This is a genomic window from Micromonospora sp. NPDC051227 (assembly GCF_044455385.1).
Taxonomy (GTDB): Bacteria; Actinomycetota; Actinomycetes; order Mycobacteriales; family Micromonosporaceae; genus Micromonospora.
In genome coordinates this window covers 173,015-230,685 of sequence record NZ_JBITET010000006.1, presented here as the reverse complement: position 1 = coordinate 230,685, position 57,671 = coordinate 173,015, and the positions used below count along the sequence as shown (strand labels likewise).

Sequence of the window (57,671 nt, the reverse complement as noted above, 5' to 3'; positions counted from 1 at the left end):
GCTGCCAGCTTCCTGCCGCGTCCTTGCAGACCATCGTGACGGCGGCGCGCAGCAAACGTGCGCCAGCGGCCTGGGCGAGCGACAACTGAGCCTGCACCAAACGCCTCGGGTTCAGATAGCCGGCCTGTTTGCGTTCCAGCAGCCCTTCGACGCCGCCGGAAATAGGTAGGATGCCGAGCGCGGGCAACTCGGCGCGCAGGGCGGGCTCCGACAGGCGATCCAGCTCGATGCCCTCGACCGCGCACTGCGCGACGATCGCATCGGTACGGTGCGCAATGGACCGGGCCATGAGAACCAGCGATCCGCATTCGTGGAAGAAACCGATGCCAGACTCGGCCTCGATGTCGCGGAACCGCTCCAGCGAGCGCGAGTCGGTAGTGCCCCACACTGGATCCCAACCCAACCGGCGGGTGATGCGTGCCTCGTCGAAGTATGCGCCGAAGGCATGCCGGCTCGCCGGGGCACCGGCCTCTGGCTCGGCCGGCCCGATTACCAGCACTCGGGCACCGGAGCGACTGAGGTGTTTGGCTGCTGCCGCACCGAACATGCCGGCGCCAATGACCACCGCTTCCAAAATCTCGGACATATTCCTCCGACTCGCTCGTCCGGTTCCACCGGACTCGGCCGTCGTTCAAACCGTCGCGGGGCGCGGCGGCCGAGCCGCTGGGGTCATCTCCGGGGCCTCTTGGACAGCCGGCTTCATCGGCGGCCGTTGAGGAGGCTACGAGATTCACCCTCGGCGCGCTGCATCGGCCCGGAGACCGGTACACCATGACCCCGCCCGATTTCTTTCTCCGGCGGGCGGCTGATATTCGTGGTCGGTGCTGGACAGGCGGGCCACCGAGTGGTCAAAGGCTCCACGGCGGACCGATCCGTTGACGCCCACCGCCGAGATGGCGCGCTGACAGCCGTACGTCGATGGGGAATTCGCACACCGAGACTATGGCGGTAATCACTTTTACATGGACGCGCATCGGGGCGAACTGCTAAAGGATGTCTTGCAGCCCGCCCAGTTCCGCCAGCTGGTTCGGTTGGTCGCCGAGCGTGGCAGGGAACGGCGTCGCCGATGGCAGGCCGGTCATTGCCGACGGCGGCTACCGCGGCGACTGCACCCCTGGCAACGCCCTCACCCACTTAGGGACGTCCTTTGGCAGACATCCGTTGGGAATGTCTGGACAGGACCGGCAAGGTGCCCGGAGAAGCGGAGCCGGGCAGGGGCGGCACGAAAACTGGGACAGTCCATTTAGGTCTTCAGGTATATATTGACGCGGTCCCGAGCGCCCCGAGGAAAGCAGTCAGTTCTCCTGATGAGCCAAGCGCAGCACTATCCCGCCTCCTACGAACAGGACCGGTCTTACGTCCTCGAGCAGCTGGTAGGGGGGTCGGTGGCGCTGTGCGTACACAGGGCGTTTGTCGTGTCCGGCCACCTGCGGGATGACGTGGTGCGCCGCAAGTGCCGGGCGCTGAGCAACCGGCACGACATTCTCAGAACCGAACTCTGCGGTACGAGGGACGGCCTCGTCCAACGGGTCCGCGACGAAATCGAGCCTGAAGTCTCAACGATTGACGTCTCCGGCGATCCGGCGCCCGACGCGCGTGCGCAGCAGCTCGTTGAGTCGTTCCTGGACCGTCCGTTCGAATCAGGGGCCGCTCCACTGTGGCGCACGCTGCTGGTGACCACTGGCGAGGAACGCCACGTGCTGGTTGTGGCCATGCACACGGCCGTCGCGGACGCTGAGACGCTCGCGCTGGTCTGCCAGGAGCTACTCAGCCACGGGGTGGGCGCATCCGGCGGCCCGGACGGGGTCACCGTAGTGGCGACGCGGCAGTATCGCGAGCACGCGTTGCGGCAGCGGACGATCGACGCCGGGACCCTCCAGCGCCAGGAGGAGTACTGGTCGACGTTGCTGTCCGGTGAACCACAGCCGGCCGAACTGCCCGCGTTTGTTCCCCGAGCGGCCGATTCCGACCTTCGGCACCGGGCGATGCGGATCCCGCTGCCGCCAGACCTGGTCGAGGAGCTTGAGCAGGCCGCGCGGTCCAGCGACAGCCCTGCCTCGACGGTGCTGACCGCGGCCTTCGCCGCTCTGCTCTACCGTTACGGTGCCCGCGAGGAAACGACGTTCTGCAGAGCCGTTTCGCAGGGCCGCCCGGGTGGTGAGGGGCCGGCCCTGGGCCCGTACCGAAATGTGGTGCCGCTTCGGTTAGCGATCACCGCCGGCACCACCTTCGAGCAGGTGCTGGCGGAAACCCAACGCCAGCTGGACCGGGCCGATCAGCACGGCGACTATCCGTACCAGCAATTGCTCCGCCATGCTCCGGCGGCTTCCGACGCCGGGCCGTACGCCCTGTTTCCCTTGCTCTTCGACTGTGAGCTGGACCTTGTCCCAGCGCTGCCGGCCGGCGAGGCAGGCACGCTGGAGGTCACCGACTACGACTTGGCGCCGGTCAGCGCCGGCCATGACGTACACGTCACCGCCCGGCGGCTCACCTCGGGTACGGTGATGGACTGGAGCTACCGCGCGGCGCTGTTTCCGGTGGATCAGATTACGCAGGTCGCGGGCCACTTCGTACAGATGCTTCGGGCAGTGCTGCGGCATCCCGAGATGCCGGTCGCCACCGTGCCTTATCTCGGCCCGGATGAGCTGGACCGGATCCGACAACGCTGGAACACACGGCGCACCCCGTACCGCCGGTGCGCCGTACACCAGCTCATCGTCGAACAGGCCGCCCGTACGCCGGACACGACCGCTGTTGAGTTCCGTGGTGAGCGCCTCAGCTATGCCGAGCTGGACCGGCGGGCGGATCTGCTCGCCTGGCGTCTGCTGGACGCCGGCGTCCGGCGGGACGACAGGGTGGGCCTGTGCCTGGACCGGTCGATCGAGCTGGTGGTCGCGGTCGTAGCGATCATGAAAGCGGGCTGCGCCGTGGTCCCGCTGGACGCGGCATACCCGGCGGACCGGCTGGACTTCATGCTGCGTGACGCCGGAGTGCGCGTGGTCGTCACGGACCATGCCGCACTGCTGGAACGCAGGCCGGCGGTGGCGGCACTTTTCGCCCCGCTGACCAAGGTATCGGCCGACGCGAACTTTCACGCTGGCCCCGACCGGCCGCTGCCCGAGGTTTCCCAGGACGCCATCGCCTACTGCATCTACACCTCTGGGTCAACCGGGCTGCCGAAGGGTGTTGCGGTCGCGCACTCCGCCCTGGCCAACCTCGTCTCATGGCATCGCGCCGCCTGGCTGTCGGAGGTCGGCACGCGCACGCTGCTGTACTCGCCGATCAGTTTCGACGTCTCCTTCCACGAGATTCTCGCGGGCCTGTGCATGGGCGCCACCCTGATCCAGGTCGACGAGGACACCCGGTGCAATCCGATGGCGCTGCTCGCCTTCGCGCGCCAGGAACGGGTGGCTAAGTGGTACATGCCATTCGTGGCGCTGCAACAGGCCGCGCAGGCCGCGCAGACTGGTGCCGTCCCGGAGCACCTGCGAGAGCTCATCGTCGGAGGTGAGGTGTTGCGCATCACCCCCGAGATCCGCGATTTCGCCAAGCGGACCGGCTGCGTGATCCACAACCACTACGGCTCCACCGAGTGCATTGACGTAGCGACGCACACGCTGTCGGGTGACCCGAGCCGCTGGCCGGCGATCGCACCGATCGGCACCGCCAACGTCGACAACATGAACCTGTTCATCCTGGACGAGGCTCGGCAGTTGGTGCCGATCGGCGTCGTCGGTGAGCTGTACGCGGAGGGCGACTGCCTCGCCGCGCATTATCACGGCCGCCCGGAACTGACCGCCGAGCGGTTCGTCGCCAGCCCGTTTGGCGTACAGGGCGCGCGTCTCTACCGGCTCGGCGACGTCGGCCGCTACTTGCCCGACGGCACGATCGAGTGCTTGGGCCGCGCCGACAACCAGACCAAGATTCGCGGTTTCCGGGTGGAACCCGCTGAGGTGGAAGCGGTCCTGGCGGAGCATCATGCGGTCTCCGAATGCGTCGTCACCGCGAAGGTCAACGACCGGCGGCAGACGCGGCTGGTGGCCTACGTGACGCCAGAGGATGCTGTGGAGCGCGTCGGCCTGATCGATGCGTTGCGCAGTCACCTGGCGGGGCGGCTGCCCGACTACATGCGGCCCACCAGCTATGTGCTGCTCGACTCGTTACCTCTCACGCCGAGCGGCAAGCTCGACGTGCGGGGGCTTCCCGAACCGGTCATCGCAGGGCCGGACGCCACGACGGTCGCCGCTGCGGACAGCACGGGCATCGTCGCGCGCATCTGGGCCGAACTGCTCGACGTGTCCGAGGTGCCGTCCAACAAGACCTTCTTCGAGCTAGGCGGCGACTCCATCTCGCTGGTGCTCGCGCATCAGCAGATCAGCGCTGTCCTGCGGCGCAGCATCCCGATCGACGCGCTGTTTCGATACCCGACGCTAGCCGAGCTCACCCGCTTCCTGGGTGAAGCGCCGGACGTCACCGACGGCGAGCCGGCCGCAGAAGCGCCCCTCCCGGAGCCCGCTGGCTCCGACCGGGACGTGGCGATCGTCGGCATGGCATGCCGGGTACCCGGTGCTGCGGACATCGACCAGTTCTGGCGCAATCTGTGCGACGGGGTCGAATCCGTCACCCGGTTGCGGGACGCGCAGATCCACCGGCTGGAGCCGGACCAGACCGAGGATCCGCGTTTCGTGCCGGCAGCCGCCCTGCTCGCTGACACGGACCTGTTCGACGCGGCGTTCTTTGGCTACAGCGCGGCCGAGGCGGCTGTGATCGACCCGCAGCAGCGATTGTTCCTGGAGTGCGCCTGGGAGGCGGTCGAGGACTCCGGCCTCGACACCGGCCGCCATCGGGTCGGCGTGTGGGCGGGGGCGAGTCTCAACACCTATCTGATCAACAATGTGCTTCCGGCCAAGCTAGGCGATCGAACGTTCCTCAGCCACCGGCACTTCGCCGAGGCGACGGAGCTGCGCATCGAACAGGGCAACGCGAGTGACCACCTGCCAACCCGGGTCGCGTTCAAGCTCGACCTGCGGGGTCCGAGCGTGAATGTGCAGACCACCTGCTCCACGTCGTTGGTCGCGGTCCATGCGGCGGTACAGGCTCTGCTCGCCGGCGACTGTGACGTGGCTCTCGCGGGAGGCGTCTCGATCATCACGCCGCAGAACACCGGCTACCTGTGGCGCGAGGGCATGATGGTCTCCTCCGACGGCCATTGCCGGGCCTTCGACGCCGATGCCGACGGCACCGTCTTCGGCAACGGTCTCGGGGTCGTCGTACTCAAACGGCTGTCCACCGCGCTCGCCGACGGCGACCGTGTCTACGCTGTCGTCAAGGGCTCTGCGGTCAACAATGACGGCGCCGGCAAAATGGACTATTCCGGGCCGAGCGTAGCCGCCCAGACCGAGGTCATCGTCCGAGCGCAGGAACGCGCCGGGGTACCGGCCGACACCATTTCGTACGTCGAGACGCACGGCACCGGAACCCGGTTGGGCGATCCGATCGAGATCGCCGGGCTCACCGAGGCGTTCCGCCGTGGCCGGGCCCGCGATGGGCAGTTCTGCGCGATCGGCTCGGTCAAGACCAACATCGGGCATCTCGACGAGGCGGCCGGCGTGCTCGGCCTGATCAAGACGGCGCTCAGCCTGCATCACGGTCAGCTGCCGCCCAGCCTGCACTTCCGTTCGCCCAATCCGCTGGCGGGACTGGCCGAGAGCCCGTTCTTCGTCAATACCGAGCTGAGGGCGTGGCCGGCTGCCCAGGGACAGCCCCGCCGGGCCGGCATCAGCTCGTTCGGCATGGGCGGCACCAACTGTCATGTGGTGATCGAGGAGGCGCCGCCCAGGCCGGACCGCCCCACTGCCGGCATTGACCGGCGCAGCCACCTGCTGCCCGTGTCGGCGAAGACCGAGCCGGCGCTGCGCGCCAACCTGCAACGCCATCTGCGGCACCTCGATGGACGGGACACCTCAGACTTCGCCGATTTCTGCCACTCCGCCGCCACAGGGCGACGGCATTTCGACCACCGGGTCGCCATCCAGGCTGCGGACATCGCTGACGCTCGGGCCCAGATCGCCGCGCTGCTGCAAGCCCCGGACATCGGCCGACCCGTGTCCTGGCCCCGGGATGAGCGGCCCCGGATCGCGTTCGTCTGCGCCGGGCAAGGCTCGCACTACCTCGGCATGGGCCGATCGCTCTACGACACCCAACCGGTCTTCCGCGCCGCTGTCGACCGCTGCGACGAGCTGCTCCGCCCAGAGCTGGGTCGTTCACTCACCGGCCTGCTGTACGGCGAGCAGCACGATCCCGCCTTCGACCGGACTGCGACGACCCAGCCGGCATTGTTCACCATCGGGTACGCGCTCAGCCAGCTCTGGCAGTCGTGGGGCGTCTCCCCCGACGTCCTGATCGGCCACAGCATCGGTGAGTACGTGGCCGCCTGTGTCGCTGGAGTGTTCAGTCTCGAGGACACTGTGCGGCTCGTGGCGGCTCGGGGCAGGCTCATGCAGGCCTTGCCCGAGGGCGGCGGGATGGCACAGATCGGCGCCGGTGTGGAGACGGTCACGCGACATCTGACCGAGGCCGGCGACAGTGTGGCGATCGCCGCCGTCAACGCTGCCGACCTCACCGTCTTGTCCGGCCCCCGGGAGGCGCTCGAGCGGGTGTGCCGCACGCTGCGGGCGGAAGGGATCGAGGTCGTAGCGCTCAACGTGGACCGCGCCTTCCATTCTCCGCTGATGACTCCGATCCTCGACGAGTTCCGCGCGGTCGCTGAGACGGTCCGGTACGCCGCACCCAGCATCGACATCGTCTCGACAGTCACAGGGTCCGTGCTGGACGCGGGGGAGATGAGCCACGCCGGGTACTGGGTCCGGCACATCGTCGACCCGGTGCGCTTCAGTGACGCGGTGAGCCTTGTGGAACAGGGCGGCACCCGAATCTTCGTGGAGCTCGGCCCCAAGGCTGTTCTCAGCGCCCTCGGCCGGCGGCGGCCCGGGGCCCGAGGTTCGCAATGGCTACCGAGCATGACCCCGCGGGATGCGGACGCCGCGATCGCCGCCTACCGCCGGCTGTACCTAAGTGGTGTCCCCGTCGACTGGACGGGTTTCGACGCGCCCTTCGCCCGGCGCCGGGTGCCGGTGCCCACCTATGCATTCCAGCGCGGACGGCACTGGCTGGATCCCCGCCCGGCCGGTTCTGCGGCGCACCCGCCGATGGTGGCCACCTCGCAGACCCGAGACGACCTCGGACCGGCTGACGCCGTCCAGATGCTGGTCAAGTCTTGGAGTCCGGTCGTGCTCGGCAGTGCGTCGGCCCCCGCGGCGCGTCGCGTCGCGGTGCTCGGTTCGGCCGGCAGGCTCACCGGCGTGCTCCGCGCCCGGGCCAAAGTCGTGGTGGAGACGGACGCGCTGGCGGGGTGCGACACGGTGGTCCTCGTGCTCCAGCCGGACGGGCCGGCGGCGCTACTCACCGCAGTACGGGACGTGCTTGAGCCGATCCTCGACCGGCCCGAGGGCACGCGGCTGTGGCTGGTCGCACCGGAGGCGGGGACCGAAGCACCGCTGGGCCATGCCGGCATCGGCGCGCTGGCGCGCACTCTGAACGCTGAACACGCGGAACTGCGGTGCACCGCTTTGACGATCCGTGGCGCGGACGAACCGGGCAATCTGGCACAGGCGGCCGCGTTGGTCGAGGCCGGCGCGCCTGGCGAAGCGGATGAGCTGGCCATCGAGGCAGGGCTGGTACTGGGCGGACGCCTGCGGATCCTGCACGACACCCACGTACCACAGGGCCGGGCACTGCCGGTTCGCTCCGACGGGACCTACCTGATCACCGGAGGCACCGGTGGCCTGGGACTGCGGCTGGCTCTCGCCATGGCACAGTCGGGGCCGAGCAGGCTGGTGCTGGTCAGCCGGCGCGGCGAGCCGGATCAGCAGGACCGGCATATCTGGGCCGCTCTGCGAGCCACCGGCGTCGCCGTCGATGTCGTCCGGGCCGACGTCACGGACGCGGCGCAGATGCGGTCCGTCCTCGACGACTGCGGTGCTGGCCTGCGGGGTGTCGTGCACTGCGCCGGATCTCTACGCGACGGCCCGCTGTTGCGGCAGGGCGACGAGGTGCTCGCCACCGTCCTCCGACCCAAGGTCGATGGCGCGTGGCTGCTGCACGAGTTGACCCGCGACCGCACGCTCGACTTCTTCGTCCTGTCCTCCTCGCTGGCTTCGCTGCTGGGCTACCGAGGGCAGGCCGGCTACGCGGTGGCCAACGAGTTCCTCGACGAGCTCGCGCGACACCGACGGCGCCTCGGCCTGCCGGCGCTGAGTGTCAGCTGGGGAAGCTGGGCGGAAGCCGGGATGACCGCTCGGCTACCGGAACCGCACCGCGCCCGGCTGATTGACGAAGGAGAACGGCCGATCGCGGCCGAGGCCGCCGTACGGGCGCTGGCGACGCTGATCGCCGCCGAAGTCCCGCACGCGGCGGTGGCCAGCATGGACTGGGCCCGCTACGCCGCCACCCGGCCGCGGACCACTCCCATGATCGCAGAGTTCGCGCCCGACAACGTCCCTGCGCCACCGGAAGCCGGCGCCTCGTCCATCGCCGGGACGCTACGGGCACTGCCGCCGGACCGAGCCCGCGCCCTGCTCCGGCGCACCGTCACGGCCACGATTCAGCGGCTGCTCGGCGACGGGGAAGCCGAACTCGACGCCACGCGCGGCTTCGTCGAGCTCGGTGTCGACTCCCTCGGAGCGCTGGATCTGCGCGCTCGGCTGCAGGAGGAGCTCGGCTGCCGGCTGCCCGCTACGGTGATCTTCGAACGCCCGTCCCCGGACGAGCTCGTGCGGTACCTCGACGAACGGCACTTTGCCGCCGACATCGAGGCGGTGCCGGTGCCGGGCTCCACCGCTGCCCCCGGGACACTGGAGCCAGAGATCACCCCCGTACCGGCCAATCCCCCCGTCGCCATCATCGGCATGTCCTGCCGCCTGCCCGGCGCTGACTCGCCGGGCGACTTGTGGAAGCTGCTGACCGATGGTCGCGACGCGGTGCGCGAGATCCCGGACCAACGCTGGGCGCTCGACCACTGGTACGACGAGTCGGCTGAGACCGCCGGCAAGATGTACGTGCGCCGGGCGGCGCTGATCGACGGGGTGGACTGCTTCGATCCCGCCTTCTTCGGCATCTCGCCGCGTGAGGCGGCGAGCATGGACCCACGCCAACGCCTGCTGCTGGAGAGTGCCTGGAACGCCGTGGAGAGCGCTGGCATCGACCCGTCCACCCTGCGCGGCACCGATACCGGCGTCTATCTGGGCTGTGACGAGTTCCTCAACGACTATCTGCGGCAGGCCGACGGATACCTGGGCGACGAGCCGTACCTGGCGACCGGGACGACGCTGAGCTTCACCGCGGGTCGGATATCGTACAAGCTCGGCCTACACGGCCCGAGCATCGTGACCGCCACCGCCTGCTCCTCGTCGCTGGTGGCCCTGCACTCCGCAGTACGGGCCATTCGCCAGGACGAGTGCGGCGTGGCCATCGTCGGCGGCGCCAAGCTGATGCTCGCGCCGGAGGAGACCGTACAGCTCTGCCGGCTGTCGGCGCTCGCGCCCGATGGGGTGTCCAAGGCCTTCTCCGCCGAGGCCGACGGCTTCGGCCGTGGCGAGGGCGTGGTGACGCTGCTCATCAAGCGGTTGGACCGGGCGGTCGCCGACGGTGATCCGGTGTACGCGGTAATCCGTGGCAGTGCGGTCAACCACGACGGCCCGAGCGCGGGCCTGACGGTGCCGAACGGCGGCGCTCAAGCGCGGCTGATCGTCAAGGCGCTCGCGGACGCCGGAATGTCCCCGGCCGACGTGACCTATCTGGAGACCCATGGCACCGGCACCCAGCTCGGGGATCCGATCGAGGTGAACGCGCTCGCGGACGTCTTCCGGCAGCGTGACTCCCCGCTGCTGCTGGGGTCGGTCAAGGCCAACATCGGCCACCTGGAGGAGGCGTCCGGCCTCGCGGGCGTGGTCAAGGCCGTGCTGACGCTGCAGCACGGCGTCATTCCCCCGCAGATTCATTGCGCCGAACTCAATCAGAACGTCGACTGGTCGAGCCTGCCGGTCGCGGTGCCTCGCACCACGACCGCGTGGCCGGCCGGCAGGCCGCGGACCGCCGGAGTGAGTTCGTTCGGGATGAGCGGCACGAACGCCCACGTCGTGCTGGAGTCGTACCAGCCGCCACCGGCACCGGCGGTTGCGCACTCCGCGCCGTTCGTGTTCCCCTTCTCCGCCCGCGACGAGGCCGACCTGGCCGCCCTGCTGTCCCGGTTCGCCGATGTGCTGCCGACGCTCCACGACCCCGCCGGGGTGGCCTGGACACTGCAGAGTGGGCGCCAGCCGCAACTGCACCGGCTCGCCGTGGTCGCCGCCGACTTCACGGCGCTGCGCGAGTGCCTGACGCACCCGGACGGGCCCGGGGTGGTCCGAGGGCTGGCGAGAGCGTCCGGCAGTGGCCCCGCAGACATCGATGACATGCTCCGGCGGCGCGATCTGGCCGCGCTGGCCCGTGCCTGGTGCGAGGGCCAGGTCGTGGACTGGGCGGCGCTGTACGACGGCGAACCACCGGCCCGGACGGCACTTCCGACGTATCCGTTCAAGCGAATGCGATTGTGGCTCGGTCCCGAAAGGACGGCACCACCTCTGCAATCCGAGCCGGTCAGCGTCCCCGAGCCGGTCCCCACCGTCCCGGCGCCGCGAACCGCACCCGACGACCGGCCCGACCTGCTGGAGGCCCTGCGCGAGCACGTCGCCGGCCTGCTCGGCATGCCCGCTGGGGAAGTGTCGGCGACCGACAACATCGGCGATCTGGGTGCGGATTCGTTGACGTTCATGCGGCTCAGCCAGTTCATCCGGGACCGCCACCAGGTGGTGATCTCCTTCCAGGAGCTCACCGAGGAGGCCGACTCCCTGGTGGAACTGGCCCGGATGGTGGCGCTGCGGCTGCCGGCGTCCGGGGCTGCCACAGCTTTGCCGGCGCGGGTCGAGTCCTCGTCGCCTGCCCGGGCCCCGGCTACGTATCCCGCCGAGCCGGAAGTCCCCCCGGCACCCGTGGCAACGGTGGCGCCGGTGACGGAGGCGTCGTACCCCCCTCGGTCTAGCAGCGGCCCGAGCGGACCGCAGCACGCCTCGCAGCCGACCGACGCGCTTACCGAACGGCAGTCACGCTTCCTGACCGATCTGGTGGCCGCCTACTCGGCACGGAGCGGGCGGTCGAAGGCCGTGGCCGAAAGCGACCGGGACGTACTAGCCAACTGCCGGATGCCGCCGTGGCAGGCGCTCTGCAAAGAGATGGCATATCCCGTCGTGGTCGACCGGTCGGCCGGGGCGCGTTTCTGGGACATCGACGGCCGAGAGTACGTAGACATCTCGATGGGTTACGGGGTGCACCTGTTCGGCCATCAACCGGATTTCGTCGTCAACGCCCTGCGCGACCAACTGGACCGTGGACTTCACATCGGGCCGCAGACCGGTCAGTCAGGTCACGTCGCGCGTCTGCTGTGCGAGCTGACCGGCGCCGACCGTGCGGTGTTCTGCAACTCCGGCACCGAGGCGGTGATGGCCGCGCTGCGCTTCGCCCGGGCCGCCACGGGGCGTACCCGGTTCGTCATGTTCGAGGGGTCCTACCACGGGTGGTCGGACAGCACGCTGGCATTGCCGGCTGGTGCCGACGGCGCGATCCCGATGACTCGAGGCATCGGCGCCGGCGCCATGAACGACGTGGTGGTGCTCGAGTACGGCGCCCCGGAGAGCCTTGACGCGATTCGCGCGCTCGGCCCGCAGCTCGCCGCCGTGCTCGTTGAGCCGGTGCAGAGCCGCCGGCCTGACCTCCAGCCAACCGGCTTCCTGCGTGAGCTGCGCGAGATCACCCGAGCGACGGGAACCGCGCTGATCTTCGATGAGGTGATCACGGGTTTCCGCGTCGGCCCGGGCGGCGCGCAGGCGTGGTGCGGGGTACGCGCCGACCTTGTGACGTACGGAAAAATTCTGGGCGGCGGCATGCCGATCGGCGCGGTGGCCGGGCGCGCGGAATTCATGGACACCGTCGACGGCGGCGCCTGGAAGTACGGTGACAATTCCAGTCCAGCCGTGCCGACAACGTTCTTCGGCGGCACCTTCAACAAGAACCCGCTGACCATGGCGGCGGCCGAGGCTGTGCTCACCCACCTGCGCGACACCGGACCGCAGCCGCAGCGGGAGCTGGCAGACCGGGTAACCCGCATGGCGCAGGAGTTCAACGACTTCTGCCAGGCCGAGGGCTTCCCGCTGCGGATGGTCCACTTCACGTCGCTGTTCCGATTCATTGGCGAAGGCGAGTACAGCCTCCAGCGTTTCCCGCTCGCCATCGACCTGTTCTTCCACCTGATGGGGCTGCGCGGGATCTACGTCTTGGAGACTCGGGTCTGTTTCCTGTCGACCGCGCACACGCCTGACGACGTGCGGTTCGTCCTCGATACGGCGAAGGCTTGCCTGGGCACGTTGCGCGGCGCGGGCTTCTTCGCCCCGCCGGCCGACCCCGTGCCCGCTCCGCGCTCCGGGCTGTCCCGGCTCATCAACGACGCGCTCCCAGACCCCACGCCGGTTCCACCGAGTTCCGCGCCGGCGGCCGAGGCCCGGCACGTGCTGCTCACCGGAGCCACCGGTTTCCTCGGCGCCTACCTGACCGCGGATCTGCTCCGGCACACCGAAGCCACGCTGCACTGCCTGGTCCGAGCGGACGACGAGCAACACGCCCGCGAGCGGGTGCTGGCGAACCTGCGGACATACGGATGCCTCGATGACCTTCACACCGACCGTATCGTCGGCGTCGTCGGCGACCTTGCCCGCCAGCGGCTCGGCCTCAGCGACCAAATCTGGCACCGGCTCGCCGATTCGATCGACGCGATCTACCACGGCGGCGCGCAGGTGAACTCCCTGCTGCCGTACGAGAAGCTGCGCGCCGCCAACGTGGAGGGCACCCGGGAGTTGCTCCGGCTCGCTGTCCAGGGACGCGCCAAAGCCTTCCACTACATCTCGTCGGACGCCGTGTTCGACGCCTACGGGTATCACCGCCAGGCCCGAATCTACGAGGACGAGCCGCTGCGACACTGCGACAGCCTCTACGGCGGCGGCTACGCCGAGTCGAAGTGGGTGGCGGACAAGCTGGTCGTGAACGCCCGCCAGGCCGGGCTCACAGCCAGCATCTATCGGCCCGGGATGCTCACCGGCGCGCTGTCCGGCGGCTGCGGCCAGACCGGTGACTTCTTCGCCCGCTTCCTGCGCGGCATCATCCAGCTGGGCATCTGCCCAGAACTGGACGGCACAGTGGACATCGCCCCGGTGGACCTGGTGTCCCGCACTATCGTCGGGATCTCGAAGGAGGCCGGCGGGCGGACCTATCACCTGACTCATCCGCAGCCGATCCCGTACGAGGAGTTCATCGAAGCCGTCCGAGAGGCCGGCTACCGACTCGAGACAGTTCCGCTGCACGTCTGGGACGCCGAGCTGGCCCGGATCCGCTACGAGGATGACAACCCCCTGTACCCGTTGCTGCCGTTGTTCATCGAGTCGTCCGACCCGGTCCTGCGCCGCAGCCGGCTGGACGTGCGCAACACCGCGGCGAGCGCCGCCGAGCACGCGCCGCCGGACCTGCGCAAGCTCATCCCGGTGTATGTGGAGCGGTTCCGCGAGGCCGGTCTGCTGACGCAACCGAACCGGACCGGGTGGAGTGGCTGATGACTTCAGCCGACCAGGCAGAGACAGCGACCGCCGGTGGCGCGGTCATCGACCACGGTTGGATCCGTGACAACCTGGGTTGGGTGCTGAACGGTGACGAGCCGATCACCATCCAGTCGATCTCCCTGACCGGCGGGGTCATGGGCAGCGTGCACCGAATTCGCTGCGGCGACCGCTCGTTCATCCTCAAGGGACCGCCGGACACCGCGACCGCCTGGGGCAGCCTCGCCGCCACAGCCCAGTCGATCGAGCGAGAGGCCCAGCTCTACCGATATCTGGATCAGCGGGGGTTCGGGGCACCGAAGGTCGCTCCGGACTGTTATTGGTCGGTCACCGATGCGGCCGGCGGCGGAACGGTGGCGCTGGAGGATCTCGGCCCCTCCGGTGATCCGGCAGCGGCCATGGCGGCGGGCCTAGACCACGCGCAGGCCCTCGCCGCGGTGCGCTGCCTCGCGAGGCTGCACGCTGGCTCGATGCGCACCGGGCCGGGCCGGCTCGAGGTGCCGTACCCGTGGCTATACACGGCCGAGTCGCCGGAGCTCGTCGCGGCGGTCCGGCTGGGCCTGGCGGATCTGCCCGGCACGGTGACGCGATGCTGGCCGGGGATGGACGTACGACCGGTTCTCGACCTGGACGTCGCGGGCCTGCTGGGGGATGCGCATCGGAGCAGTCCCCTGGCCGCGCTGTGCCACGGTGACGCCTGGGTGGCCAACGTGATCTTCCAGCAGCATCCTGGCGCTCCGGATGGACTCACCGCCCACCTGATCGACTGGCAGTACGCCATGTGGGGCAATCCGCTGTCGGATGTCGCTCTGCTGCTGTGGTCTTCGCTGGATCCCCGATGCCGTCGCGCCTGGCAGGACGAACTCGTCCGCCGCTACCACTCGGAACTGGTCATTGTCGCCGGCCTGGACTATCCACTCCAAGCGTGCCTCGATGATCTTAAAAGGGCGCAACCGGCGGCCGCCCTGGTGGCGCTGGCGAGCGTCGAGGCCTACGTCGCGGGAATGGGCCCGGCCGAACACGAGAGGTTTCGACCGCGGGCGCTGGACGCCCTTGACTACGCATCCGCAATGACCGGCCAGGCAGCGCGATGACAGGTGCGTTCCGGACCGCCGTCGCCACACTTGCAGGATGCGCTCGGCATGCCGTCTTTCTGGTAGAGTCGGGCCAGTGGGAGACGCTACCGAAACAATAAAAGAGGCCTGCGGAGTTTTTGGAGTGTGGGCGCCGGAGCAGCCGGTTTCTCACATGACGTATCTGGGTCTTTACGCGCTGCAACACCGTGGCCAGGAATCCGCCGGTATTGCCGTCAGTAATGGCGAGTCAATCTGGGTGGACAGGGGGATGGGCCTGGTCTCCTCGGTGTTCGACGACCACCGTCTAGCAGCGTTGCAGGGCAATATCGCCATCGGGCACACACGCTATTCGACCACCGGTGCCAGCGAGTGGTGCAATGCGCAACCGGTGCACCGGTGCGTTGCGAACGTCAACTTCGCACTGGCGCACAATGGAAATCTGGTCAATACCGCCGAATTGGCCGTAGAGGCTGATCTGGTCTCCGGCGAGATAGGCAGCGATAGTGATCTGATCGCCGAACTGCTCGTCCGGGAAATCTCCGCCGCTAAGTCCGATAATGACGCCAGCCTTGTTTTCGAGGATGCTTTCGCCGCTGTTCTCCCACACCTGCGCGGCGCTTTCTCGCTCGTGGTCTGCGAGACAAACACGTTGATCGGCGTACGCGATCCGAATGGTTTCCGGCCGCTTTTCCTCGGCCGCCACCCGAACGGGTGGATTCTCGCCTCCGAGATGCCGGCGCTGGATGTGGTCGGCGCCGAGACAGTGCGCGAGATCGAGCCAGGAGAGATGGTCATCGTGGACGGTCGCGGCGTGCGCAGCCGCCGCCCGTTCGCACAGGAGACCATCAATCCGACCCTGTGCTCATTCGAGTTCGTCTACTTCGCCCGTCCGGACGGCAAGCTGATCGGGCAGAGCATCTACGCCGCGCGCCGGCGGATGGGCGAGCAGCTGGCGATGCAGGCGCCGGTCGAGGCAGACCTGGTCGTGCCGGTGCCTGAGTCGGGGATCCCGGGCGCGCAGGGCTACGCCCAGGAATCCGGAATCCCGTACGCGGACGGGTTCATCAAAAACCGATATATCGGACGCACGTTCATCGCGCCCACCCAGGAACTGCGCCGTAACGCAGTGCGGATCAAGCTCAACCCGATCGAGGAGAACGTCGCCGGCCGGCGTCTCGTCGTGGTCGAGGACTCCATTATCCGCGGCACCACTCTGCGGGAGACCGTCCATTTGCTCCGCAAGGCCGGCGCGGTGGAGGTGCATCTGCGGATCCTCTCCCCTCCGTACCGGTGGCCATGCCATTACGGCATGGACACCTCCGACCGGGACAAGTTGCTGGCGGCAAAACTGAGCGTCGAGGAGATCCGCGAGTACCTCGAGGTCGACTCGCTCGCCTACCTCGAGATCGATCGGATGCTCGACGCGATCACGCCGAAGCGCGAGGGCCTCTGCACGGCCTGCATGACCGGCGACTACCCGGTGCCGGTGTCGATCCGCTCGGCCAAGAACGTGCTGGAGACTGTCTGACCCGCCGTCGGCGACACCAGTTCCGGTCTCATCGACGCAATCGGCAGCGCGCCGATGATGGGGCCGGCAATGGTGTCGCCCCCGAGGTGCAGGCTGACCCCCGCCGTGCACGACGGCCTATCGAGTTGCTGCTCCCGCCAACTGGTGTCGTGCGCGTAGCCACGCGCGCACAACTGGTCGCCAGCGGGCCTGCCCCAGCGACCACCCCGCTGCCGATGGACGTCGGCACTGTCATGCTGCGCGCCGCGCCGGGGCCGAGGTGATGGGCTTTGACCGCAGCATGACGGTGTCTGCCTAGGATCAGAGTTCCTACGTGGACGGTCGATCGCATACCCCCTACGGGGTCGAAATCTTGTTGATTCCAGGGCATAATGCCCTGGCGGTCGAAGTTGTTGCATCGTCCGCGTCGCAGCGTGCGACTCCCTTAGGCGGACGGACACCGGACAAGGACGAAGCCGACAGTGGGCCGTTCGACATCGGCCCATCCCGCCATACCTGACAGGCGAAGGAGTTTCCGTGGCCCAGACGGCCAGCGTCGAGGGGACGCAGGATTTCTGGCGGGTATTCACGACCGACAGTGTCAAGGTAGAGCTCTACCAGCAGGAGCAGTATCTGGCGCAAGGACTGGACGCGGCTCAACGTGCGCTGGGCTCCGACTATGCCGCGATCCTGCAGGGCCTCGCGATGCTCGTCATCCAGGCGGATGTCATCGCTGCGCGCAAGGTCGAACTCTGCATGCAGTACGCTCGCGACCACGACTTTGAACCGATTGTCGCCCTGCCGTTCGTCATGGAACCGCAGATGACCGCCGCGACCTGGCGCTTTCAGTTCGACATGGCCACCGACGACAGTCTCGAGCTGTGCGACCTGTACTGCGCCAAGTCCGAATCGCTGCTCGTCATTCTGGCCGACCGGAGCCGGGACCGGACGATCCCTGCGAGTTTGCGGCTGGCCGAGTTGAAGGGTCCGTCCGCGCCGGAGCGACGCACCGAGCGCAACCTGCGCACCGTGCTCGGTGCGACGAACCAGATCATCTGCGCGGTGCACTGCTCCGACGAGCCGCTCGACATCCTGCGGGAGACCGCGATTCTGCTGCCCGACCGGCTGCTCGATCTGTTCGTCGAAATCGCGGACGTCGTCGACCGGGGAATACGTCCCGACATCGACGAGAAGGTCGCGGCCGTGTACCGCAGCACACCGCGCCACGACATGGACGTCGACCATGCCGTGGCGCGGCTGCTGAGCCGGCTGCCACGGCACGGCGCCGATCCGCGGGAGGGGGATGCGATGGAGCGGCTGCGTGAAAATCTGCCCGCTTGGCAGCGACGCGAGCGCCTTCTGAGCTGGCCCATGTTCTCCCAGGATCTGCGCTCTGTGGGCATCGACCCGCACAGCTGGGACGCCCTGCTGGTGGCCAGCGAATACGTCGAGTACGACCGGGTCGGTGGAACGAAGACGCTGGCGTACAGCGGCCACGCCGAGTGGGAGGCCGACCGGGGGCGCCTGCTGGCTCCGTGACGGTGTCCGGCAAGGATCGCATGTGGGGCGGCCTGCTGCGCGTCGCCACGCAGGAAATGACGTGGTGCAGACGCAGGATGGCGAAGTGCTTCTGGTTGCGGTCGCGGCAGCCCGCACGCCGGGAGTCCGACCCGTGTGGTTCTCGCTCGCTGCCTCGCAATGGGCGGCATCGACCGGAAGTTCGGAGCCGCCGGGTTGGCGGTCCGGGACGGCGCCGCGCCGATGGAGTCGACGGCCCTGAACGCCGCGGTGCTGCCCGACGGAGAATTCGTAGTCTCGGGCAGCCACCTCGCCCCAGGCGACAAACTCCGTCGAGCGGCTACCCCGACGACCGTCGTAGCGGCACCGGCGGCTGGCTGGCCCCGTCCGCACTGGTGATCACTCCGTGTGCATCCGACGGCTCTCACGTTCTCGCAGTTGGTGCGGCGCTGCACTGACGCGACTGTGTGTAGTTCGGTACGTGTCGTGATAGGTCACCGACCGCGCGCCGCAGGACGTGGGCGGTGACAGGGAGGACGAGCGTGGACACGGGGAAAGCGGAATCGATACCGAGACTTACCGAGGCGGCGAGTCGGACATACGCCTGGGCAGTGACCCAGCGCTCGATCTCGCACGAGAAGGCGCACCAGGAGTTGGGGCTGGACGGCAAGGAGGCCGACAAGGCTCTGCGGCTGCTCAAGCGCCTGGGCCTGCTACGCACCGGAGCGGACGACAATCGACAACTGGTGGCAGTGCCGCCCCAGTCGGCGCGGATGCAGGTGCTCGGGCCGCTGCTGCGCGACATGCAGCTCGCCCAAGAGCGCATCAACGAGATCCAGGAGGACCTGAACGCGCTGGTGCCCGCCTATGAAGAGGGCATGGGCCGGGGACCCGGCCGGCACGACGTCGAGCAGGTCTGCGATCTCGAGCTGGCCCGCAGGATCATCCTGGAGCTCCTGGCCGGTGCCCGGACCGAAGTACTCGCGGCGGAGCCGGGTGGCGGACTGTCCCCGGAACTGACCGTCGACTCGCTGGTGAGGGCGGACGACGTGTTGGGTCGCGGCGTCCGGCTGCGCGCCGTGCTGCAGCACACCGCTCAGTTCAATCAGGGCACGATTTCCGGCATCGAGCGGGTCTGCGAACTCGGCGCGCGGGTGCGCACCACGGCGGCCGGATTCGGCCGGATGTTGGTGGTGGACGCGACCACCGCAGTCCTTGCGCTCAGCGGACCTCGACCCGGTGTGGCGTTGGTCCACGATCCCAGCGTCGTGGCTTTCATCATCGACTGCTTCGAGCGGACCTGGACCGGTGCGGCCGACTTCCCGGTCCAGTACAGCAAGGCGCAGACGATGGCGGCCGCGTCCGAGGTTCGGCAGGCGATCGTCACGCTCCTGGTCGAGGGTGAGAACGACAAGCGAATCGCTGAGCGGGTCGGGCTGTCGTTGCGGTCGTGCCAACGGCACATTGCCGAGATCATGAAGGATCTCGGGGCCCGCAACCGGCTGCACGCCGGTTTCCTGCTACACCGAAAGGCTGCCGAAAGTGCCGGCCGACCGGCCTGACGATGGGGCTCGGCCTGTGGCGTGGTTCGCGGATACCGGGGACTAGCGACGGCCCGGCAGCAGACCGTACCGATGGAACTCCGCCTCCACCGACGGAAGCTCCAGTGCGTCCAGGGTGGCGAAGTACTGCACCGTCCGCACCGCGGTGGCCCGGGTGTGGGCCAGGACGGTCTTCTCGTCGTAGACCTCCGCTAGAACCTGCTCCGCGTCGTCGCGGGCGAGGCCATAGGAGATCAGTTCCGAGCGGATCGCGTCCGTGTCCGGCCTCAGGAAGGCATTGATCAGTCGGGGGGCCAGCAGGGCGGCTTCTCGGCGACCTGTCCTGTCCAGAGAACCCCACAGGTGGCGCAGGAAGATGACGAAGTACGCGTGATGGCGTCCCTCGTCGGCCGCATGGTCCCGGATCGCGTCACGAACGGCGGGGGCCACAGTGGAATCCGCCGGGATGTCCGCGAGGGTCGCCGAGATGAGCGTCTCGGAGATCGTCACGAAGAGCAGCTCCGCGAGCGGTCGCTGGTTGCTCGGCAGGGCCTCCTGGATCTGCCTGAGACGACGGAGGAAGTAGGGCTCGGTCGGCAGCAACGGCCGGATTCCAGTACGTGACACGACCTGGCGCATCAGATCCATCGAGAACAGCGCGTGGTACGCCTCGTCGCAGTAAATCTTGTACGCGTCAAAGCGCATCTCCTCCGGAAGGGCGATGCCCACCGAGCCGGAGGCGATTCCGAGCACGGTGCTGTTGACCACGAGGGTCTCGAGCTTCGTGGTGAAGTCCAGATACCGGTACAGGTGCTGAGTCAGAATTCGGTCGAACAGTTCGGGGCGCAGCTCCCGGACGAGAGAATGCCTGGTGAGCGGGACCAGATCCGGCGAAAAGTACACCGCGGTCTCGTCTTCCGGGCCAAGCAGGCGCCGCGGGTACTGCCGCACGGCGGCACGCTCATCCCACGTACGGAACGGACTGCGGTAGTTCTCTGTGCCCGGCTCTCCCGGCTCCCCCGGCTCGGGCCCAGCGGGCATCGACAGTAACTGCCGCGGACAGTAGGTGAGAGCCGAGCAGCCGATGAACAGGCCAGCTATTCCACACATCGCGGCGATCCCGTCGCAGACATCATGATCAGAAGAGGGTGAGCTGGCCCGTGCGCTGCGCGCGACGCTCGCCGATTCGCAGGATGAAGGACGCCAGCACGAGCATGACCAGGGTGCTCACACCGAGGCCGACCAGCGGCCCGGCCAGTTCGTTCAGCCACCGGCCTTCCAGCAACGCACCCCGGACCACAATGAGGCTGCCGGTGAGCGGCAGGACGGTTCCGATCGTGGCGATCCACCCCGGCAGCATGGACAGCGGAAGACGGGCGCCACTGGAAAAGGCCATCGGGCCACCGAGCACGGTGAACAGGAAAGACGAATCTCGGGAGAAGATCAACATTCCATTCAGCAGGGCACCCCACCCGACCGAAGGCACGAAGAGGGCGAGGAAGGCGACCAGGAACATCGCCGGATGTGCAACGTGCACCGCGTCGGCTGAGGCCAGCAACGCAAGGCTGAAGCAGGCAAACAACCATACGTTCTGTACCAGCGCTCCCACCCCGTTCGCGACCACGAGGACCAGCCGCCGAGCGGGGGAGAGAAACAGCAGTTCCAGCGTTCCGGTCTGGCGTTCGAACGAGAAGTGCCAGGCGGACTGCACGAGGGCGAAGTAGAAGGAGAAGCCCACGGCGCCGGTGGCGATGTAGGCCAGCAGGCTGTCCGGATCCGCCGCGGCGGGCCACCGCGCCGCAATGGAGTCGCCGACGACCGGCCGGACCGTGTAGTAGAGCGTCAGGAGTTCGAACAGCGGCCACAACAGCATCGAGAAGAAGATGGTTTTGCTGCCACTCATTCTCCGACGCTGCTTCAGGGCTTCCGCTCTGAAGACGCGCAGCAGGTCGATCACGGTGCGACGCCCACAGGGGGGTGGGCACCGTCGGCGATCGCAAGGATTGCATCCTCCAGCGACGGGTTCGTCACGGTGAGGTCGATGATCGCACCACCGGCGGCGACGATCGCGGTCACCAGCGGCCCGGCGATGTCGTCGGGGTGCAGCAAGGACACCACGAGCGTGCCGTCGTCACGACGTTCCTCGGCGACGGAGGCGCTGATCCGAGCGGCGAACTGGGCCACGGCGGCGGCCACCTCGGCGGACGGGTTGGGCACGGCCACCGTCACGGTCTTGTGGCAACCCGCACCCGCCGTGAGCATGGCCGGACTGCCCTCGGTGAGGTGACGGCCCGCCGCGATGACGTAGACGTGCTCGCACAGTTCCTCCACCTCGGCGAGATAGTGCGACGTCAACAGGACACCCTTGCCGTTGCGTACCAGCTTGGCGACCACCTGCCGCAGGTCACGCGCGATCGGTGCGTCAAGACCCAGAGTCGGTTCGTCGAGCAGGAGATAATCCGGGTCGTTGATCAGACCGCGCGCGATGGACAGGCGCTGGGCCATCCCGCGCGAATAGCGCTCGACGACGGTGTCGGCGGCGTCCGAGAGCCCGACGAGGTCCAGCAGTTCCTCGCTCCGCTGCCGGCGTACGCCTCCCGGTAGGCCGTACAGGCGGCCGAAGTAGTGCAAATTCTCCCTGCCGGTCAGCTGCGCGTAGACCATGCGTTCACCACCGGCGATGAGGTTGATCCGGCGGCGGACGGCCCGCGCGTCAGCGACCGTATCCAGCCCGTCGACCGTGATCGTCCCCGATGTCGGGCGCAGTAGCGTGGCCATCATCTTGATGGTGGAGGTCTTGCCCGCACCGTTCAGACCCAGCAGGCCGGTCACCCGGCCCGGCGGAATGACCAGCGACAGCCCATCCACCGCGACTTTCTCGGTGCGCGGGCCGAACAGTCCACGCGGGATCCTGAACGCCTTGCGCAGGTCGCTGGTGATGATTCCTCTGGCCACTTCTAGGATGTCCTCTCTACTGTGCGCCGCTCGGCACGGGGCAGCAACCAGAGCCCACCGACAAGATATGCGGCGCTCACGGACAGCCCCGCCACGAGTCGACCAGACATCCGCGCCAGGTCGAAGTCGCCGGACAGCGCAGCACGGACTAGGTCGAGCGCCGCGGTGACCGGGAGCGCCTCGGCAAGCCACTGCGCGGCCAGTGGCAAGTACTCGCGAGGGAACGTGAACCCGCAAATGAGCGCCATCAGGAGGAAGACGGTGTTCTGCGAGATGTGCGCCTCGGAGGCGATGAGCATCACGGCACCCAGCACAAGCGACATCGCGAACAGCGCGACGACGAAGACAACGATCGCGATGGCGAGCCCGACCGGATCGGGCGCCGGGATCGTCACTCCGAGCGTGACGGACACGGCCGCGATGGCACCGGCCTCAGCGAGGGTGCTCAACACAGCGAAGGCAACAAACCCCAGTAGGTACGGCATCCGACTCGCCGGTGCGGCGACCAATGCCACGAAGGTGCCCTCGCGTTCCTCCGTGATCAACGCCTTCGCCGTCCACAGGATCAGCCGCACCGCGAACGTGTACATCACCGCCCCCACAGCGACGTAGCCCACGTAGTGCGCGGATCCGGTGATGCTGGTGAACTCCTGGCTGACGCCGTCCGGGCCGACCGCCTGGAACGCCAGGTAGGCCAACGCGATGGTCAGCGAACCCGACAGCACTGTGGAGGCGAAATAGGTCCACGGGTAGGCCCGCCGGGTAACGGTCCACAGGCGGTGGAACGTGGCAATCGCGACCTGCATCCCTAGACGTCCCGGATATCGATCACGTCGGCGGCGACGAGATCAGTCAGCAGCTCCTCAATATCGGACACCGCATCCTCGACCGCGATGTCATACTCCGCGGCCAGTCCCTCGCCGAGCTGCCGAATAGTACGACTGCCATCGATGCTCTTGTAGATGAAGGCCGCCACCTCGGAGAGCTCGAAGGCGTTGTCTCCACGGGCGATGAAAACCTTGCCGCGGTACTTGCGCCAGCGGGTGTCCAGCCGGGTACTGGGAACCGTGTTGGGCGTCATGGTCATATCTCCACTTCCATCGACAGCGCCTTGCAGAGCCCGGCGACCTCCTCGACCCACCGGCGCGGGTCCTCCGGGTCGAACGTGCGCATGGTTTCGACTGCCCAGTACCGATCGAACGGCAGGCTCGGCGGGTCGACCTCACGTATGCGGCGTGACCGCCATTTCGGCGACCGCCCGAACTCACCGTGTGCGGCGAGCACGGTGTCCACAACGTGCCCGAAGGCCAGCCGTGCCGACAGTACGGCGCTGTGCACGTCTCCTGACGCCAACTGTCCGACCACGTCCTCCAGGCAGTCGTCCGCGTTCGACAGGCAGTCGGTCAGTACGAATGCCCGGAACGCCGACGCCTCGATCCGGGCCCGCTGCTGAAGCACCCAGTCCTCGCCGGCGAGCGGCCGGCAGGTGAGCAGGCGCTCGAGAAATTCTTCCTCCCAGGTGGTGAGCAGTTGCCCGCTGGGGGTGCCGTCCTCGAAGCGACTCCACGAGACCTTGTCGATGATCTGCCCGACCTGCCCGTCGAGCCAGTACTTGAGCTCCCACCGCCGGCCGTCGACGTGGATGACCTCCGTGGCGATCTCCGCGGGTTCCAGCGGCATGGGCTCGAAGCCGTTGGTCCCGCTGCGCCACGGCTCATCGGAGACCAGGCAGATGTCGAGATCGCTGACGGCGTTGTCCCAACCGCGGGCGACCGAGCCGACGATGAATGCCGATCGGCAGCCGGCGGGCAGCAGGCCGCGAGCCCTCAGGTGGTCCAGATGTGCGGCGTGGTCGTTCATGAGGCGTCAGGCTTTCCTGTGTCTTCGCGTTGGAGCTCGATGATGACGCCGGGCAGGTTGTTGATGAGGTGCGCCAGCAGCGCCGGGTAGAGCGACTGCGACAGCACGGTCAGGGCAAGCAGGAGGACGGCGGCGGCGATCTCGGTGAGAGTCGCGCGGGTCGTCCCACGGCCGTTGCCGCCCGGCGAGACATGATGGCGGGCGACGAACGCCACCGCGGAGAGCAACCCCATCGGTGTGACGGCCGCCGACGCCGCGGTCAACACCACACCACGGAACAGTGCCTCCTCACCGAACGGCCCCGCAGCGGCGCACACAGCCCTGGCCCGCCCCTGGGTGCGCGGCGTCGGGCCCATGAGGAAGGCCAGTAGGCCGGACGGCACAGCCCGAATATCGAGGCCACTGACCAGCCAGAAGACGCCGCCGACCGCGGCCGCTGCGACGAACCACCACCAGTCGGCAAGTTGTGTGAGCAGATCCCGTTGCGCCACCACCAGCACGATGAGGGCTCCGCCGGGGGCGACCAGACCGCAGAGTGTCTCCACCCAGAAGCTGCGTCCCGAGCGGTGAATCCTAGGCAGCCGCCATGGCAGGCACAGCAGTGCCGTCTCCACGACGACCAACACGGCTACCGTTCTCGACGGACCGCCTTGGGCCCACAGGGCGACGGCGAACGCGAGCATGCAGGACGCCGCGGCGACCCGTTTCCCGCTCAACGGCCAGCTTCGCCAGTCGAAAGTTCCGGCGAGTGGCCCGTTGCGGGACCGGTCCTCGTCGGCTTGGACGCTCGATGTCACGACTATCCCGCCGCGGCCGGAACCAGCAGCGGGCGGTCAGCGCCGTCGGGCAGCTCCCCCGCCACCGTGAGAACACCGAGATCGAGAGCCTCGCCGAGCGGTTCGTGGACGGTCGCTGCGGCGCAGCCGACCTCACCGAGCAACGCGCCGAGGGTGCGCGCACCGTCGACGGAGGTGAGTAGGCGGTGCCACTCAGGAGTTTCGCTGCCGTCCACGACATATTCGATCGTGCCGTCCACCGCCACGTAACACACCTGCGGATCCTGCGGAGCTACGAGCAGAAGAACATTGTCGGCAACGGTGAGGACGGCGGTGGAGCTGACACTCTCGCGACGGAGGACCTGTTCGTCGATTCGGGCCCGGTCCTCGTCCCAGTCGGAGATGGGCATTCGAAGGGGTACGGCGGCCTCTCTGGCGTCGACGGGAGCAACGGGTGGGCACGTCGCCATCTGTTCCAGCAGCCCGAGGTTGACCACCCGGAGCAGGAACTCGACGTGCCCGGAGCCCGGGTCGGCCTCGAGCGCGCGCAACGTCGCCCTGGCGTTGTCCGCGTGGATATACGCCTGCGCACCCGGACTGCTGAGGGCCTCCTCGAGCAGCGCGTCGCCGTTGTGGGTGAGCATGCGCACGAAGGCTCGCTGAGTGTGCCGCACCCCGTCGCCGTAGAAGAACGGCACCTTGGGCCGCTCGGCGAACTCCGAAGGCAACACACCGCGCATCGCCTTGCGCAGGATGTCCTTGTTCCAGACAAGGTTGGGACGAAGTGCCCGAGGAATCTGGGCGACCAACTCGATCATGCGGTGGTCCAGGAACGGTACCCGCGCCTCGATCCCGCTGCCTGCCGCGGTGCGGTCCTCATGCCAGCAGTTGTACTGCTGCATGTCCCGGTACTTCCACCTGAAGAACTGCTCGTAGGGGTCGCCGACGGACGCCGCCGAAGCCCGGTAGAGGACGTCGTCCTGTAGCAGCGGGTGGTTTGACTGCTCCCACCAGGCAGCGAAGCCCTGCTGCGAGGGGCGATGATCCCGCAGGCTCATGTGACGCAGGTTTGACTGGAAGTCATCCCAGGAGCCACCGCCGGCCATCGAGACCGTGTAGCCACCGTTGAACTCATCGCTGCCACCACCGAGGAGCATGCCCTTGATCCCGGGGAAGGTGGCCTTCACGTATCGGTACAGCTCACGCTTGTAGTAGATCTCCGGGCTGCACTGCGGGGTCTCGACCAACCACAGGAGCTGTTTCCACTGTTCGGGCGTGGGAACCTCGGCGACGTCGAAGACCACTTGGTGGTTGTCCAGACCCAACATCCTGGCCGCGCGGTGGCCGTACTCAGCATCGCCGTTGGCGATCGTGCTCCCGTTGATCGCGGTGAACGTACGCGGCCGCACAGTGCTCAGGGCGGCGACAGCGACGGAGTCGATGCCTCCGCTGAGGAAGAGCCCCAGATCGACGTCCGCGACCTCGGTCTCGCGCACGGAGGCAGCGAACAACTCTCCATACGCGCTGACGAACTCACCTTCGGACATGTCGGTGTTCTCGGTGAACTCAGGAAAGGCCCAGTACCGGTGGCTCCTGGTGTGCCCGTCGCGCAGACTGATTGTCATCACGGTGCCGGCCGGAACGAGCTCGATGCCATGGAACCAGGTGTTGGGCTGGCCGTCGGCAAAGTACGGAGCCCCGTTCAGCGCCTGGTCGGCCAGGGCACCCGACCAGTCCAGCTCGCGGGGGCAGTCAGCGTCCTGGAACAGCGCCTTCATCTCCGAGCCGAAGACCACGCGGTCCCTGTTGCGGTGGTAGAAAAGCGGCTTCACTCCGAACCGGTCCCGGGCAAAAACCAGCAGGTTGCGTGCGCGGTCCCACAGCACGATCGCGAACATCCCGCGGACATTGTCGAGAAACCGCAGACCGTCGCGCTGGTAGAGGTGCACCAGGACTTCACAGTCGGAGCCGCTACGAAACCGGGTGCCAGCGGGAAGCCCAGCTGCCAGCTCGCGATGGTTGTAGACCTCGCCGTTCGCGATGAGGACGACCTGCTCGTCTTCGCTCCACAGCGGTTGGCCTCCGGCGACCGGATCCACCAGCGACAGACGCGTGAAAGCGAGGCCCACCGGCCCAGAGCGCAACAGCTCCTGCTCGTCGGGGCCGCGATGGGCCACCGCGCGCGCCATCTGGTGCAACAGAATGTCCGTCTCAGCGGACAGAGCGCTGCCGTCGATCCTTGCGAGTCCGGCCAAGCCGCACATTGCAACCCCACTTGCGACTGAGAGATGTCATTCGGGAAGCCTGGCCAGGGCACCGCAGGCCTGGCCCACGATGCCCTGGCACACACGCATTACGGCGTGACGTCGAGGATGGTGCCGAAGTCAACCTTTTTCGCGGTCGGCTTGACGTACTTCTTCATGCAATTCACCTCCTCCTGATGTATGGCCGGCGTGCCGATATACCTACGGATGCGGGGACACCGACGCCGGTCGCCACCGATTGTGTCCGCCGGAAGGCGGACTCCTCCAGACACGGAAGGGGTTCATGATTTTGTTGGCGGAAAGACGAACCCCCCAAGAACCGCAATACGGTCATCCTGGGCTGCACGACGATCGATGCACCGCGCGACCGGTCAGCGCTGCCCGGGTAGTTGTCAAAGCGCGTGAGGATGGTGGCGCAGCCCGCAGTCTGCCTGCGGTCAACGAGGTCCACCGGACCGGCTGGCCGCCCGGAGCCGTTCCCGATCGGCGCGTGGCTGGACTGGGCAAAGCATATTCGATCTCGTAACCTCACCGACGGCAGTCGATGCCGCCGCCCTCGACGACGACCGTGGCCAAGCGATCGTGGGAGGCGGTCCTTCTCGGACTGCCGGCTGCGCCGTCCCAGGCGGCGAACCTTCATCGTGCCGCTGCCCGGGGCCGACTGGATATCGGGGGAACATGTCGGAGACTCACGAGGTCGTGGTGGTCGGGCCGGAATGTTCGGCTCAGCGGCAGCCAAGTACCCCAGTAGAGCCGGAGACGCGGTCACGGTGATCTGCGGAGCCAGCGAGCTCGATCCGGTCAGGCGCCTGACGGCCCTGTCCCCGCCACCAACCGCACGACTGGAGGAATCATGGAAAATCTGGAGTCCGTTCTCGCACCGCTCGACGGCGTCGACTGGGAAGACATCGACCAGGTCGGCTCGGCGAGCCGCAAAGTCCTGAACGCCATCGATGCCGACCGCGGAATCCTCCGGCGCGCGATCGACGACCTACCGTCGCGGCCCGAACTGCTGGCGATGTGCGAGCACCCCGACATCGACGACGCGGACGGGAAGGGACAGCAGCTCGACAAGATCGTTCTGTACGCGAATGCGGAGACCGGCGTCCGGGTCCGGTTGCACACCTTCTGGCCCGGCTACTACGACCTGCCGCACAACCATCGGTGGACGTTCGCCAGCCTGGTGCTGCGCGGCGGGTTCCGCCACTACCTGTACGGCGACCAGGGCCCTGACGACGCCGTGCCGCAGGCCGCGCCGCAGGCTCTGACTGTCCGCGAGGAGCGTGCCGGAACCACGTACGCGCTGCACCACCGGGCGCTGCACGCGCTCATCGCCGAGCCGGGCTCCGTGTCGCTGGTCCTGCGTGGTCCGGCCGCCAAGGACCGGTCCTTCCTCATCGACCCGCAGACCGGCACGAGGCTGTGGCACTTCGGCGCCAGCACCGAGTCACCGGAGGCGGTACAGCGCAAGCGGATGACCCCTGCCTTGTTGCAGGACCTGAGCGCCAAGTTCCGCGAGTGGGATCTCTTCTAGAGTCGTAGCGCCACACCATCGGCGAAAACCCGTATCCGAACCCGTGTCGCCCGACACCGTGGTGCCACCCCGACTCGACGTCCGCCTGCGCCGGTTCCAGGGATCCATCCTGGCCGCCGAGTACAACGTCGACCCAGCCACCGCGCTCGACGACGCCGTCGACATCCGCGTGCCGCTGACCGATCTGCTGCCGGAACGTTACGAGTGTGCTGCTGGCCGGGTCGCTCGACCGCGGCTGGCAGCACGCCCGCAGCGACGCGATGTCTACGTCGTCACGAGGAGCCGTGGCGGTGCCGGTCCGACGGGATCGATCTCGTCATGCTCGTCCCGGACACCGTGCCTACCGACGGTGTCCGTCCCGGAGTCGTGGGACGCGATCCTGGTCGCCAGCGAGGACGTACAGCACTGACGAAAATCAACCGCCGGCCTGAGCACGGCCCGCTGACGGCAGCCGGTACACCGCGACAAACCTCCGGGCGTTCACGTCGAACGGCGCTCGGCCGAAGGTGGACCAGCGCTGGTCGCTCACCAGCCCCGCCCGCGTCGCGAGATCGTCGAGTTGGCCGGGAGTCACATAACGCTCCGTCCAGGACGAGCAGCGCAACCGCTCCCGGTCACACCTGACCCAGGTGACGTGCACGGTCTGCGCCTCGCCGTCGTGCCGGTAGATCTCGTACTCGCAACCCTCCGGCGACACCTCGGTCAGCCTGATGCCGTCTGCCCAGCGGGCCAGGCGCGAGGCGCCCGCGTGATAGGCCTCGACCACCACCCTCCCACCCGGTGCCAACAGGTCACGAGCCCGCTCGAGGAACCGCTGCTGGTCCGCCCGTGAGTCCGCGTAGAAGAACGTGTGGAAGACACAGTAGATCAATGTGTAGGTGCCACGGATCCCGGTCAGCCGGAGGTCGTTCACCAGCACCTCGACATCCGCACGTTCCACGTTGTCCGCTTTAGCGCCTAGGACCTCAAGCATCCCCGGGGAGGGGTCGACGCCGACCACCCGCAGGCCGGTCCCACTGAGGGGGATCGCGACCCGACCGGTCCCGACGCCGACTTCGAGGGCCGGGCCGGATCCGGCGAGGTCGCGCAGGAAGGCCAGTTCGTCGGCCGCGTATTCCTGGTCACCCCACAGGCGGTCGTAGTCGGCGGCAATGTCGTCGTAGAAGCGGTTCATCCCGTCGCGGGCCTGCCCATCCGGCTTCGTCCGGCGAGCTGGTGGCCCCTGCGTCGCCACCAGCTCGATCAGACGCTACCGGCTCCTGCACGTCGCCGCCAGGATCACCCGCACCGCCCGAAGAACTCTCCAACACCGCGAACTGGCCCTGGACCACCGACCTGACCAGAGCATTCAGCAACTTCGCCGCGGGATGTCCCGTAACTCGTCCGTCTGTCTGCTGAGGATGGCCGGGCAGGAGGTTCGGGTGCAGGTGATCACGGCAGCACGCCCGGAGTGGGCCCTTTTCATCGTGAGCTCCGGCTGCTGAGGCCGGGTACGCGACGCGACATGGGGGGCCGGCGCTGCCCGGACGCACCCGGACCTACCCGTCATTGCCATGCGGGGCGGACGCGCATGACCCCCCGCGAAGCAGCACCAGGCAGGCTCGCGGTACAGGCCCGCGACCGCGTCAGACTGCCGGCGCCGACGGCTCCACCTGGTAGAAGCCGTCACCGTCGAGGTACCTGGCGGTCAGGATGTCGTTCATGACCCTGCTCTCCTGCTCGTGCACCAGGTAGACGCGCATCGGGTAGGTCCAGTCGTCCACGGAACGATGGATCTGACCGCCGGGCCGGACGTTCAGCGCCAGCGCGTGGAAGCTGTCCAGCCCGCGCAACTGCTCCATCTTCGGGTAGCCGATAAGGTTGCCCGACTCCGGCGCCACCATGTTGACCAGCCCGGCATGCCGGATCAACGAGTACTCGCTGGTGGCCGCCCCTTGGAGGTCGACGGCGCCGGTATACGCGTCGACGGTCCAGTCCAGTTGGCTCGCGCCGATCGCGGCCTTCACCGGGATGTGCAGGTCCGCTCCACAGGCACGTGCGGCCGTCTCGATCAGCCGTGGCCCCTGGGGGGTCAGCTTGAGCTCGGTGTGCGCCGGCCCGTGGCGCAGCCCGAGCGCGTCGAGGACCCGGATCGTGTAGTCGGCCAGCGGGTCCTGCTCGAGCCCGTGCCGGGGCAGCAGCTGGGCGCTACCACCCAGATCGCGCACACCGTTGGCGGTGATGTGGTGCATCCTCCAGATGTCGGTGACGCGATGGATGCCGTCGAGGCTGACCGTGTTGACGATGTATTCGCCTCCGACCAGGTACTCCTGGGCTAGGACCGCGTTGTTGCGGGCTCCCAGCGCACTGTCCGTGCCGATTAGCGCGCTGAAGGCGGACTTGAGGTCATCAGCGTCGGCACAGAAATGGATGCCGTCGTTGCCGGCACTGCGTACCGGCTTCAACACCACCCGGCCGCCGAATCCGTCGTACCAGTCCAGGAGCGTGTCCAGGTCGGAAACCAGTAACTGCCCCGCGGTGGGCACACCGGCCGCTCGAACCGTCTCGAGCATGCGGTACTTGTCGCGGCGGGCACTGCCCAGCGCGGTGCCGTTGCTGCGCAGCCCGAGCCGTTCACTGAGGATGTCGGCGAGCTCGACACCGCTCTCGGTACCCGGAATCAGGCAGGCGGGCGAGTGCCGCTCCACGGCCGCGGCAGTGGCGGCAACATCGCCGTCGTGCACGATGTCAGCGATGAAGTCACCAGCCTGGAAGCTGCGCCCGTAAACCGGGTGCGGATCCGCGACGCTGCGGACGTGCACGCAGCGGAAACCACGCTCCCGGAAGATCGGGGCGAGGTCGCGGGCGCTGGAGTAGGCGTCGACTATCACCACGATGTCGCTGGTCAATGTAGCTCCAATCCGGTGTGCCAGGCGAGGAAGGCGAGCGTGTCCGCGGCGAGCGCGGCCATCCGCGTCGTTGAACGGCCCTTGTGGCCCGCGTCTGATTCGCTGCGCAACAGGATCGGCGCATCGCCGGTGGTGGCGAACTGCAATGCGGCGCACATCTTACGGGCGTGCATCGGGTCGACGCGGACATCGTTGGCGGAGACGGTGAACAGCACGGCGGGATACGCGGTGCCCTCACGGACCTGGTGGTACGGCGAGTAGCCGAGCAGCCAGCTCAGATCCTCGGGGTGCTGAGCGGAACCGTACTCGGATACCCAGAGGCTGCCCATCCCCACCCTCTCGTACCGGACCATGTCGAGCAACGGCGCCTCACACACCACGGCCCGGTACAGGTCCGGCCGCTGCACCAGCGCGCCCCCGACGAGCAGCCCGCCGTTGGACCCTCCGTACGCCCCGAGCTGAGCCGGTGTGGTCCAGCCACCGTCGATCAGGGCCTGCGCGGCGGCGTGGAAATCGTCGAACACGCGCTGCTTGTTTTCGCGCATCCCAGCCCGGTGCCAGTCCTCGCCCTCCTCCCCACCGCCCCGGAGGTTCGTCACGACGTAGACGCCGCCAGCCTCCACCCAGGCCAGGATCGACGGGTCGTACGCCGGAACCTGCGACGACCCGAAGCCGCCGTAGCCGAACAGCACGGTCGGGCGGGGGCCGGTACGGTCCAGTGGCTCGACGATCAGCATGCGAACCGTCGTGCCGTCGGCTGATCGGTAGCTCACTTGCGAGCTGAGTACCCTCGGCACGGGCACCGCACCGGGGGCGGTCGCCCACAGGCCGGTGCTGCCGTGGCGGGCGTCGTACCGCAAAGTGGCGCCCGGTGAGGTGGAGTCGGTGTACGAGAACCACACCTCGTGGCCGCCCTCAGGCCGTTCGAAGAGGCCGGAGATCGATCCGATGCCGGGCGTCGCGACGGTGCCCAACTGTTCGCCGGTTTCCAGATCGTGCACGGTGATCTCGTTGACGGCGTGCCGCGTCCAGCCCACCACGAGCAGCGGCCGGTCGAGTTCCGGACCGTCCAGGATGGCGAAGTCGGTGAGCACCGCCTCGGGGTCCTCGGACACCAGGTCCTGCCACGCCTCATAGCGCAGGTCCGCTGGGGAGGCGACACAGAGCCGGGAGCGCGGGGCGTCCCGGTCGGTGAACAGGTACGCCCGGCCGTCGCGGCACATGTACACCCCGGTGTCCGCGTCGACACCCACCTGAACGGGACGCAGCTGTGGTGCCTCCGGGCCGGCCACGGTGAGGTCACCCAGCCATACGTCGCTGCGGTTCTCGGTGCCCTGTGACGCGCCGAGGCTCAGCCAGTGGCCGTCCGCGCTGACCAGAATTCCGTAATCGGTGGTGTCGGGCATTCCGTCGCCGAACACCACGACGTCGTTCCGGTCCGGATCCGTGCCCACCCGGTGCAGGTGGACCCGTCGGGACGTGTCCCCGGGCCGGCGGCGGACGTAGTAGTAGGCGGTGCCGTCCGGGAGCCAGGCGAGGGCGCCGTGCCGGACCCCGCCGATCGGGCCCTCCAGCTCCGTGCCGGTGGCGACATCCACGACGTACAGGAACGATTCCTCGTCGCCGCCCCGGGAGGTCTTGTACGCGAGCCGGTCACCCAGCGGGGCCACGTACCACGATTCGAGGACGGTGAGGCCGGTCGGATCGAGGAGCAGCGGATCGAGGAGCACCCGCTCCGCCCCGGACGGATCCACGGTCAGCAGCACGGGGCGTTCGGCATCGGGCATCCGGCGGGTGAAGAACTGGTGCTCTCCCCGCCAGACCGGAGCACTGACCGTACCTGTTCCCAGCAGCGTGGTGATTCGGCGGCGCACCGCCGCCCGTCCCGGTAGCCGGCTCAGAAAACCCTCGCAGAGCTGATCCTGGGCAGCGAGCCAGGATCGGCTCTGCTCGCACTGGGCGTCCTCCAGCCAGCGGTACGGATCCGCCACCCTGTACCCATGGAGCAGATCGATCCGGTCATCCCGGTGGGCAGGGGGATATTTCCTGGCCAACACTCACTCCTGGGGAATTCGCCGGTAGCGGTGACACCCGATCACCTCGTGACGCCGGGTTCGGATCGGTCGTCAGGCAGCGTTCGGAAGCGGCCTCCGGCGAAGACCAGCGGACCGTGTCCATCGTCCGGGTCGGCGGTGGCGAAGGACAGCACCCGGGCCAGCACAATGGAGTGGTCACCGGCGGTGATGAGCCGCTCGACCCGGCACTCGAGCCAGGCGTGCCCCTCCTCGAGCAGCGGCGCGCCGGTTTCCTTGCCCTGCCGCCAGGCATGCCCGTCGAACTGGGCCTGCCCCAACGCACGGTGCCGGTCTGCGAAGTGCATTGCGGCGTCCCGCTGCGCTGCCGACAGGATGGTGATGCCCAGCGGCGAGTCGGCCTCGAGGAGCGCATGCAGCCGCGCGGTGCGGTCGATGCAGATCGACACGAGCGCCGGGTCGAGGGAGACGGTGACGAACGAGTTCACCGTGGCGGCGTGCGGGACCAGACTTTTGAGGGTGGAGACGACGGTGACTCCGGTGGCGAAGGTACGCCCGGCCGCTCGGACCAGCCCGACCCGCCGTTGCGCCTCCGCCTCCGCCTCCACGTCCCTGCCGGTCGGCGCCGGTTCAGGCTGTGCGGGGGCGGTCGCGGTCACCGGCGTCCCGGCGCCGAACCGGCGGGACGCGACCTGGCCGATCAGTGCCGAGATCAGTGCCGTGCCGGCGCCCAGCAGCAGGAGCACGGTGAACGAGTGGTGCGGCGGACCGAACGCGGTGAGGCCCAGGAACAGCAGCACGCTTACCGTCACGCCGGCGAAGGTGCCCAGAGTGAACAGGCCGGACGCCCGGCCCGCCCGTTCGACCGGTTCGTCGGCCAGGATCCTCGCCTGGAACACCACCGCGAACACCTGGCCGGCGAGAAGCATGGTGGTGCTCGCGAGCACCGCGATCCAGGCGGTCGTCACGAAGGTCATGCCCACCAGCGACACCGCCACGGCCACCGCGGCGAGGATCCCCGGGCGCAGCCCGTGACCGCGGCTCACCCGTCCGGCGAGCGTGGAGCCGATCACCGCCCCGACCCCGTTCGCCAGGTTGATCACGCTGAGCCAGGTGGCGCCGCCGCCGAGGTAGTTCCGCGCGACCACGTTCGGATAGACGTTGATGACCCCCGCCCCGGCGTTGAGTGCGAAGACGGCAGCCAGCAACCACCTGCTGCTCAGGGCGAGCCGGACGAGCAGCAGCGCGGACACCACGAAGGTCACGATGTCCAGCATGATCAGTGTCGGCAGGTTGCTGATCTGCAACATCAACGGCGCCGAGGCAGTGCCCAGAACAAACATGAGCCAGTCGATCCGGGTCACCCCGGCGAGAGCTGCGGGCAACCCCTCGGTGGGCAGGGTCTGCCGCAGGTAGGCAGTCTGCGATGCGGTGAACAGCGGCGTGAGCAGGCTCAGCACGGCCATCGCGGCGATGGTCGCCCCGGTGGTCACGGCACCCCCGGCAACGGTGGTGGCGAGCAGGATGCACAGCGTCAGGGCGCGCAGGATGTCCAGCCCGATCAGCGTGCGCCGGGTGTCCCGTCGGTCGGCCAGTGGGGCCAGCACCCGCGAACCCACAAGGATCGGCAGATACACCAGAGCGATCACAGTGGTGAGTAGCGCCGCAGAACCGTGGCTCTGGTTGTAGGCGAAGTAGACGACCCCGGTGCGGAACAGCCAGTTGCCAAACTGGCTGACCGCGTATGCCGACAACAACGTCCGAGGCGGGCGTACTCTCCCCGGCGCGGTGGGCAGGACCTCGGCGTGCATCAGACCGCTGCAATGCCCGGCGTCTTGGTTACCTGCTCGCGCAGATCGGCGACCTCGGTGGCGTCCGCGCCCCCTTGCGCGGCAAGCTCGACGTCGGCCAGAGCGCCGGCCGTGTCACCGAGCTCGTGGCGCAGCAATGCCCGGTTGTAAACGTAGTCCGGGTCGTCGGAGAGACGCACGGCGGCGTCGAGGCACTCGAGAGCCTCCGCCTTCCGCCCACCGGTGTGCAGCACGTGGGCCAGGTTGTTCCATGCCTCGGTGAGCTTGTCGTCGTAGGTGAGCGCCGTGCGCAGGCTCTCTTCCGCCTCCTGGATGCGCCCGAGCTCCAGCAACGTCAGGCCGCGGTTGGTCCAGGCGAGAGCGTTGCGGGGGTTGTGGTAGACGGCAGCGTCCAGGCTCTGCTGGGCTTCGGCGAACCGGCCCTGCTTGAGCTGGAGGATGCCGAGTCCCAGATGGGCGCGCGCCTCGTCGGGATTCAACTCCACGGCCCGCCGGAAATCGGTCTCCGCAGCGGCCGAGTCAGCCATGCGCACGTACATCTGCGCGCGGTTGAGGTGTGCCTCGTAGTACGGCGGGCACAGGGCGATGGCCCGCTCGTAGTACTCGATGGCCTCATCGAATCGGTCGATGCGCTGGAGCATGTTGGCGAGATCGTTCGCGTATTCCCCGTAGTTCGGGTCGAGCGCGATGGTCTGCTGGTACACCTCGTACGCCTTGGTGTAGTCCTTGAGCATCTCGTGGATCTGGGCGGTGTTGTAGACCAGGATCGACTGGTGCAGCGCGAACCGGTCGTCGCCGTAGATCTCATGCATCCGTTCCATGCCGTCGGTGCACAGCTTGAGTGCCTCGTCCATGCGCTTCTGCCGCGCCCGGATGTACGCCAGTGCGTTTTCCGCGAACACCTTGATGTACTCGTACTTCGGGTGGTCGCGGAAATCGGTACTGATCTTCTCGAGGTTCAGCAGAGCGAAACGCTCGGCCGTGACGAGATCCGGGGGCGACTGGTACCGGCCATGCGCCATGCTCTGTGAATAGAGCACGGTCGGGGTGTACAGGCTGTGCGGGAAGTGCTGGTAGAACGTGTCCAGGTAGGAGATCGACACATGCGCCAGGCCGAGTGAGTACAGCACGAACGCCATGCGGAGATAGACCAGGTTGTGCGTCTGTCCCCCGCCGGGCAACGTGCGCAGCTGCGAGTTCGCCCAGAATCGCGAAAACAGATCGAACCAGGTGTTGTAGAGCCCAATCTCCTGCAACGAGATTGACAGCGGTGCGAGCGCGACCACCTGGTCGGAGGCGTCCCGCAGGCTGAGGTGGTGGACCGGGTGCAGGACCTCCTCCTGCTGGTCGGCCAGCTCGGCGATGACCTCCCGGTGCATCCGCTCGCGGGCACCTTCGTCGTAGGTCTCGTAGTTGCGCCGCGCGATCGGGTCGTCGTCGGCGCAGTGGCCCTGGACGTACTCCTGGAGCAGGTCGTACCGGCGGCGTTCGCCGAGCAGACTCAGGCACAGGTCGATGTGGGTCTCGAAGGTCAGGTAGCCGGGCAGCGACACGTTGACGTCGGCGCAGCGCAGCAGCGCCGACAGGCGAGCCGGACGGCCCTGCGACAGCCGCCACAGGTTGTCGAGCTGCTTCGGCGCGGGCGACTCGAATCCCCAGGACTCGATGAGTTCGCGCGCCTCGGGACGTGACAGCGCCGGAAGCGAGATCTGAACGCTGTGCTCGGCCAAGCCGACGTCGAGATCGCGGTTGACCAGCAGCACGACTTTCAGGTTCCGGCCCAGCGTACGACGCCGGGCCATGATGTCGAGGAATTGCGTGACGGTCGGTGACAGCTCGTCGGCGTTGTCGATAATCAGCGTGCAGGTCTGCCCAGTGGTGGCCAGGTAGCTGTCGAGGAATTCGTAGACGCCGTTGAGCAGCTTGCCCTGGTAATCGTGGTAGTAGAAGCGGGTCCGCTCATCCCGGCCCGCCACGCCGGTGAGATCCTTGGGCATCCGGAACGCCGGTGACTGCCGGTGCGGGAAGATGCGCTTGAGCGACTGCTCGGCGGCGGACACCAGGTCGGGGTGGTCCGTCTCGGCGGTGGCGATCGCGTGATCGACCAGTGGTTGCAGGCCGGACAGATATCCGTGCGTCAACCGGTTGCCGTCTGCGGTCAGGACCAGGTGCCCGGGCCGGTGATCCGGCTCGAAGTCGCGCCAGGCGCGCACCGTGTCGAGCTTACCGCTGCCGTCCGGAGCGGTGACCGCGAGGAACATCGCGCCACCGGGATTCTCCGAATCCAGGTGGTCATGAGCCTCGTTCAACGCCGCGAAGAAACCGCGGCGCACGCGGGAATGTGTAAAGGTCATGTCGGATCTCCTGACATTCGGGAACCTTCTCCCAGGCCAGAATGGGGGGCCACGCATCGCGGGCCCCCCATTCCATTCGCCTTAGCTGGCGACGTACGGCGTGGTGGTGCGGACGGTCTCCTGCTTCTCAGCAACCTTAACCTTCATTGTTTCACCTCCTGCCACGAATCGTGCAATCCACTTTGGAGCGGATTGGTCATTGCCTATTATGAGGTCGGCCATAGGGGGTGTCAACAGGGCGTTGAGCAGGACTTATCCGCGTCTTCGGAGCTTGCCGGCATTGACATAAATCTGGCCGTGTGATGAGTGAAACAAATCGTTGCGAACCGGCAGCGAGTCCTGTATCAAGGGCTAAGCAATGCGACATGAGCGTGCTTAAAACAACTCCCGAGATCGAGTCGGCGAACACCAGGTCACCCAGCAAACGCATTGACCGAAATAAATTGTCTATGGTAGGCTCTCGCCGCTCTGTCAGAGCAAAGCCCGCCCGACTGCTGCGCGGAACGCGGCGGTGTGATCCACCGGAGCGTCGCCCGCCCGTCCAGGGATGTGATGGGAGAACCGGGCTGCGTTCGCGTCGGCCATGTGCCGCCAGCCGCGCAGTGACATGCGTTCCGTGAGCGGGCTGCCATCGATCGTGGTCAGGCAGACGAACGGGACACCACCCGCCGTGCCGAGCGGACGCAGGCCGTGCCCGGCGCACCAGGAGCGCAGGCCGTCGTCCAACTCGAAGCGGACGCGATTGAACACGCGCCCGTCCGCGGCGGTGAGCGCGGCCGTCAGCCGGCGCAGTTGGTCGAGCGACTGGGCGCCGCTCTCTGCGATGGCGAGGGCGGCATGGACCGGTTCCAGCTGGGGAACCTCCCGCCGCACGAGCACGATGCCGGCGCCGACGCACAGGCCGAGGTGCTTGTGCGTCGGCGCCACGACGACATCTGCCGCGCCCAGCAGGGATGCAGTCAGGCAGGTGCCGAGTGACTGGGCGGCGTCGACGAGGACGGTCCGGCTGGCGCCGCCACCCAACGGGTCGACCGCGCCCGTCACCGGTGACACATGGGTGCGGAACTCCCATGTCGCCTCCGAGTCGTCGGCGGGCAGGATGGCGGCGTACGGCGGGTAGTGCTGCGACCCGAGGCCGCGGCTGCCGATCCGGTGTCCCGCCCGGGTGGCGGCCCACCACACGGCGAGCAGGCCTGCGGTGGTGTTGTGGGTGAGGTACCCGATGAACCGGTCGGCGCCGAGATCCCGGACAAGCGTCTCCGTCGCCGTACGGCGCAGCCGGGCGGCCGCCGCGAAGTAGTGCCGGTCGCCGTCCGTCTCCTCGAGCGCCGGATGCAGCGCGGCGGCATCCAGCGCGCTCATGACGGGCCTATCGGGATCCGTGCCTGTGCGACCGCCGCGCGCAACATGGCGGCGACGCTCGTGTCCTCGGCGGCCACCCGGCTGATATGACCGGCGTACTCCAGACCGGGCAGGCCGTCACCCACCACGACGCCCCGATCCGCCTCGGCGAGCAGGATCTGATCGTTCGCGTCGTTACCGAAGGCAACCACCGGCCCGTGCACAGCCGGCAGGATCATCGACAGCGCAAGTGCCTTGGTGGCGCCAGTCGATGTCACGTCGAGGACCCCGCCGGCGTGCGGGAACAACTCCAGCCCGGGACCGGCCAGATCACGCAACCCGTTCAGCAGCGTCTCGTTACCGACGGTGTCGACGGCCAGCTTGACCGCTCCGTGGCATTCGGGCTCCTCACCGGCCTCCAGGTCGATCCGGTCCGGGTAGCTCATCCACGGAAACCCGCCTCCGCGGACCTGGAACCGGTCGCCGAAATCCACCCAGTAACCGATCTCCGTGCGGTCGAGGTGGGCCACGAGCGCGCGGAGCCGGTCGGGGGGGAGCTGGATCCGCCGCTTCACGGTGCCGGCGGCGACATGAACGCCACCGTTGCAGCAGAGCAACTCGGCGCGGTCGGCAAGTGGACCGACCAGTGCGCGGACCCCGCGCGGTGCCCGCGAGGTGGCGAGCACGAGCCGGATGTCGTCGCGCGCCGCGATCTCGTTCAGCGCCGCGGACACGGCTGCGCCCGGCGGCCGGTTCTCGAAGGCCAGGGTGCCGTCCAGATCGGCGACCAGGACAAGGTCACCGACCGGTTCCGGCCGGTGGCGCGACCGCAACAGCCCTTCGGCGAGCAGTCGCGGCACCACCTGCTCGCCGAAAACCGATCCGAGACGTATGCCGTCCGAGGCGTAATCGGCGTCAATCCAGGCGACTTCGTCGATCTCCTGCGCAGGCTGGGCGGTGCCATCAGCCTCAGCAAGATAGACCCGAATGCGCACGTCCGTCGCGGTCTCCAGCGCCGAGCCGGCGGTGTACTCGCCCCACGGCTCGGCGGCGCGCAAAGTGAGCCCGGCCTCCTCACGCAGTTCGCGAGCGAGGGCCACCTCGTCAGTCTCGCCCGGCTCCGGTTTGCCGCCCGGCGAGATGAAAATCGGGGTACCGCGTTTGCGAACCACCAGGAGAAGGCCACCGCGGAGGACGACCGCGGCGACCTTCACAATGGTGTTGCTCACGCGGCGACCGGCTTACGCTCGTCCCCGCCGGGCAGAAGGCGGCTGCGGCCGGTCAGGAAACCGATGATGTCGCGCGAGAGCTCCTCCTTGGCCATCAGGTACGCCAGGATCGTCTCGTCGGACGGGGTGGTGAAGCTGTCCGCGAAGATCGAGACTCCCTCCAACGACTTGGTGGAGAGGCCGAGCTGGAGCAACCGGTACTTGACGTCGTGTTCCGAGGTGGCGAACTCATAGATCGGGCTGCGGTACTCCAGGCCGTACTCGGCGATGAACTTGTCGAAGTACGCCCGGGCAACCCCTCGCTGCTCCGGGTACTCCTGCTGGTAGGCGGCGATGCCGTCGTTCACCAGCGTGATGCCGTTGCGCAGGCAGTAATCGATGACGTGTGCGTGGATGGCGATCTTCTCGCCGAGCAGGACCAGGTTCTTCTCGTACTTGAGGATGTCCTCCTCGATCGACTCGATGGCGATCGAACGGAACGCCCCGCTGATGTCCTGCACCACGTGGGTCACCACCAGGTCGCCGAAGCGGGCCCGCAGTTCCTGAACACGCAGGGCCAACGCCTCACGGCGCAGCGAGCAGCCACTGTTGGCAGTGAACAGGTGCACGGGGATGCCCTGGAGCATTAGGCTGCACGCCGCGAGAGTGCTGTCGCGCCCTCCGGTGAACATGACGAGCTGAGGGGCTGGCGAGTCGTAGTTCATCTTGAGTCCTTCGTGAGGGGTGCTAACTCCGCGTCGCCGCTATGGGGACGAGGGGACGGGCGAGGTGGAGCAGGGCGGCGGCCGACGACGAACGCCGCCAAGCCGCCAATCACCAGGAAGGCCGCGGAGACGAACATGCCCACCGCAACGTCGGTCGCCCGTCCTGGTGCGGGCACTACCCCGGTGGCGGTGGCCAGGGCGAGCCCCAGCGCGCCACCGACGTTCTGGAACATGACAAGAAAAGCGGAGGCCACGCCGCGATGAACGACCGCGACGTTGTCCACCGCGCCGATCGAGGCAGCGGGATAGCACATGGCGACGCCAACGCCGATGACCACGATGGCCGGGAGGATGCCGGTGGCGTAGGAACGGTCCATTCCGACCAACCCGAGGTACGCGAGGCCACCGGTGATCAAGGCCATGCCGACCATCAGCACCCGTGCCGCGCCGACCCGGGTCACCAGGCGGGCGCCGAGGGCCGCGGCAGCCGCGTTGGCGATGCTCTGTGGCACCAGCGCCAGCCCGGCACCGAACGCGTCGTAGCCCCGGTCGGTTTGCAGGGCCAGGCTGATCAGGTACATCGAGGTAACGATGGCAGCGAAGACTGCGGCCAGCGCCAGGCAGTAGGCGATCACCCGGCGGGAACCCAGTACGTCGACCGGGATGAGGCGACCGGTGCGAGTGGTGCGGTGCCGGTAGAAGAGGGCGCAGGCGGTGGCACCGGCAAGTTGGAGCGCGATCCACATCGGAGCCGTGGTGCCGACGCCACCCACCGCGCTCATCAGCAGCATCAGCGCGGCGGTGAGGGAGAACGCGCCGACGATGTCGGCCTTGCCCTCGGAGTCGACGTCGGCCGGCGCCAGTCGCAGGGTCACCAGCAGCACCACGATGGTGAGCGGGAGGTAGAGCAGGAAGCTGAGACGCCAGCCGAGGTCCGTGACGACCAGGCCGGGCACCACCAGGCCCAACGAGAACCCGATCGAACCCATGGCGCTGAAGATGCCGATCGCCCGGTTCCGCTTCGGCCCGGGCGACAGGCCGGTGGTGATCAGCGCGAGAGCTGCGGGAGTGCTCAGCGCCGCTCCCGCGCCCTGAATCACCCGGCCGAGGACGAGCGTCCAGCTGCCGGCCGCAGCGGCGCAGACGACGCAGCCAAGGCTGAACAGCAGAATCCCGGCCTGGAACACGCGGCGCTTGTCATGGATGTCGACCAAGCGCCCGGCCACCGGCAGGAACGCGGCGTAGGCGACCAGGAACGAACCGGCGACGAGTTGGAGCTGTGTGCCGGTGAGCCCCAGATCGTCACGGATGGCACCGACCTGCACGTTGATGCTCGACGCACTCATGCCCTCCACTAGGAGCGCCGAGCAGATTGCCAGCGTCATCAGTAAGGACAACGTCGGAGTACCTGAGTGCGGCCGGCTATTTCCGGTCATGATTGTAGGATTTCCCCTGTTCTATGCCGGGCCAGCATGGGGCACCGACGGAAGCCGCCGGGCCATTCTCTGATCCGTGGCGTCATTGCCGTTAACAAATGCCCAGCTATTCCCCGGCAAGCCGAACTCACGGCTTCAGTGAAGGAAATTACACCCCTCCCTGCTAGCCGTGCGTATCACCGGCGCTGACAGACGGTATCACTGCCGTGGTTAGGTTTGTTGTCCCCTTCGTCCGACCACTCGTGTCTCCGCAAACACAGTGGAGGTTGACCTGCGTAGATGCTGCCGGTGGACAGGGGAGGCAGACGGAGGCCTGGTTGCCGGAGGTACCTGGGCGCCGCGCACCGGTGGGTCGGCGTGGGGATCGCGTGCGTTCGTGGTGCCGGGCGGGATCGCGGGCGTCGGGCACTCATCAGAGCCCCGTACCCGCACCTGGACCCGTCGCACGGGCTATGAGCTGGTAACTCTCGGCTCGAGCTGACGATCGGCGACACGGTCGGCCTCATGTCGGATCGCGGCGGCGGCGCCGATGGGCCGACTCGTTGCCGACTCAGCCGCATGCCGGACGTCGTCAACCGCTTCCCCGGATCGCTGGCGAAGCTCCCCCACCCAAGGTCAGCTCGTGACCCGCGCCAATCGTGCGACACCCGAAGATCGAGCTTCCGACGTTGCGGAACTGAATGCCGGGTGGCGATTCATCCCAACCCTCAACCTTCCCCTCAGGACACGCGACAGGCACGGCGATCCAGGGAATATGAGATCAATATTCCCGACACCTGCCCAGATCCGCCCCGGAACCACCACCCCGTGCACCGTCGCCCCTCGAACGTAACCGTCCGGATGGGATTGTGGCTGTGACAGCGGGACCGGCACCGACAGGTCCGATCCGCTGGGACCTTGTCTCTCCGGCCCAGCTCGGCACTCTTCTCGACGCTGTCCCCGAGCCCGATCTATGGTTCCTACCCGAACTGCTCGAGTGTGCCGGCAAGGTCGTTGCCCGCAGCGCCGACGCGGACCTCTACTTCGTCGGCCGCTCCCCCGACAGTATCTTCGACCTGCTCAGCGGCGCGCTGGCCGCCACCACGTGGCGCGACCGCTGTCACCGACTCATCCTGTCACTGTGGAGCGATCCGGATGCGCTGACCCCGGCGCAGGTCACCCAGTTCCGTAGCAACCTCAGCCACCTGGGAATCACCCCGCACGGGCTGGCCCGCCGCCAGCGTCCGGTGGCATTCGTCGACCTCGTCTACGGCGGCCGCACCTACGAGAACCTGTTTTATCTGCTTCGACGCTGGATCAGCGAGGAGAGGGCCGCCTGGTCGGTGATCCGTACGAAGGTGCGGTTCATCGGCATCACCGCCCGCACAAAGACCAGCCCGAACACCTGGTGCTGGTACCAGGCTGCCCCATGGGCTACCGCCTACGGCCGCTCGCCCGAAGGGCGAGCCGGGCTTGCCGCCGCGATAACCGGCGAACCCACCATGCGCCAGCCGTGGGTACGGTCGCTGGTAAACGAACTACGCCGGCCAATCACCACCCGTCAGACCTGACCAGTTCCAACCCTGCCCTGAACCAGCAAGTCGTGCACAAGCCCGAGAGCGGGCCGACCGCCCCAAATCATCGATGAGCGTCCGCCGGACGGGATCGGCCAGAGCCGCCACGTGACGCCCTACAGGCACTCCGCCGGCAGGCGTCCAGGCCCAGGTAGGTTTCGCGGCGGGCTGCGCCGTAGTCGGCGGAGTACGTCCGGGGCGGATCTGGTGGCCCACAGCCTGGACAATCCGCTGGTGACGGCACACGATAGACCGATGCCGCTCCAGGAGGGTTTTCGGGGGCAGCGATTGGCTTCGGTGCCCCGTCCAATCGTCGCCGAGGCGCTGCGGCGCCCAATCACCGGGCGGCTCCTCGTCACCGACGCCGGGTATTACCCGGATGCCGCCGACCACCGGATGCATCGCCCTCGGGGCACGCCCGAGGTGATCCTGATCGTGTGTGCCACGGGCTCGGGCTGGGCACGCGTCGGGTCGGGCACGCACCGGATCGGAGCTTGGCAGGCGCTGGTGATCCCCCGTGGCGTCGCACACGAGTACGGTGCCGACGAGCGAGATCCCTGGACGATCTGGTGGGCGCATCTGATGGGTTCGGACGTATCGATGCTGATGGACTGCATGGAGGCCACCACCGAGCGGCCCGTGGTGCCGGTGCGGGCCATCGGTCGAGCGGCGGCGCTGCTGGACGAGATCGTCACCGGCCTGGAGCGCGACCAGTCCCCCATCCGTCTGGTGGGCGCGGCGGGAACGGCGTGGAAGCTACTGACCCAGATCAGCGTCGATCGGCTACTTCCCGAGCCGGGAGACGCGCTGCAGCGCGCCATGAGCTACCTGGCCGAACGGCTCGACAGTAATGTGAAGGTGCCCGAGCTGGCGCGGCTGGTGAGGGTGTCGCCGTCGCATCTGAGCACCCTGTTTCGCAGGGCGACCGGCGGCGGGGTGTTGGCTCACCACACCGCGCTGCGCATGGCGAGGGCGCGCCAGTTGCTCGACACGACGGGTGCGACGGTCACCGAGATCGCGTCCGAGATCGGCTTCGACGACGCCTTCTACTTCTCGCGGGTTTTTCGGAAGCACCACGGGATGAGCCCGAGCGGTTTCCGCCGCCGCCATGGCGGCTACGAGGTCGCCAATGATGCTGCCTTCGAGGTGTGACCGAATGCGCTCGGTGAGGCTGCGAGCGGGCACATAGCTCTGTCGTGTCGGGCGGCCCGGTGCGGCTGGGAGGTCCGTCCGGATACTGGCGTGGTATCCGGACGAACCAGGACCGCTGGTCGATACCCGCGTTCGGCGCCGCCCGACAATGGTTCAACCTTTCAGGCCGCTGCTGGCGATGCCGGAGAAGAACTGCCGCTGCAGCGCCAGGAAGATGAGGATGAGCGGCAGCGACGCGACGAGGGCGCCGGCCATGAGGGTCGGGTAGTCGGTTCCGAACTGGCCCTGGAGGCCGGCCAGGCCGACGGTGATGGGGCGCTTGTCACCGCGCGGGGTCACGATGAGTGGCCAGAGCAGATCGTTCCAGGAGTAGAGCGAGGTGAGGACGGCCAGCGCCGCCATGGTCGGGCGGGCCATGGGGAGCATGACGTACCAGAACGTCCTCAGGGGCCCGGCGCCGTCGAGCCGGGCGGCCTCTTCGAAACCGGCGGGGATCGACATGAACGCCTGCCGCATCAGGAAGATCCCGAAGGCCGAGAACATGCCCGGGACCGCCAGGGCGGGAATGGTGTCGAGCATCCCGAAGTCCCTGATGATCTCGAACTGTCCGATGAGGAACAACTGGCTGGGCACCATGAGCATGGCGATGAACAGCCCGAACAGGAGCCGGCGTCCGGGGAACCGGAGCCGGGCGAACGCGTAGCCCGCGAGCGCGGAGACGGCGAGCTGCCCGATCACGCGGAGGACGAGCGCGGACACGGAGACGGTGAGCTGCGCCCAGAAGGGCACCGAGCCGAAGAACGTGGCGAAGGCGCCGGAGGTCGGGGCCTCGGGCAGGAACGTCGGCGGCATCTGGGAGGCTTCGCGGTTGGACTTGAACATGGTGAGCAGCTGCCAGACGAACGGCGCCACCATGACGACCGCCGCGACGCCGAGGAGAAGGTGGATGACCCACTCGCCGTGGCGGGCGGCCTTCGATCCGGCTGTGGCGCGCTCCCCGCGCCTGCTACGCAGCATCCGATCAGTCATAGAACACCCACCGACGTTGCAGGCGGAACTGGACCAGGGTCGCGGCCATGATCACCATGAGTAGGACGATCGCGATCGCGGCCCCGTAGCCCTGGTCGAACTGCACGAAGGCCTTCTCGTAGAAGAGGTAGACGATGGTCTTCGAGTCGGCCAGGGCGGTGTTGTTGACGCTGCGGAGCATCACGAAGATCAGGTCGAACATCTGCAGCGCGGAGATCACCGTCAGCACAGTCACCAGAAACACGCTCGGCGACAGCAGTGGCAGGGTGATCCGGAAGAACTGGCGTATCCGTCCCGCCCCGTCGAGCGAGGAGGCCTCGTACAGGTCCTGCGGGATCGACTGGAGTCCCGCTCCGAGGATGATGAGGTTGATGCCGAGGCTCATCCAGATGCCGACGACACCGACCGCGTAGATCGTGAAGGTCGCATCGGCGACCCAGTACTGCCCGGGGATGCCGACCAGGGACAGGACGTAGTTCAGCAGGCCGAAGTCGCCGTTGTAGATGAAGCGCCAGACCATGCTGACCGCGACGGGCAGCGTCACGACCGGTAGGAAGAACAGGACGCGGTAGAAGGCGCGGCCGCGGCTGACCTGCTCGATGAGCGCGGCGAGCACGATCGCGACGGGAACGCCGAGCAGCAGGATCGCGGTGTAGAGCGCGGAGTTGCGCAGGGCCTGCCAGAAGAGCCCGTCGCCGAGCAGCTCGGTGTAGTTGTCGACTCCGGTGAACGTCCCGGGCCCGAAGGCCGGAACGTCCATGAAGCTCTTGCCGAAGGTGGTGAGGAACGGCCAGACGTAGAGGGCGACGAGGCCGATGAGCGCCGGGGCGATCATCAGGTAGCCCCATCCGGGTGAGGGCAGCACTCCTCCCCCGCGGCGGCGCGTACGCCGCCGCGGGGAAGGAAGGGCGACGTCGGTGGTCACTGCGCGAGGACCTTGTTGATGGCTGTGTTGTACGCCCGGGCGGCGTCGGCAGCGCTCTGCTTGCCTTCCCACGCCGGGGCGAGGTACTGGCTCTCGAGGCCGGTCCACTTGGCAGCGTCACCGGCGATCGGCAGTGGCACGGCATAGTCCACGGCGTCGACGAAGACCTTCAGGTTGAACTCGGGCATCGCGTCGAGCCAGCCCTGCTGGGTGCCCTGGTAGGCGGGCAGCACCGCGCCGCTCTTGGCCTGGATGGCAGCCGCGTCCTTACCACTGGCGAAGATGAGGAATTCGGCGAGTTCCTTGGGGTGCTTGGTGCCGGCGTATCCGGCGTTGAGGATGCCGCTGATCATCGTGGCCCGTTGCTTCGCCTTCGGCAGCGGCGCGACGCCGACGTTGGGGCGCAGCGCCTGGTCGCCGTAGAGGCGTTGGGCCCAGAAGGAGCCGGAGAAGTACATGGCGACCTTCTGGTCCATGAACATCTGCACCGCTTCGGTGTCTGAGAGCTGCTTGAGCGTCGGCGAGAGACCGTCGGCGTGCATCTGGGTCCAGAACTGCAGACCGGAGACGGCCTCCGGGCTGTCGATGGCAGCCTTGCCGTCGGCGCCGATCACTGTGCCGCCGGCCTGGTAGATGCTGTTGTAGTAGCCGCCCTGGCGGTCGATCGGGGCGGCGATGCCCCACACGCCGGCGGCGGGGTTGGTGAGTTTACGGGCGGCCTCGCGCGCGTCGTCCCAGCTCCAGCTGTCGTTCGGGTAGGCCACACCCGCCTTGTCGAAGAGGGCCTTGTTGAACCAGATCCCGTTCGTGTCGAAGTCCTTTGGCAGGCCGAGCAGCTTGCCGTCGACGTCGTACAGGTCAAGGACGGCCTTGGGATACGCGGCCAGGTCGACGCCGGCCGCCTTGACCGCGTCGGTGATGTTGAGCAGTTGGTTGCCCTTGGCGTAGGCGGGGAACTGGTCGGCGAGCATCCAGAACGCGTCTGGTGCGGTGCGTCCTGCAGCCCCGACCTGCAGGGTGGACCAGTATTCGGGCCACGGCAGGACCTGGACCTGGACATCGATGTTCGGGTGCTTGTCCTCGAATGCCCTGGCGATCGCCTCCATGGCCGGCTTCTGGTCGTCGCTCCAGGTCGCGTAGCTCAAGGTGACCTTGCCGTCGCCTCCGGCGCTACTGCATCCGGTGGCGGCGAGGGTGACCAGCAGGGCCGCGGCGGCGACCCATCTCTTGCCGTTTGGCATGGTTTCTCCTTGGTGGGTGGTCGAGCGTCAGTGCTCGACCGGGGTGGTGGCGATGTCGTGGTGCAGGTGGAGGCGGCCCGACGCCCAATCAACATGGGCCGGCTCCGGGTGATTGGGCAGGGTGTCCGCGCGCAGGCTCAGCGTGACGGCGCCGGGGATGCCGACGTCGATGTCGCGCGGAGGTTCGCCTGAGCGCACGTCGGCGCTGAACAACTCGACCCCGTCCGCGTGCACGCTCATCCGGGCGGCGGTCCCAGGGGTTTCGTCGTCGATGCCGATGCGGGCGGTGAAGCGGCTGACCGAACCGCCCAGGTAGAGCTCGATCCGCGACGGCGTGGACGCGCCGAACCCGTCGTCGAACTCGGTGCCCGCGATACGCATGCGGCGGCCGTCGCCCGGGTTACCGCCACCGTTGCTCTGGTCGCGTTCGATCGGGCCGCTCTCGTTCTCGAACGCGACCATGGTCAGCGCCGACAGGCGATGGGAGCCGGGCGTCAAAGGTCGGAACAGGCGGGCGTGCGCCACGACCGAGATGGCGTCCTCGCCCGGTGTCTCGACCGTGACCACGCCGGCGCGACCGGGTGCCAGGGCGGCGGGCGCGAAGACCTTCCAGCGGTCACCGTCGAGGTACTGCGCCGACCAGCCGGGCGGTGGCACCAGGCGTCCGTCGGCGCGCAGGATGGCCGCGCCGTCCGGGCCGAGCAGTTGCACAGCCGGGTCCACCCGGGGGGCGGCCTGCTCGGGCCGTGCGACGGCTCGGTGCAGCCGGTCCCCGCGGGCGGCGACGATGGCGACGAAACCGCCGTTGTCGGCCACCTCGACGACCAGCTTGTCGTCGACGGGTCGCCGGTGGGAGGTCAGGCCGCCCTCGGCGCCGTCGCCGACGATCCACGCGTCGGCCGGCCCGAGCGCCATGCGGTCGAGGGGGACGGTGAGACGGCGCGCCGGCCCGGTGGCGATGCCGCCGATGAACCAGCGGTCGCCGGATCGGCGGGCGATCACGGCCTCGTGGTCGGGGTCACCGGCGAGCAGCACCGTCTCGTCCCACACGGGCGCGATTTCCGCGAGGAACCGCGCGGCGTCCGCCCTGGCGAGGTAGGCGTCGACGTCGTCAGCGAAGTGGGTGATGCCGCACTCGAACGCGACGCTGAGCGCCAGCTCATGGCCGTCGCTCGTGGTCCGCCCCGGCGCGCCGAACGCCACCGGCGTGTAGTCCATCGCCCCGACCACGTTGCGGGTGAACGGCTGGATCACGTTGTGCGCGGCGGTCAGGGGCGTGTCCTGGTAGAAGACGTAGTACTCGCTGCCGCGGATCGCTTCGTAGCCGACGACCTGCGGCCAGGTTCGCGCCCATCCGCGCGGGATGACCGAGCCGTGGAAGTTCACGTGCAGACCGAGCCGGGCGGTCTCGGCGAGGATCGTGTCGTACCAGCGGTAGCGTTCCTTCGACTCGGACTCCATGAAGTCGACCTTGATGCCGGCGACCCCCCAGGACCGCCACAGGGCGAGCTTCGCCAGGTTCTCCGGCCCGTCGAGGTCGTGCCAGACCGCCCACAGGTGCACCTGGACACCGCGGCGACTCGCGTAGGCCACGATCTCGGGTACCCACGTCTCGTCCCAGCCGCAGTCGATGAGGAGGTGCTCCCAGCCCAGGCGCGCGGCGACGTCGACGAAGTGCTGCTGCCTGTGCAGCTGGGCGCCGGAGTAGAAGTCCGACCACCAGGACCAGGCGGCGCGCCCCGGACGTACCCACCGCGCGTCCATCGACGGGTCGGGTGCGGGCGCCAGTTCGTCGACGAAGCGGCTCTCGACGATCGCGGCGAGGTCACCGACCATGAACACCCGCCAGGGGGTCACGGGACCGCGGGTGATCTCGACCGACTCGTCGGCCAGCACGAACCGCGCCTGGCCCCCGTCGCGGATCTCGGCGTGGGCGCCGCTGAAACGGCCGTCGATCGCCGCCTCGGTGAGCAGGAGATACACCCCCGCGCGGGGCGAGCGGACGAGAAGCGGGAACCCGTAGGCGCCGGGCGGCAGTTCGGCGACGTCGGCGCCGAAGCGCGGCGTCTCGTACCAGGTCTGGTAGTCCAGCGCCCACACGCGGGCGTCGGCTTCCAGGGTGAGCCGGGTGCGGTCGGCGTCGAAGCGGCCGTGGCCCTCCAGGCGAGCGATCACGTAGCGGACGGCCACCCCGTCCACACTGGCCCGGACGTGGATCTGCCACTCGAGCCCACTCGCGTGGCGCAGCTCGTGGACCGTCTCACGATGCACGTACCGGTGGGTTCCCGTCGCCTTGCCGGACCGGGCGGTCCACTCGTCGGTGAACTCGCGATAACGGGAGCGTAGGAGGACCGACCCGACGTCCAGGTCGACGCCACCGACGCGAATTCCCAGCCGGACCTCGTCGAGGACGGTTCGTCCGTCGCGCTGCACACGCAGGACGACGCCGTCCGCTCGCGTCTTCACCTCGGGCTCGACGCGCGGGGGCAGCGCCGTCCGGCCGATCTCGTTGACCACATCGTCTCCGTGCCGTGCGGGAACCGAGCGGGCGGATCCCCTGCACGGCGGCTTCCGACGCTAGGCTCGCGGCAGGCCGCCGGGAATGTTCATTCGAACTCGAAGCCTGGACGATTCGCTTCTGTCTGGGAATGCCGCGTGGCAGCGAGACAGGTTTCAGGATTCTTCGACAGGGACGATCAGCGCACGACGTACTCGCCCGTGACCGTCGGCCGAGATCTTCTGGCGGTCTCGCAACTGACAGCGGCTCACCGGAGTAGCCACCGACCGAGGCGGGTGGTTCTGAGTCGCGGGTTGCACCGAGACGATTCCCGGCGCGTCCGGCAGGTCGGCGGTCCATTCGACGATCTCCACGACGCGGCTCGATGCCGAAACCACCGCCGCGATCGCGAGCAGTCCCGGCAGCGGATGGATCCGGCCGCCGGCGTCCCGTGGGTCCGAAACCCGGGCGGCGAGGGCCTGCAGCAACCCTGGCGTGTCCTGTTCCGACAGCGGCAAGATGCGCCGCTGCACCGATCGCGACTGCTGCGTGACATGACGCCTTTGATAAACAGCGTAAGGCCCGGCCAACCGAATGGCATTGGTCGATGTCTTGACTCTATGCGCCGCCCTGCTCATGATTTACTGCGGCGGTTCAAGAGTGAGGGTAGATGTGATGACGCAGGTAGAGCCACCGGCAGGAGGCCCCACATCAGCCGTCACTTCCAGCGAGCTCGGACAAACTGGCCGACTCGCGCGTGCCAGTGCAGGCACGAGGGACTGGCTGACACGTGGGGTCCATCGGCGGGAACTGAGTATCGCGAGCCTCGGTTCGGTGCTCCTCGCTGTCGCCATGATCTGGCTGATTCCGCCGTACGCGGTTCGCGTGGCGACTGCCGGCGCCAAGAGTGTGCCGATCGCCGACCCGGCCCACACCATCGTCGGTGACCTGGGTGACCCGACGGCCCAGGCATGGCTGGTGGGATGGGGTGGCCACGCTCTCACCCACGGTCTGCGTGGCCTGTGGGATACCAACGCTTTTTATCCCGACACGTACGGCCTAGCCCTGAACGACAGCCTGCTCGGCTATGCCCCGGCAGGGCTGATAGGCAACGGTGTAGTCGGCGCCGTGCTGCGCTACAACATCCTGTTCGTGCTGGCCTTCGCGCTCGCCTTCCTCGGCGGCTACGCGCTCCTGCGCCAGCTTGGCGCGAACAAGGTCGCCGCCGCGGTAGCCGGGGCCGCCCTCGCCTACGCGCCCTGGCGCTACGGCCACGACGGCCATTTGAATATTCTCTCCACCGGTGGTATCACTCTGGCCCTGGCGATGCTGGCGCGCGGCCACGGACTCTCGTTGACCCGCGGCTACCTTGCCGAACGAGTCCGGCCGGGCTGGGCGTTCGCTGGCTGGCTGGTCGCGGCCTGGCAGGTCAGCCTCGGCTTCGGCGTGGGGCTGGGATTCGTCTACGTCCTCGCCGCCCTCTGCCTGATCACACTGATCGCCTGGCTGATCCACCGCCCACGCCTGAGCCGCCAGCTGATCGTCGGTGATTTGATCGGCGGGCTGGTCTTCACCGCGGTTACCGGATACTTCGCGTACGCGTACCAACACGTGCGCGAGCTCAACCCAGATGTCACCCGGGACTGGAACTACGTCGCGTTTTTCTCCCCGACACTGCGCGGGCTTCTCGTGGCGCCGCAGTCCTCGCTGCCCTGGGGCACCCTGCACAACGACGCCCGCACCGCTCTTGGTGCCGTATCGACTGAGAAAGTGCTGCTATGCGGGTATGCACTGTATCTACTGGCCTTCACCGGCCTGTTCCTATCCCGCTGGTCACCGGTGCAACGGCTTCTGCTGCTCTTTGGGGCGGTCGTCGGAGTGTTGTTCGCGCTGGGCACGAACGGGCCGATCTACCGCCTGCTCTATCTTTACGTGCCCGGGTTCGATGGATCCCGTACACCAGGCCGGTTGATCTTGTGGCCCACTCTCTGCCTGGCCATCCTCGCGGCCGGCCTGGTTACCCACCTGGCCGAGGTGGCTCGCAGGGGCGCCAAGCCGAAATGGTCGGTGAGAGCGGCACGGCTGCTGACCGTTCCGTTGCTGGTCCTCGTGCTAGCTGAGGGCCTGCCTGACCTGAACCACCCCCGAACCCCAGCCGCACCGGCCGCGATGGCGCTAGCCTCCGCGCACGCTCCGATCATGGTATTGCCGTCCGACGACGGCATCGACCTCAACGTCCTACTTTGGTCGACCGACGGTTTTCCCACCATAGTCAACGGTGCGGCCAGCTACACCACACCCAACCGTCAGGCGATCCGCGACGTTATGGCGACCTTCCCCAGCAAGCCGGCCCTGGATCGGTTGCACCAGCTCGGCATCCGCAGCGTCGTCCTGCTGCGCGACCGGGTCCAAGGTACCCCGTACCAACCACTGCTTGACATCCCCGACGTACCCGGCATCACCCGCCATGACGTCGAGCGAGACGTGGTTTACATCATCGACACCAACACTAAGAACCCCTAACGAAATGATGTTGGGCGTGTCCTCGGGACACGAGGATCGACAAGTAGAGCCCTCGTGCAGGGCGGAGGTGGCGCACCCGGCGCACGGTAGGTTGATCTACCCCAACTACATCCTGCGGCGAACGCTGCATCGATGGTTCCGCCGCTGGCAGCGTGATGGCAACTGGGCCTACGTCCTGTCCGGGCTGCAACCGCCGTCGACCCGGCGGGGCGGATCGACTGAACTCTCAGGCGTCGACTCCACGATCAGCTGCGCCACCAACATCGGCCAGCGGCCGCTGAGCTGCGCGTAGCCGATCCGGAGGCGTAGCCGATCCGGCCGATCACCGCAGCCCTCGGAGCACTCGGCTATCAACGCACGACGACGGCCGCACCACCCACACGCCCACTTTTCACCAGGTCACGGAGCATTCGCCAAGGTGGCCGTGCACACCGACGACCTGGCAGTCAGCCTCAATCTGCCGACACCACCGATGCCGCAGACAGCGACCGAAACGGCAATCCAGCTGCTGAGCAGCCTCACGGCCTGGCGACACGGTTCCCTTCGTGACCTCATGGGAGGGCGCATGTTGGAAATGGTTAATTTCTACCTGGCGACTTGCGGCCAGCGGGAGCGCCGATGTCGAGCGCTGGCGGACGGCTCATCGGTCCCGGTTGTGCCGGATGTGTGCCGGATGATCTTCGGACCCGCCCCTCCCCAAAGTCGCGCCGACACCCTTTGATTCATCGCCAGATCTGGCTATCATCGCACTATGGCGATTGGTTGCACTCCTAGCCTGGCTCCGGCCGTGGCGCTGTTCCGGTCCCTCGGGGATCCGGCCCGGTTGGCGATTCTGCGCCGGATCGCGTCCGGAGAGGCTCGCGTGGTCGACCTCACTGGCGAGTTGGGGCTGGCGCAGTCGACGGTGTCGAAGCACCTGGCGTGTCTTCGTGACTGTGGCCTGATCGACTACCGGGTGGAGGGCCGTCAGTCGTTCTACGCCCTCACTCGGCCCGAGCTGCTGGATCTGCTGCGCTCCGCGGAACAGGTCCTCGCTGCCACCGGCGAGGCCGTAGCCCTGTGCCCGATCTACGGGACTTCGGCCGACTCCACCTCGGGAGTGAACGCGTGAGCATGTCGTTGCTGACTCCGGAGCGTCGCGCGGTGTTGTCTCGCCGCAGTCTGTGGCTGGCCTACGCCACCGCCGGCTACAACCTTCTGGAGGGCCTGGTCGCGATTGCCGCTGGCGCGGCGGCTTCCTCCACGGCGCTGATCGGTTTCGGCCTGGACTCGTTCGTCGAGGTTTCCAGCGCAGCGGTGCTGATCTGGCAGTTCCGCTCTCAGGTGCCCGAGGATCGGGAACGGCTGGCGCTACGCCTCATCGGCGCGTCGTTCTTCGCCTTGGCTGCCTGGATTACCTTCGATGCCGCCCGCTCGCTGCTCGCGGGTGGAGACGCTGAGGCCAGCCCAGTCGGTATCGGCCTCGCGGTCGCGTCGCTGCTCGTGATGCCGCTGCTCGTTCGCGCCAAGCGTCGCACCGGCCGGGAACTCGGCTCGGCAACAGTCATGGCCGACTCGACACAGACGGTGCTGTGCACCTACCTGTCTGCGGTGCTGCTCGTGGGCTTGGTCCTCAACGCCGCCTGGGGTTGGTCCTGGGCCGACCCGATCGCGGCACTCGTGATCGCCGGGATGGCCGTTAAGGAAGGAATCGAGGCGTGGCGCGGCGAGCACTGCGACGATTGCACGCCTCTCCCGGCGAACAATGCCGGCGGCCAGACCTCGGGTTGCGCCGACGGCTGCTGCACGAACCAAAAGGCCTGAGGGTCCGGCTTAATTTACGCCGTCGCCGTCCGCGCTACTCATCGTCTTCATAGCTGGGATAACCGCGGCTGTTTCTGCTGATTCCCCGATGCACCCGAGCCCAGTTCATCACCTTCGGATCAAGGGCTATCTGACTTGTCGGGCACGAGTTACCCACCCGCTGACCAGCCTCGTACAACCGGTTCGCCAAAGCTCCCCGGCTCGCCAAAGCAGAAGCGATGCGTTCGCATGCGGCCTCGGCAACCCTTCTCGACTTCGCCTCGCTCGTCCGACATACGTCAAGCCAACGGCGTAGCTCCCGTTCGCGTTCTTCCGCCCGCTGAGCCCGCCGTTTCGGCAACTGGCCTTGATGCTGGGCGCACTCGTCGCAGAGCTTGGGCACGTTGCCGGCGCGATCCCGGACCCGTCGCAGCAACCCGCAATCGATGTTGGTTGCGCCGTATGGCAACCCTCGCTCGCTCATGCCTTACTTTTTCCGCAGTCGTCAAGCAACTGACGCTCACCGCCTACCTGCTTGCGCCACCCCGATGCTCCTATGGAGGTCAAGGGGCGAGGGCGGCGAAGTCGGCCCGTAGGGCGGTGTAGACGTCGCGGACGATGTAGCGCTTGAGGCAGCGCAGGATCTCCTGCTTGCTGAGGCCTTCCGTGATGCGGCGGTGGACGTAGGCGCGGGTGCGTTGGTCGTAGCGCATGCGGCAGAGGGCGATGGTGTGTAGGGCGTGGTTGGCGCCGCGGTCGCCTCCTCGGTGCAGGCGGTGGCGGCGCACCCGTCCGGAGCTGGCGGGGATGGGTGATGCTCCGTAGGGGTGGGCCAAAGCCACTTCGGAGTGCAGCCGTATAGCCCGCGCTGGCATCCGAAAGATCACCGTTCACGACGCCCGACGAACGTGCGGTTCGCTGCTGGTCGACCTGGACGTGCGCCCCCGGGTCGCGATGGCGATTCTGCGGCACGCGGACTTCTCGATCACGATGGAGATCTACAGCCAGGTCTCGTCCAAGACGACCCGGGAAGCCCTGCGGAGGCTCGGCGAAAGCCTCGATCAATGAGCCGTTGCTGTACTTCGCTGCTGTACAAGATCAGAAATGGCCACCCGGAAGATTCCGAATGGCCTCTGACCTGCGTCGGGACGGCCGGATTCGAACCGACGACCCCTTGTTACCATCCGTAATGAAATCGAGCTTGTCATTGATTGTAAAAAATAGGCGTTAAGCTGCACAGACACGATCAAATGCCGATCGCTCCTTGTCACTGATTGTCAACGGCATACGGGGGTTTTCGGGGGGTAAACGGGGGCCCGGCAGACATGACAGTGCTGGGTCCCACCGCGCCCCACTCCCCCGCCATCGTGGACGTGCCGTCACCAGAATTCAGCGTGCGCCTGCCCGTCGCGACTCGCCTACGCCGGGCAAGGGGTTCGTCTCGGTGGACCGCCACGGACCGATGCCCGACGTGGGATACGCCTTATCGGCGCCATCCCCGCTCAGCTGAAGATCAGCCCACCTAACGACCTCGTGCACGGTTGCCGGGAGTGCCAGTCAGCTCATCGGCGGTGAGGTGCGGCTGGTAGCGCCTTGAGTGGCTTGGTGGCGTTCTCGGTCCGGTCGGTGTGTTGGTGGTCGGATAGCAGGCCGGCGATCGCGCGGATGGTGGCGTCGAAGTGTTCGCGTCGGCCGTGGTAGCGGGCCAGGATCCGCCAGTTCTTCAGGTGGCCGATGACGTGCTCGACGCGGATTCGTTGCGACGAGTGCCGTTTGCGGGCCGCGTCGTGCGCGGCGATGACGCTCGGCGGCAGTGACTTCTGGTGTTTGCGCGGCTTGGGCTTCGGTGTGATCACCACGCCGGCGGTGTCGGCGCCCAAGCCCTGGTAGCCGGCGTCGGCGAGGACCTGAACGCCGAGTGGCGCGTGGAGCAGGAGGTCGACAAGGCCGTCATCGTGTTCAACCGGGCCTTGCCGGACACGAAGCGATCCCTACCCGCCCGGCCCTCGACCGGTCGGCGGACCCGCACCTCGGTGGCGTCCATCAACGCGCGCGGGTGCTGACCCAGATACCCGACCACGTCGGCGAGTGTGCGCAGCCGGACTCCGTCGTGCACCCGGCAACCCCGCTCAGCAAGCAGCGGCCGCACCTCGGCGACGCTGCGGGTGACCGTCGAACGGTGCACCCCGAACCAGGCTGCTACCACGTCATGGGTCAACCCATGCCGCAGGCGCACCAGCGTGGCCAGCAACCGGTCGGCGAACCCGAACCGATGCTTCGCACCCGCGCCAACACGGCGACGACGCGTTCGCGTCGCGCGTTGATCACGGTGGCGGGCCTGCCACCGCGGTCCCAACTCCGCGACCAGGCCCGCTATCACCTGCCGGG

General features: G+C 67.8%; 38 protein-coding genes and 2 pseudogenes (2 of these 40 running past the window's edge). 14 read left to right on the top strand and 26 right to left on the bottom strand.

From position 1 onward, the window contains the following. Positions 1-586, bottom strand: partial view of an FAD-binding oxidoreductase gene (locus tag ACIA47_RS17760; protein WP_203116010.1) — the 5' portion only. 710 nt of this gene lie to the left of the window's left edge; the window shows 586 of its 1,296 coding nt (coding positions 1-586); its start codon is at positions 584-586; the stop codon falls past the left edge of the window. A gap of 721 nt (positions 587-1,307) precedes the next feature. Between ACIA47_RS17760 and ACIA47_RS17755 the strand changes: the two genes are divergently transcribed. The 5 genes from ACIA47_RS17755 to ACIA47_RS17735 all read left to right on the top strand — a co-directional run bounded on the left by ACIA47_RS17755 (position 1,308) and on the right by ACIA47_RS17735 (position 19,417). After that, positions 1,308-13,751 (top strand): amino acid adenylation domain-containing protein, encoded by a 12,444-nt coding sequence (locus ACIA47_RS17755; RefSeq protein WP_396709118.1) that lies wholly within the window; start codon positions 1,308-1,310, stop codon positions 13,749-13,751. 83 nt (positions 13,752-13,834) lie between these two features. Then, positions 13,835-14,848, top strand: a complete 1,014-nt coding sequence (locus ACIA47_RS17750; protein ID WP_396709116.1) for a phosphotransferase — start codon at positions 13,835-13,837, stop codon at positions 14,846-14,848. A 37-nt stretch (positions 14,849-14,885) separates the two neighbouring features. Continuing rightward, the gene (gene purF / locus ACIA47_RS17745) at positions 14,886-16,358 is read left to right on the top strand and encodes an amidophosphoribosyltransferase (protein ID WP_396709114.1); all 1,473 of its coding nucleotides are present in this window, start codon (positions 14,886-14,888) and stop codon (positions 16,356-16,358) included. 516 nt (positions 16,359-16,874) lie between these two features. After that, positions 16,875-17,876, top strand: a complete 1,002-nt coding sequence (locus ACIA47_RS17740; protein WP_396709112.1) for a hypothetical protein — start codon at positions 16,875-16,877, stop codon at positions 17,874-17,876. A 632-nt stretch (positions 17,877-18,508) separates the two neighbouring features. Beyond that, positions 18,509-19,417, top strand: coding sequence for a hypothetical protein (locus tag ACIA47_RS17735; protein WP_396709110.1), 909 nt, complete (start codon positions 18,509-18,511; stop codon positions 19,415-19,417). A gap of 42 nt (positions 19,418-19,459) precedes the next feature. Here the strand turns inward: ACIA47_RS17735 and ACIA47_RS17730 are convergent, their stop codons facing one another. The 8 genes from ACIA47_RS17730 to asnB form a co-directional block, all read right to left on the bottom strand. After that, positions 19,460-20,506, bottom strand: a complete 1,047-nt coding sequence (locus tag ACIA47_RS17730) for a diiron oxygenase (RefSeq protein WP_203116001.1) — start codon at positions 20,504-20,506, stop codon at positions 19,460-19,462. Positions 20,507-20,534: 28 nt separating this feature from the next. Further along, complete coding sequence (locus ACIA47_RS17725) at positions 20,535-21,353, bottom strand: ABC transporter permease (protein WP_203116000.1); 819 nt, start codon at positions 21,351-21,353, stop codon at positions 20,535-20,537. Continuing rightward, complete coding sequence (locus ACIA47_RS17720) at positions 21,350-22,351, bottom strand: ABC transporter ATP-binding protein (RefSeq protein ID WP_203115999.1); 1,002 nt, start codon at positions 22,349-22,351, stop codon at positions 21,350-21,352. Before ACIA47_RS17720 ends, ACIA47_RS17725 begins: the two co-directional genes overlap by 4 nt. A gap of 2 nt (positions 22,352-22,353) precedes the next feature. Further along, positions 22,354-23,157: an ABC transporter permease gene (locus ACIA47_RS17715; protein WP_203115998.1), complete on the bottom strand. Its 804-nt coding sequence runs from the start codon at positions 23,155-23,157 to the stop codon at positions 22,354-22,356. Between the two features lie 2 nt (positions 23,158-23,159). Continuing rightward, positions 23,160-23,432 (bottom strand): PqqD family protein, encoded by a 273-nt coding sequence (locus tag ACIA47_RS17710; protein WP_203115997.1) that lies wholly within the window; start codon positions 23,430-23,432, stop codon positions 23,160-23,162. A 2-nt stretch (positions 23,433-23,434) separates the two neighbouring features. Further along, positions 23,435-24,211 carry a hypothetical protein gene (locus ACIA47_RS17705; protein WP_203115996.1) on the bottom strand — a complete coding sequence of 259 codons (777 nt, stop codon included), beginning with the start codon at positions 24,209-24,211 and terminating at the stop codon, positions 23,435-23,437. Further along, entirely contained in the window at positions 24,208-24,894 is a 687-nt protein-coding gene (locus tag ACIA47_RS17700) for a type II CAAX prenyl endopeptidase Rce1 family protein (protein WP_396709106.1), read from the bottom strand. The genes ACIA47_RS17705 and ACIA47_RS17700 overlap by 4 nt, the downstream gene beginning before the upstream one ends. Before the next feature lie 116 nt (positions 24,895-25,010). Continuing rightward, positions 25,011-27,251 carry an asparagine synthase (glutamine-hydrolyzing) gene (gene asnB / locus ACIA47_RS17695; protein ID WP_396709104.1) on the bottom strand — a complete coding sequence of 747 codons (2,241 nt, stop codon included), beginning with the start codon at positions 27,249-27,251 and terminating at the stop codon, positions 25,011-25,013. A gap of 853 nt (positions 27,252-28,104) precedes the next feature. Between asnB and ACIA47_RS17690 the strand changes: the two genes are divergently transcribed. Together ACIA47_RS17690 and ACIA47_RS17685 are read left to right on the top strand one after the other, a co-directional pair. Continuing rightward, on the top strand, positions 28,105-28,785 hold the full coding sequence (locus ACIA47_RS17690; protein WP_203115993.1) for a hypothetical protein: 681 nt from the start codon (positions 28,105-28,107) through the stop codon (positions 28,783-28,785). Between the two features lie 43 nt (positions 28,786-28,828). Continuing rightward, the gene (locus tag ACIA47_RS17685) at positions 28,829-29,194 is read left to right on the top strand and encodes a hypothetical protein (protein ID WP_396709101.1); all 366 of its coding nucleotides are present in this window, start codon (positions 28,829-28,831) and stop codon (positions 29,192-29,194) included. A gap of 6 nt (positions 29,195-29,200) precedes the next feature. Here the strand turns inward: ACIA47_RS17685 and ACIA47_RS17680 are convergent, their stop codons facing one another. The 9 genes from ACIA47_RS17680 to ACIA47_RS17640 all read right to left on the bottom strand — a co-directional run bounded on the left by ACIA47_RS17680 (position 29,201) and on the right by ACIA47_RS17640 (position 42,530). Beyond that, entirely contained in the window at positions 29,201-30,019 is an 819-nt protein-coding gene (locus ACIA47_RS17680) for a class I SAM-dependent methyltransferase (protein WP_203115992.1), read from the bottom strand. Between the two features lie 391 nt (positions 30,020-30,410). After that, on the bottom strand, positions 30,411-31,673 hold the full coding sequence (locus ACIA47_RS17675; protein WP_396709099.1) for an ATP-grasp domain-containing protein: 1,263 nt from the start codon (positions 31,671-31,673) through the stop codon (positions 30,411-30,413). Then, a complete protein-coding gene (locus ACIA47_RS17670) occupies positions 31,670-33,730 on the bottom strand; it encodes a prolyl oligopeptidase family protein (RefSeq protein WP_396709097.1) in 2,061 nt (686 codons plus the stop codon). The genes ACIA47_RS17675 and ACIA47_RS17670 overlap by 4 nt, the downstream gene beginning before the upstream one ends. A gap of 38 nt (positions 33,731-33,768) precedes the next feature. Beyond that, on the bottom strand, positions 33,769-35,517 hold the full coding sequence (locus tag ACIA47_RS17665; protein WP_396709095.1) for a flavin reductase: 1,749 nt from the start codon (positions 35,515-35,517) through the stop codon (positions 33,769-33,771). Continuing rightward, positions 35,517-37,928 carry a tetratricopeptide repeat protein gene (locus ACIA47_RS17660; RefSeq protein WP_396709093.1) on the bottom strand — a complete coding sequence of 804 codons (2,412 nt, stop codon included), beginning with the start codon at positions 37,926-37,928 and terminating at the stop codon, positions 35,517-35,519. The genes ACIA47_RS17665 and ACIA47_RS17660 overlap by 1 nt, the downstream gene beginning before the upstream one ends. 414 nt (positions 37,929-38,342) lie before the next feature. Next, positions 38,343-39,233, bottom strand: a complete 891-nt coding sequence (locus ACIA47_RS17655; RefSeq protein WP_396709091.1) for a DUF6024 family protein — start codon at positions 39,231-39,233, stop codon at positions 38,343-38,345. Next, positions 39,230-40,441, bottom strand: coding sequence for an HAD hydrolase family protein (locus ACIA47_RS17650; RefSeq protein ID WP_396709089.1), 1,212 nt, complete (start codon positions 40,439-40,441; stop codon positions 39,230-39,232). Before ACIA47_RS17650 ends, ACIA47_RS17655 begins: the two co-directional genes overlap by 4 nt. Next, a complete protein-coding gene (locus ACIA47_RS17645) occupies positions 40,438-41,145 on the bottom strand; it encodes a hypothetical protein (RefSeq protein ID WP_203115984.1) in 708 nt (235 codons plus the stop codon). The genes ACIA47_RS17650 and ACIA47_RS17645 overlap by 4 nt, the downstream gene beginning before the upstream one ends. Further along, complete coding sequence (locus ACIA47_RS17640) at positions 41,142-42,530, bottom strand: MFS transporter (RefSeq protein ID WP_396709087.1); 1,389 nt, start codon at positions 42,528-42,530, stop codon at positions 41,142-41,144. Before ACIA47_RS17640 ends, ACIA47_RS17645 begins: the two co-directional genes overlap by 4 nt. 905 nt (positions 42,531-43,435) lie before the next feature. Here ACIA47_RS17640 and ACIA47_RS17635 point away from each other — a divergent pair. After that, positions 43,436-44,131 (top strand): hypothetical protein, encoded by a 696-nt coding sequence (locus ACIA47_RS17635; RefSeq protein WP_396709085.1) that lies wholly within the window; start codon positions 43,436-43,438, stop codon positions 44,129-44,131. A 258-nt stretch (positions 44,132-44,389) separates the two neighbouring features. Further along, positions 44,390-45,286 carry a helix-turn-helix domain-containing protein gene (locus ACIA47_RS17630; protein WP_203115982.1) on the top strand — a complete coding sequence of 299 codons (897 nt, stop codon included), beginning with the start codon at positions 44,390-44,392 and terminating at the stop codon, positions 45,284-45,286. Positions 45,287-45,439: 153 nt separating this feature from the next. Here ACIA47_RS17630 and ACIA47_RS17625 read toward each other — a convergent pair whose 3' ends face one another. The 5 genes from ACIA47_RS17625 to ACIA47_RS17605 form a co-directional block, all read right to left on the bottom strand. Beyond that, on the bottom strand, positions 45,440-46,315 hold the full coding sequence (locus ACIA47_RS17625) for a carbohydrate ABC transporter permease (RefSeq protein WP_396709083.1): 876 nt from the start codon (positions 46,313-46,315) through the stop codon (positions 45,440-45,442). Then, entirely contained in the window at positions 46,308-47,240 is a 933-nt protein-coding gene (locus ACIA47_RS17620) for a carbohydrate ABC transporter permease (RefSeq protein ID WP_396709081.1), read from the bottom strand. The genes ACIA47_RS17625 and ACIA47_RS17620 overlap by 8 nt, the downstream gene beginning before the upstream one ends. Further along, positions 47,237-48,481, bottom strand: coding sequence for an ABC transporter substrate-binding protein (locus ACIA47_RS17615; RefSeq protein WP_396709079.1), 1,245 nt, complete (start codon positions 48,479-48,481; stop codon positions 47,237-47,239). Before ACIA47_RS17615 ends, ACIA47_RS17620 begins: the two co-directional genes overlap by 4 nt. Before the next feature lie 27 nt (positions 48,482-48,508). Next, positions 48,509-50,998 (bottom strand): glycoside hydrolase family 97 catalytic domain-containing protein, encoded by a 2,490-nt coding sequence (locus ACIA47_RS17610; protein WP_396709077.1) that lies wholly within the window; start codon positions 50,996-50,998, stop codon positions 48,509-48,511. 156 nt (positions 50,999-51,154) lie between these two features. Beyond that, positions 51,155-51,616 carry a transposase family protein gene (locus ACIA47_RS17605; protein ID WP_396709075.1) on the bottom strand — a complete coding sequence of 154 codons (462 nt, stop codon included), beginning with the start codon at positions 51,614-51,616 and terminating at the stop codon, positions 51,155-51,157. Between the two features lie 196 nt (positions 51,617-51,812). Between ACIA47_RS17605 and ACIA47_RS17600 the strand changes: the two genes are divergently transcribed. The 4 genes from ACIA47_RS17600 to ACIA47_RS17585 all read left to right on the top strand — a co-directional run bounded on the left by ACIA47_RS17600 (position 51,813) and on the right by ACIA47_RS17585 (position 55,304). After that, positions 51,813-53,501: a hypothetical protein gene (locus ACIA47_RS17600; RefSeq protein WP_396709073.1), complete on the top strand. Its 1,689-nt coding sequence runs from the start codon at positions 51,813-51,815 to the stop codon at positions 53,499-53,501. Positions 53,502-53,919: 418 nt separating this feature from the next. Continuing rightward, a complete protein-coding gene (locus ACIA47_RS17595) occupies positions 53,920-54,222 on the top strand; it encodes a hypothetical protein (protein ID WP_396709071.1) in 303 nt (100 codons plus the stop codon). A 30-nt stretch (positions 54,223-54,252) separates the two neighbouring features. Then, positions 54,253-54,612: an ArsR/SmtB family transcription factor gene (locus ACIA47_RS17590; protein WP_396709069.1), complete on the top strand. Its 360-nt coding sequence runs from the start codon at positions 54,253-54,255 to the stop codon at positions 54,610-54,612. Next, a complete protein-coding gene (locus tag ACIA47_RS17585) occupies positions 54,609-55,304 on the top strand; it encodes a cation diffusion facilitator family transporter (protein WP_396709067.1) in 696 nt (231 codons plus the stop codon). Before ACIA47_RS17590 ends, ACIA47_RS17585 begins: the two co-directional genes overlap by 4 nt. Positions 55,305-55,846: 542 nt before the next feature. Here the strand turns inward: ACIA47_RS17585 and ACIA47_RS17580 are convergent. Further along, a pseudogene (locus ACIA47_RS17580) lies at positions 55,847-56,140 on the bottom strand (transposase); the annotation flags it as partial. Here ACIA47_RS17580 and ACIA47_RS17575 point away from each other — a divergent pair. Continuing rightward, positions 56,136-56,351 (top strand): annotated as a pseudogene (locus tag ACIA47_RS17575) (site-specific integrase); the annotation flags it as partial. The pseudogenes ACIA47_RS17580 and ACIA47_RS17575 overlap by 5 nt on opposite strands. Before the next feature lie 494 nt (positions 56,352-56,845). Here the strand turns inward: ACIA47_RS17575 and ACIA47_RS17570 are convergent. Beyond that, positions 56,846-57,217 (bottom strand): transposase family protein, encoded by a 372-nt coding sequence (locus ACIA47_RS17570; RefSeq protein ID WP_396709356.1) that lies wholly within the window; start codon positions 57,215-57,217, stop codon positions 56,846-56,848. After that, positions 57,136-57,671, bottom strand: the 3' portion of a protein-coding gene (locus ACIA47_RS17565; RefSeq protein WP_396709065.1) for a transposase family protein. 13 nt of this gene lie beyond the right edge of the window; only the last 536 of its 549 coding nucleotides appear in the window; the start codon falls outside the window, past its right edge; its stop codon occupies positions 57,136-57,138. Before ACIA47_RS17565 ends, ACIA47_RS17570 begins: the two co-directional genes overlap by 82 nt.

Excerpts from the sequence above, each read along its gene's own strand:
- ACIA47_RS17755 (WP_396709118.1), top strand. The coding sequence starts at position 1,308 with ATGAGCCAAGCGCAGCACTATCCCGCCTCCTACGAACAGGACCGGTCT.
- purF (WP_396709114.1), top strand. The coding sequence starts at position 14,886 with ATGCGCTCGGCATGCCGTCTTTCTGGTAGAGTCGGGCCAGTGGGAGAC.
- ACIA47_RS17730 (WP_203116001.1), bottom strand. The coding sequence starts at position 20,506 with ATGTGTGGAATAGCTGGCCTGTTCATCGGCTGCTCGGCTCTCACCTAC.
- ACIA47_RS17715 (WP_203115998.1), bottom strand. The coding sequence starts at position 23,157 with ATGCAGGTCGCGATTGCCACGTTCCACCGCCTGTGGACCGTTACCCGG.
- ACIA47_RS17710 (WP_203115997.1), bottom strand. The coding sequence starts at position 23,432 with ATGACGCCCAACACGGTTCCCAGTACCCGGCTGGACACCCGCTGGCGC.
- ACIA47_RS17705 (WP_203115996.1), bottom strand. The coding sequence starts at position 24,211 with ATGAACGACCACGCCGCACATCTGGACCACCTGAGGGCTCGCGGCCTG.
- ACIA47_RS17700 (WP_396709106.1), bottom strand. The coding sequence starts at position 24,894 with ATGCTCGCGTTCGCCGTCGCCCTGTGGGCCCAAGGCGGTCCGTCGAGA.
- asnB (WP_396709104.1), bottom strand. The coding sequence starts at position 27,251 with ATGTGCGGCTTGGCCGGACTCGCAAGGATCGACGGCAGCGCTCTGTCC.
- ACIA47_RS17690 (WP_203115993.1), top strand. The coding sequence starts at position 28,105 with ATGGAAAATCTGGAGTCCGTTCTCGCACCGCTCGACGGCGTCGACTGG.
- ACIA47_RS17665 (WP_396709095.1), bottom strand. The coding sequence starts at position 35,517 with ATGCACGCCGAGGTCCTGCCCACCGCGCCGGGGAGAGTACGCCCGCCT.
- ACIA47_RS17660 (WP_396709093.1), bottom strand. The coding sequence starts at position 37,928 with ATGCGTGGCCCCCCATTCTGGCCTGGGAGAAGGTTCCCGAATGTCAGG.
- ACIA47_RS17655 (WP_396709091.1), bottom strand. The coding sequence starts at position 39,233 with ATGAGCGCGCTGGATGCCGCCGCGCTGCATCCGGCGCTCGAGGAGACG.
- ACIA47_RS17645 (WP_203115984.1), bottom strand. The coding sequence starts at position 41,145 with ATGAACTACGACTCGCCAGCCCCTCAGCTCGTCATGTTCACCGGAGGG.
- ACIA47_RS17640 (WP_396709087.1), bottom strand. The coding sequence starts at position 42,530 with ATGACGCTGGCAATCTGCTCGGCGCTCCTAGTGGAGGGCATGAGTGCG.
- ACIA47_RS17630 (WP_203115982.1), top strand. The coding sequence starts at position 44,390 with ATGCCGCTCCAGGAGGGTTTTCGGGGGCAGCGATTGGCTTCGGTGCCC.
- ACIA47_RS17625 (WP_396709083.1), bottom strand. The coding sequence starts at position 46,315 with ATGACTGATCGGATGCTGCGTAGCAGGCGCGGGGAGCGCGCCACAGCC.
- ACIA47_RS17615 (WP_396709079.1), bottom strand. The coding sequence starts at position 48,481 with ATGCCAAACGGCAAGAGATGGGTCGCCGCCGCGGCCCTGCTGGTCACC.
- ACIA47_RS17605 (WP_396709075.1), bottom strand. The coding sequence starts at position 51,616 with ATGAGCAGGGCGGCGCATAGAGTCAAGACATCGACCAATGCCATTCGG.
- ACIA47_RS17590 (WP_396709069.1), top strand. The coding sequence starts at position 54,253 with ATGGCGATTGGTTGCACTCCTAGCCTGGCTCCGGCCGTGGCGCTGTTC.